General features: G+C 69.5%; 37 protein-coding genes, 2 tRNA genes and 1 pseudogene (1 of these 40 only partly in view). 22 read left to right on the top strand and 18 right to left on the bottom strand.

Going from position 1 to position 53,083, the window contains the following annotated elements; genetic code table 11:
• Positions 1-84: 84 nt before the first annotated feature.
• Together SK571_RS34560 and SK571_RS34555 are read left to right on the top strand one after the other, a co-directional pair.
• Positions 85-768 (top strand): response regulator transcription factor, encoded by a 684-nt coding sequence (locus tag SK571_RS34560; protein ID WP_319988308.1) that lies wholly within the window; start codon positions 85-87, stop codon positions 766-768.
• Positions 765-1,979 carry a sensor histidine kinase gene (locus SK571_RS34555; protein WP_319988307.1) on the top strand — a complete coding sequence of 405 codons (1,215 nt, stop codon included), beginning with the start codon at positions 765-767 and terminating at the stop codon, positions 1,977-1,979. Before SK571_RS34560 ends, SK571_RS34555 begins: the two co-directional genes overlap by 4 nt.
• Positions 1,980-1,988: 9 nt before the next feature.
• On the opposite strand, the gene SK571_RS34550 is transcribed toward SK571_RS34555, so the two are convergent.
• Complete coding sequence (locus SK571_RS34550) at positions 1,989-2,285, bottom strand: YiaA/YiaB family inner membrane protein (protein WP_030477227.1); 297 nt, start codon at positions 2,283-2,285, stop codon at positions 1,989-1,991.
• 58 nt (positions 2,286-2,343) lie between these two features.
• Positions 2,344-3,990: pseudogene (locus SK571_RS34545) on the bottom strand (glycoside hydrolase family 15 protein); the annotation flags it as partial.
• A 255-nt stretch (positions 3,991-4,245) separates the two neighbouring features.
• On the opposite strand from SK571_RS34545, the gene SK571_RS34540 reads away from it, so the two are divergent.
• Together SK571_RS34540 and SK571_RS34535 are read left to right on the top strand one after the other, a co-directional pair.
• The gene (locus SK571_RS34540; RefSeq protein ID WP_319988306.1) at positions 4,246-5,685 is read left to right on the top strand and encodes a sigma-70 family RNA polymerase sigma factor; all 1,440 of its coding nucleotides are present in this window, start codon (positions 4,246-4,248) and stop codon (positions 5,683-5,685) included.
• Between the two features lie 47 nt (positions 5,686-5,732).
• Positions 5,733-6,206 (top strand): hypothetical protein, encoded by a 474-nt coding sequence (locus SK571_RS34535; RefSeq protein WP_319988305.1) that lies wholly within the window; start codon positions 5,733-5,735, stop codon positions 6,204-6,206.
• Here the strand turns inward: SK571_RS34535 and SK571_RS34530 are convergent.
• Positions 6,192-9,035, bottom strand: coding sequence for an AfsR/SARP family transcriptional regulator (locus tag SK571_RS34530; protein WP_319988304.1), 2,844 nt, complete (start codon positions 9,033-9,035; stop codon positions 6,192-6,194). The two genes, SK571_RS34535 and SK571_RS34530, sit on opposite strands and share 15 nt — an antisense overlap.
• Before the next feature lie 29 nt (positions 9,036-9,064).
• On the opposite strand from SK571_RS34530, the gene SK571_RS34525 reads away from it, so the two are divergent.
• Together SK571_RS34525 and SK571_RS34520 are read left to right on the top strand one after the other, a co-directional pair.
• Positions 9,065-10,081 (top strand): LacI family DNA-binding transcriptional regulator, encoded by a 1,017-nt coding sequence (locus SK571_RS34525; RefSeq protein WP_319988303.1) that lies wholly within the window; start codon positions 9,065-9,067, stop codon positions 10,079-10,081.
• 161 nt (positions 10,082-10,242) lie between these two features.
• On the top strand, positions 10,243-11,118 hold the full coding sequence (locus SK571_RS34520; protein ID WP_319988302.1) for a hypothetical protein: 876 nt from the start codon (positions 10,243-10,245) through the stop codon (positions 11,116-11,118).
• Between the two features lie 3 nt (positions 11,119-11,121).
• Here the strand turns inward: SK571_RS34520 and SK571_RS34515 are convergent, their stop codons facing one another.
• On the bottom strand, positions 11,122-11,466 hold the full coding sequence (locus SK571_RS34515) for a peptidase inhibitor family I36 protein (RefSeq protein WP_319988301.1): 345 nt from the start codon (positions 11,464-11,466) through the stop codon (positions 11,122-11,124).
• 119 nt (positions 11,467-11,585) lie between these two features.
• On the opposite strand from SK571_RS34515, the gene SK571_RS34510 reads away from it, so the two are divergent.
• A complete protein-coding gene (locus SK571_RS34510) occupies positions 11,586-12,284 on the top strand; it encodes an aminoglycoside 3'-phosphotransferase (protein WP_319988300.1) in 699 nt (232 codons plus the stop codon).
• A 112-nt stretch (positions 12,285-12,396) separates the two neighbouring features.
• Here SK571_RS34510 and SK571_RS34505 read toward each other — a convergent pair whose 3' ends face one another.
• On the bottom strand, positions 12,397-13,137 hold the full coding sequence (locus SK571_RS34505; RefSeq protein ID WP_319988299.1) for a DUF1684 domain-containing protein: 741 nt from the start codon (positions 13,135-13,137) through the stop codon (positions 12,397-12,399).
• Complete coding sequence (locus tag SK571_RS34500) at positions 13,134-14,108, bottom strand: ArsR/SmtB family transcription factor (protein ID WP_319988298.1); 975 nt, start codon at positions 14,106-14,108, stop codon at positions 13,134-13,136. The genes SK571_RS34505 and SK571_RS34500 overlap by 4 nt, the downstream gene beginning before the upstream one ends.
• A 57-nt stretch (positions 14,109-14,165) precedes the next feature.
• Here SK571_RS34500 and SK571_RS46480 point away from each other — a divergent pair, with 57 nt between their 5' ends.
• Positions 14,166-14,906, top strand: a complete 741-nt coding sequence (locus SK571_RS46480) for an inositol monophosphatase family protein (protein ID WP_406602076.1) — start codon at positions 14,166-14,168, stop codon at positions 14,904-14,906.
• Here the strand turns inward: SK571_RS46480 and SK571_RS34490 are convergent.
• A tRNA-Ile gene (locus SK571_RS34490) sits at positions 14,863-14,934 on the bottom strand. The genes SK571_RS46480 and SK571_RS34490 overlap by 44 nt on opposite strands.
• Positions 14,935-15,014: 80 nt before the next feature.
• Positions 15,015-15,087 (bottom strand) — tRNA-Gln (locus SK571_RS34485).
• 300 nt (positions 15,088-15,387) lie between these two features.
• Between SK571_RS34485 and SK571_RS34480 the strand changes: the two genes are divergently transcribed.
• The 8 genes from SK571_RS34480 to SK571_RS34445 all read left to right on the top strand — a co-directional run bounded on the left by SK571_RS34480 (position 15,388) and on the right by SK571_RS34445 (position 33,991).
• Complete coding sequence (locus SK571_RS34480; protein WP_319988296.1) at positions 15,388-16,929, top strand: glycoside hydrolase family 13 protein; 1,542 nt, start codon at positions 15,388-15,390, stop codon at positions 16,927-16,929.
• A gap of 91 nt (positions 16,930-17,020) precedes the next feature.
• A complete protein-coding gene (locus SK571_RS34475) occupies positions 17,021-20,443 on the top strand; it encodes a DUF4132 domain-containing protein (RefSeq protein ID WP_319988295.1) in 3,423 nt (1,140 codons plus the stop codon).
• Between the two features lie 88 nt (positions 20,444-20,531).
• Complete coding sequence (locus tag SK571_RS34470) at positions 20,532-24,086, top strand: DUF4132 domain-containing protein (RefSeq protein WP_319988294.1); 3,555 nt, start codon at positions 20,532-20,534, stop codon at positions 24,084-24,086.
• A 114-nt stretch (positions 24,087-24,200) separates the two neighbouring features.
• On the top strand, positions 24,201-27,821 hold the full coding sequence (locus SK571_RS34465; RefSeq protein ID WP_319988293.1) for a DUF4132 domain-containing protein: 3,621 nt from the start codon (positions 24,201-24,203) through the stop codon (positions 27,819-27,821).
• Positions 27,818-28,888, top strand: a complete 1,071-nt coding sequence (locus tag SK571_RS34460) for an ATP-binding protein (protein WP_319988292.1) — start codon at positions 27,818-27,820, stop codon at positions 28,886-28,888. Before SK571_RS34465 ends, SK571_RS34460 begins: the two co-directional genes overlap by 4 nt.
• Positions 28,846-31,089, top strand: a complete 2,244-nt coding sequence (locus tag SK571_RS34455; RefSeq protein ID WP_319988291.1) for a DUF5682 family protein — start codon at positions 28,846-28,848, stop codon at positions 31,087-31,089. The genes SK571_RS34460 and SK571_RS34455 overlap by 43 nt, the downstream gene beginning before the upstream one ends.
• Positions 31,086-32,189 carry a VWA domain-containing protein gene (locus tag SK571_RS34450; protein WP_319988290.1) on the top strand — a complete coding sequence of 368 codons (1,104 nt, stop codon included), beginning with the start codon at positions 31,086-31,088 and terminating at the stop codon, positions 32,187-32,189. The genes SK571_RS34455 and SK571_RS34450 overlap by 4 nt, the downstream gene beginning before the upstream one ends.
• Positions 32,186-33,991, top strand: coding sequence for a hypothetical protein (locus SK571_RS34445; RefSeq protein ID WP_319988289.1), 1,806 nt, complete (start codon positions 32,186-32,188; stop codon positions 33,989-33,991). The genes SK571_RS34450 and SK571_RS34445 overlap by 4 nt, the downstream gene beginning before the upstream one ends.
• A gap of 140 nt (positions 33,992-34,131) precedes the next feature.
• Here the strand turns inward: SK571_RS34445 and SK571_RS34440 are convergent, their stop codons facing one another.
• The 3 genes from SK571_RS34440 to SK571_RS34430 all read right to left on the bottom strand — a co-directional run bounded on the left by SK571_RS34440 (position 34,132) and on the right by SK571_RS34430 (position 36,985).
• Positions 34,132-35,367 carry a tetratricopeptide repeat protein gene (locus SK571_RS34440; protein ID WP_319988288.1) on the bottom strand — a complete coding sequence of 412 codons (1,236 nt, stop codon included), beginning with the start codon at positions 35,365-35,367 and terminating at the stop codon, positions 34,132-34,134.
• 47 nt (positions 35,368-35,414) lie between these two features.
• Positions 35,415-36,293: an ArsR/SmtB family transcription factor gene (locus SK571_RS34435; RefSeq protein ID WP_319988287.1), complete on the bottom strand. Its 879-nt coding sequence runs from the start codon at positions 36,291-36,293 to the stop codon at positions 35,415-35,417.
• A gap of 137 nt (positions 36,294-36,430) precedes the next feature.
• On the bottom strand, positions 36,431-36,985 hold the full coding sequence (locus SK571_RS34430) for a TetR/AcrR family transcriptional regulator (protein ID WP_319988286.1): 555 nt from the start codon (positions 36,983-36,985) through the stop codon (positions 36,431-36,433).
• 29 nt (positions 36,986-37,014) lie between these two features.
• On the opposite strand from SK571_RS34430, the gene SK571_RS46475 reads away from it, so the two are divergent.
• The gene (locus SK571_RS46475; RefSeq protein ID WP_406602075.1) at positions 37,015-37,449 is read left to right on the top strand and encodes a hypothetical protein; all 435 of its coding nucleotides are present in this window, start codon (positions 37,015-37,017) and stop codon (positions 37,447-37,449) included.
• Here the strand turns inward: SK571_RS46475 and SK571_RS34425 are convergent.
• Positions 37,365-38,030 (bottom strand): pentapeptide repeat-containing protein, encoded by a 666-nt coding sequence (locus SK571_RS34425; RefSeq protein ID WP_319988285.1) that lies wholly within the window; start codon positions 38,028-38,030, stop codon positions 37,365-37,367. The two genes, SK571_RS46475 and SK571_RS34425, sit on opposite strands and share 85 nt — an antisense overlap.
• A gap of 44 nt (positions 38,031-38,074) precedes the next feature.
• On the bottom strand, positions 38,075-41,203 hold the full coding sequence (locus tag SK571_RS34420) for a golvesin C-terminal-like domain-containing protein (RefSeq protein ID WP_319988284.1): 3,129 nt from the start codon (positions 41,201-41,203) through the stop codon (positions 38,075-38,077).
• 47 nt (positions 41,204-41,250) lie between these two features.
• On the opposite strand from SK571_RS34420, the gene SK571_RS34415 reads away from it, so the two are divergent.
• Positions 41,251-41,736 (top strand): hypothetical protein, encoded by a 486-nt coding sequence (locus SK571_RS34415; RefSeq protein ID WP_319988283.1) that lies wholly within the window; start codon positions 41,251-41,253, stop codon positions 41,734-41,736.
• Positions 41,737-42,181: 445 nt separating this feature from the next.
• Here SK571_RS34415 and SK571_RS34410 read toward each other — a convergent pair whose 3' ends face one another.
• From SK571_RS34410 to SK571_RS34400, 3 genes are all read right to left on the bottom strand, one after another.
• On the bottom strand, positions 42,182-42,781 hold the full coding sequence (locus tag SK571_RS34410; RefSeq protein WP_319988282.1) for a hypothetical protein: 600 nt from the start codon (positions 42,779-42,781) through the stop codon (positions 42,182-42,184).
• Between the two features lie 98 nt (positions 42,782-42,879).
• Complete coding sequence (locus SK571_RS34405) at positions 42,880-43,071, bottom strand: response regulator transcription factor (protein ID WP_319988281.1); 192 nt, start codon at positions 43,069-43,071, stop codon at positions 42,880-42,882.
• Positions 43,072-43,147: 76 nt separating this feature from the next.
• Positions 43,148-43,801: a DUF998 domain-containing protein gene (locus tag SK571_RS34400; RefSeq protein ID WP_319988280.1), complete on the bottom strand. Its 654-nt coding sequence runs from the start codon at positions 43,799-43,801 to the stop codon at positions 43,148-43,150.
• A gap of 201 nt (positions 43,802-44,002) precedes the next feature.
• Between SK571_RS34400 and SK571_RS34395 the strand changes: the two genes are divergently transcribed.
• The 4 genes from SK571_RS34395 (at position 44,003) to SK571_RS34380 (ending at position 49,264) form a co-directional block, all read left to right on the top strand.
• On the top strand, positions 44,003-45,700 hold the full coding sequence (locus SK571_RS34395; protein ID WP_319988279.1) for a S8 family peptidase: 1,698 nt from the start codon (positions 44,003-44,005) through the stop codon (positions 45,698-45,700).
• An 83-nt stretch (positions 45,701-45,783) separates the two neighbouring features.
• A complete protein-coding gene (locus SK571_RS34390; RefSeq protein ID WP_319988278.1) occupies positions 45,784-46,323 on the top strand; it encodes an RNA polymerase sigma factor in 540 nt (179 codons plus the stop codon).
• The gene (locus tag SK571_RS34385; RefSeq protein ID WP_319988277.1) at positions 46,320-46,790 is read left to right on the top strand and encodes a hypothetical protein; all 471 of its coding nucleotides are present in this window, start codon (positions 46,320-46,322) and stop codon (positions 46,788-46,790) included. The genes SK571_RS34390 and SK571_RS34385 overlap by 4 nt, the downstream gene beginning before the upstream one ends.
• A complete protein-coding gene (locus SK571_RS34380) occupies positions 46,790-49,264 on the top strand; it encodes a CHAT domain-containing protein (RefSeq protein ID WP_319988276.1) in 2,475 nt (824 codons plus the stop codon). The genes SK571_RS34385 and SK571_RS34380 overlap by 1 nt, the downstream gene beginning before the upstream one ends.
• Before the next feature lie 149 nt (positions 49,265-49,413).
• Here the strand turns inward: SK571_RS34380 and SK571_RS34375 are convergent, their stop codons facing one another.
• Both SK571_RS34375 and lanKC read right to left on the bottom strand, forming a co-directional pair.
• The gene (locus SK571_RS34375; RefSeq protein WP_319988275.1) at positions 49,414-50,664 is read right to left on the bottom strand and encodes an MFS transporter; all 1,251 of its coding nucleotides are present in this window, start codon (positions 50,662-50,664) and stop codon (positions 49,414-49,416) included.
• Between the two features lie 184 nt (positions 50,665-50,848).
• Positions 50,849-53,083: the 3' portion of a class III lanthionine synthetase LanKC gene (gene lanKC, locus SK571_RS34370; protein WP_319988274.1), read on the bottom strand. It continues 324 nt past the right edge of the window; 2,235 of the gene's 2,559 nt are visible here — the last part of the coding sequence; its start codon lies off the right edge, out of view — the gene reads right to left on this strand; it ends in the stop codon at positions 50,849-50,851.

Below are 53,083 nucleotides of genomic sequence, written 5' to 3'. Positions count from 1 at the left end.
AAGGGAGATTTAAGGACGAAACACGATCTCGATAAGCTCGTGACACCCCTCCCCATCGGCGGGTTCGCTCCTTACGCTGCGTGTATGTCGAAGGTGCTGGTGGTCGAGGACGACCCGGTGGTCCAGGCGGCGCTCGTGCACGCGCTGACCGACCTCGGGCACGTCGTGCAGGCTGTCGGCACCGCCGTGGCCGCACTGCGCGAGGCGGGGACCTCCGAGCTGGACCTGGTGATACTCGACCTCGGACTGCCGGACCTGGACGGCGTCGCAGCGCTGCGGATGCTGCGCGGGGTGAGCAACGTGCCGGTCATCGTGGCGACCGCGCGGGGTGCCGAGGCCTCGGTCGTGAGCACGTTGAACGCGGGTGCGGACGACTACATCGTGAAGCCGTTCTCGGCCGAGCACCTGGCCGCGCGGATCAACGCGTTGCTGCGTCGCACGGGTGGTTCCTCGGCGCCGTCCGAGGTCGTGGAACTCGGTGGGTTGCGCATCGACCTCGCCCAGCGGGCGGCGACGCTCGGTGACTCCGCTCTCGCGCTGAGCAGGCGGGAGTTCGACATGCTGGCTTATCTGGCGCAACGGCCGGGCCGGGTGATCTCACGGCGAGAGCTCATCCAGGCCGTGTGGGGCAATCCGTACGTGGGCGACGACAAGACGATCGACGTCCACGCGTCCTGGTTGCGGCGCAAGCTCGGCGAGACCGCGGCGCATCCCCGTTACCTGCACACGGTCCGGGGTGTCGGCTTCAAGCTGGCGGCGCCCGAATGAGGGCTGTCATCACCCGCGCCCTGCTGCTCGCCGCCGGTCTGGTCGCCCTGGTTTTCGTGGCCACGGCTGGGTTTCTGATCTACTCGCACGCCGCGGCCGCCGCGACCGAGGCCGATCGGCGGGACGCGGCTGTCGTCGCCGGGGTGCTGGCGGTGTCCGCGGATCCCGATGCCGTGCGGGGAACGATCGCGCGCACCACCGCCGGCGCCGAAGGGCGGTTGTCCGTGGTGCTGAAGGACGGCACGCGGCTCGGGGCCGGCGGTGGCACGCCGGTCGCTTCCGTTGACGGGGCGGTGGTTTCGGTGGTGCCCGCCGCCGTGCCGTTCCCGTTCTTGCCGGTGTCCCTGGTCATCGGGGTCGCGCTGGTGACCTTGGGCGCGGCGGTGTGGTTGGGGCACAGGCCTTTCACGCCCGTGCTGGCGGCATTGCGGCAGCTGACCACGTCGGTCGGGCGGCGAGTGCGGCTGCGCGGGCCGCGCGAACTGGAGGCGCTGGCGGCGTCGATCGACGAGGCCTCGTCCCGGACGTCCCAGCTGCTCGCGAAGGAGCGCGAGATGATCGCGGACGTGTCGCACCGGCTGCGGACCCCGCTGGCGGCCCTGCGGCTGGACGCCGACGCGGTGGGGTCCGGGCCCGTCGCCGACCGGATCCGCAGCGCCGTCAGCACGCTGGGGCACGACGTCGACCGGATCATCCAGTCCCTCCAGCCCACCGAAGGTGAGCAGGCGGGCACGTGCGACGTGGCGTCGGTCGTGCGGACGCGGATGGTGTTCTGGTCCGCGCACGCCGCCGATCAGGGCCGGATGTGCGAGATCGACGTGGGCGAGCCGTGCTGGGTGCCGCTGGCGCCCGACGCGCTGGGCGCCGTGGTGGACACGTTGCTGGAGAACGTCTTCCGGCACACGCCTCCCGCCGCTCCGGTCGGGGTGTCGGTGGTGCGGCACGGCGGGTGGGTGACGCTGGTGGTCGAGGACGGCGGCACCGGCCTGGCCGATCCCTCCTCGGCTTTGCACCGGGGCAGCAGCGGCGGCGGGTCGACCGGGCTGGGCCTGGACATCGCCCGTGCCGCCGCGGAGGCGACCGGAGGGACCATCCACCTGGAGCGCGGACGGCTGGGCGGTGCTCGCGTGCGCCTGCGGTTCGGGGAGGCCGACAGCCACCACGAGCCGGCGAGCCCTCGCGCGTGGCGGCTGTGGCAGGGCCACCCCTGACCCCCTCGGTCAGGGAACGTCGATCTTGAACGGGTCGTGGTCGGTGAGCAGCTTGTCCAGCCGGGCTCTGTCCACCCGGCTGGTGATGTAGGTGTCCTCCTGGCGGTCCCTGAGCACCTTCGCCAGCGTGAACGCCGAGGTGACGGTGTAGAGCATCGCGATGCCCAGGAACGCGCGCACCCATCCGTCGACGGGCAGGAACACGACTCCGATGCCGACGGCGGTCAGCGAGAGCCCGAACGAGAGGACCGCCTGCACGTAGAAGGCAGCGGTCGTCGGTGTGTGCGAGGGCGTGGCAGAGGTCATGATCCGAGAGTCCTGGGTCACACCCGGGCTGTCATGAGTACGGCTACTCAAGTCCAGGTCATGTTCCGTCCAGCAGCAGGACGCAGCGGATCAGCCCCAGGTGCGAGTAGGCCTGCGGGTGGTTGCCCAGCGCCTGCTCGGCGATCGGGTCGTACTCCTCCGACAGCAACCCGGTCGGGCCCACGAGCTTCACGAAGCTCTCGAACAGCTCCTCGGCGTCCGCGCGCCTCCCCGCCGCCAGGTAGGCCTCGATCAGCCACGTCGTGCACAGGTGGAACCCGCCCTCGCCGCCCGGCAGGCCGTCGTCGCGCAGGTAGCGGTAGACCGTCGGCCCGCTGCGCAGCACCTCCTCGACCGCGACGACCGTCAGCTGGAACCGTTCGTCCGCCGGATCGAGCAACCCCGACAGGCCCACGTGCAGAGAGGCCGCGTCCAGGTCCGTGCCGTCGTAGGCGGTGGTGAACGCGCGCACGCCGGGATTCCAGCCGTGCGTGAGCACGTCGGCGGCGATCTCGGCACGAAGCGATGGCCAGGCGGGGTCGACGGGACGGCCGAAGCGTTCGGCGAGGGTGATGGCGCGGTCAACGGTCTGCCAGCACATGACTCGCGAGTAAACGCGGTGGCGCGGGACGTGCCGTTCCTCCCAGATGCCGTGGTCGGGTTCGTGCCAGCGGCGGGTCACGGCGCGGACCATGGCCGTGACGACCTCCCAGTCCCGGTCGGCGAGGGTGCCGCGGGCCAGGGCGAGCGCGAGGACGAGATCGGCGATCGGGCCGAAGACGTCGAGCTGCACCTGCTGGTCGGCGAGGTTGCCGACGCGGACGGGTCCCGAACCCGCGTAGCCGGGGAGGTCGACGACGACCTCCGGACCGAGCGCGGTGCCGTGCACGGTGTAGAGCGGGTTCAGCTCCTCCGGGCCGCGGGCGGTGGCGAGAACCCGGTGCAGCCACTCCAGGAAAGCGCCTGCCTCGTCGGTCGATCCGAGCGAAACGAGTGCCTGCGCGGTGAGGGCGGCGTCGCGCAGCCAGCAGTAGCGGTAGTCCCAGTTGCGGACGCCGCCGATCTGTTCGGGCAACGAGGTCGTGGCGGCGGCGAGGACGGCACCGGTGTCCCGGTGGCACAGGGCGCGCAGCGTGAGGGCGGATCGTCGCACCAGTTCGCGGTGATCGGCGGGAAGGTGCAGGCCGGAGGACCAGTCCTGCCAGTCCTCTGTGGACTCCGGGGCTCCCCAGCGCAGTTCGAGGACGGCCGGCGGGGTGATCACCGCGGTGGCCGTGCCGCCGGAGATCCGCCAGTCCACGCCGGGCGAGTGCAGTTCGATCGGCGTGCCCGCCAGGCGCAGGCCGTCGGGGACGGGTTCCAACTGGACAACTTCCCGGCCGAAATCTGGACGCGGCGCGAACTCCACCACCGCGGGCACCCGCCCTTCGACCGAACGCACCAATCCACCGGCCAAGCTGTCGGTAACCTGAAGACCCGTCCAGCGGGTTCGGACGGACATCGCGCCGGACGCGTACCGTTGGCCCAGAGGAAGTTGGTTCCTTTGGGGCCGCACCGAAAAATGCCCGTCACCACCGATTAGTTTTGCGAACAAAGCGGGTGAGTCCGGTGCCGGCTGGCACAGCCAGGTCACGTCCGCGTCCGGCGTGACCAGGGCGAAGGCGCGGCGGTCGGAGAGCAGGCTGTGCCGTTCGATCGGCACGGCCGCGCGCACCGGAACCAGCTGGGTCAGGAAGTCCACGCAGGGAAGGTAAGTAGGCGCTAGGGCCATCAGTCCTGTGTTGGACAAGACTTACGCGAGTCCTAAACCTCTTTTATTACATCGGGTTCGGATGCGTGGATTGTTCGTGTTGAGTCATGTCGATAGGGTCCGCGTATCACCACAGGGCATCACGTTAAGAGGCTTTCTTTGATCGGGCAGCGTGGACGACCGTCGTCGGATGCCGACCTGATCGATGCCGTGAGAGACGGCAAGGTCGAGGAGTACGGCAAGCTCTACGAACGGCACGTGCGCTCGGCGACCATCCTGGCGATGCAGCTGTCCACGTCGTCCTCGGACGCCGACGACCTGGTGGCGGAGGCGTTCGCCAAGGTCCTCGCCGCGTTGCGCGGCGGTGGCGGTCCCGGAACCGCTTTCCGGCCGTACCTGCTGACGGCGGTGCGGCACGCGGCGTACGACCGCACCCGCAAGGAAAAGCGGCTCGAGCTCGCGGGTGACATCGAGGAGGTTCCCGGCGCCACCAAGGCGACCAGCGTGCCGTTCCGCGACAAGGCGGTCGAGGACCTCGACCAGGCGCTGGCCGCGACGGCGTTCGCGACGCTGCCCGAACGGTGGCAGACGGTCCTGTGGCACACCGCGATCGAGGGCCAGTCGCCCGGCGAGATCGCGCCGCTCCTCGGCCTGACCGCGAACGGCGTCTCCGCGATGGCGTTCCGCGCGCGGGAAGGCCTGCGCAAGGCGTTCCTGCAGGCGCACATCAACCAGGAGCCGACGGAGAAGTGCCGCGCCACGGTGACGAAGCTCGGCGCTTGGACCCGCGGCGGGCTCAAGGGCCGTGACGCCGTCCAACTGGACGCGCACATGGACGACTGCGCCGAATGCCGCAAGCTCGCCAGCGAACTGTCCGACGTCAACGGCGCGCTGCGCGGGCTCGTCGCCCCCATCGTGCTCGGCACGGGCACCGCCGGCTACCTCGCCGCCGCCGCGGCCGCGTCCAAGGGCGCCGCGGTGACCGTCAGCCTGACCTCGTGGCTGGGTGTCGCCGCCTCCGCCGCGGCCGTCGTGGTCGTCGCCGCCTCCGGAGTCGTCAGCTCGGACGGCGGGCCGTCCTCGACGATCCCCGGCGCCGCCCCGGCGACCGGCACGAGCAGCTCGCAGGGCGTGTCGCAGACCGGCCAGCCGGGTCAGCCCGGCTCGAAGCAGAACTCGGGCAGCGCGCCGGCGGGCACCTCCGCCGGTTCGGCTGCACCGGGCGTGGGGACGAGCGGCGCCGCCGGGCCAGCGACCACGACGAACAACACGATCGCTCCCGCGGCGGCCAACCTGTCCGGGTCGGCGCCCGCTGGTGTCGCCATGACCACCGACGGACCGCCCAACGAGATGAACATCAGCATCACCAACAACGGTACGGCGCCGACCACGGTGCCAACGTTGACGCTGACCATGCCCGACAAGATCAAGACGGTGGGAGCGGGCAAGACCTCGGCGGGCATCATCGGGTGCCCGGCCGCCAAGGGCACCGTGACGTGCGAGGGCGGCCAGACGCTGGCGCCCGGTGAGACGATCACGTTCCGGGCCCGGCTGCAGGCGGGTCCCAAGGCCGGGGACGGGGTCATCACCGGGGTGGCGGGACCGGTGCAGGTGAGCATCCCGATCACGATCGCCCAGGCGCAGGCCTGAGTCCACTTCGGACAGCGAGATCGGCCCGGGCACCGCACCATGGGCGGGTGGAGGAGCTCACGGCGGCGTTGACGGAGCTGGAGGCACCGTTCCGCACGCTCGTCGACGACTCGGAGTGGGCGCACGCGAGCGTGGAGGGCCTGGTGCTCGACCTGGGCACGTGGTGGTCCGCCGACCCTCTGACGAGGCTGCAGCCGCAGGTGACGTTCAGCGACGCCTTCAGCGAGGCGAGCCGCCACAACGGCGGGACGTACGTCGAGGGGTACGTCTGGGCGGACGGGCTGGCCGTCGCGGCCGCGTGGTGCGGGCTCGGCGGCGCGGTCGTCTACGGACCCCGTGCCGACGCTTACCTCGGGGTGGCGTTGTCCCCGCACTTCTGCCGCCGGATCCAGCAGCGCAACGGCACAGCCGCGGTGCTCATGAGCAAGCACCCCAGACTGTTGCCGTTGCTGCGGGACGGACTGCCGCGTGGCGCGGTGCTGCCCGGCGGGAGGCCGGGCCCCCGCTCACTCGACGCCTAGCGCCGCGAACCTCTCGTCCGCCTCTTTCCGGTGCCGGGCGGCCTCCGCAGCATCCGCGACGGCACGGGCGAGGTGCTTGTGCGCGTTCGCGGCCTCACGCCGGTCGTCGATGCGTTCGGCCAGTTCCAACGCCTCGTGCAACCGCGTGACGGCCTCAGCGGGACGTCCGGCCGCCGTCAACACCTCACCGAGGTAGTTGAGCACCACGGTTTCCGTCGTGACGTCACCGATCGCGCGCACGGCGGCCAACGCTGATTCCAGCGCCTCCAACGCTTCGGGGTGCCGACCCATGGCGTGCAGGATCATGCCCAGCGCGCTCTGGGTGTCCGCCTCGTCGCGACGGCTGCCCATCTCGCGCATCAACGCGAGCGCCGACGTGCAGGCCTGCAGCGCCTCGTCGTAACGGCCGAGCGCGCTGTAGATGTTGCTGACGTTGCTCATCGCCTGCGACTCGAGGTGCCGGTCGCCGAGCTGACGGGCCACGGTGATGGCCTGTTCGAGCAGCTCAGCGGCCTCGGCGTGCCGTCCGAGGGTCCGGTAGACCAGTGAGAGGTTGTTCAGCGTGCCGGCCACGCCCTGCAGGTCGCCGAGCTCCCGGAGCATCTCGATCGCGCGCTCGTTGTAGTGGATGGCCTTCGGGTACTGCGCGGTCTGCCAGAACACCATCGCGTAGTTCTTCGTGGTGATCGCGAGCGCGACCGGCTCGTCCTTCGCGGCCTCCAGGGCCAGTTCGTTGATCGTCGCCCAGTCACGCGTGTGGCCGCGCACCATGCAGAAGAACGTCAACGCGCGTGCGAGCTGCCACGTGTGTGTGCGCCAGTCGCCGTCGAGCGACAGGGCCACGGCGGCCACGAGCGTCTGGCGTTCGGTCTCCAGCCACTCGACCGCGTGGTCGTAGTCGCGCAGCACCAGCCTCGACTCCGGCCGGTAGGTGATGTCGACCTCGTACCTGCGCGCGGCGGGCGACATCAGCCGCGTCGCCTGGTTCGCCGTGTCCAGGAAGTGGTCGAGCAGCCTGGTCAGCGGCGCGCGGGTGCTGTCCACCTGGGACTGCGCGTACTGCCGGAGCAGGTCGTGCATCCGGTACCGGCCGAGCGTCGTCGACTCCAGCAGGTGCACGTCGACGAGGTCTTCGAGCATCCCGTCGGTCTCCAGCAGGTCGAGCTCGGCCAGCGCCGCGGCCTGGTGGACGTCGAAGTCGGTGCCGTGGTGCAGGCCCAGCAGGCCGAAGAGCCGCTGGTGAGCGGCGGGGAGCTGGCTGAACGACAACGCGAAGACCGCGTCCAGTTCGGATAATCGTCCCTCGCGCAGCCGCGTCGCGAGGTGGGCGGTGGTCCACGTGGGACGGCTGCGGAGCCGTCCGGCGGCCAGGCGCACGGCCAGCGGCAGCCGTCCGCACAGCTCCACGACCTCACGAGCGGCGGCGTCGTTGCCGCGCTCGTCGCCGACGATCGTGGCGAACAGCTGCAACGCCTCCGACTCGGACAGCACGTCCAGCGTGAGCGTCGAGGTGCCTTCCAGCTCGACCAGCCGGGCGCGGGACGTGACCAGCACCAGCGAGCCCGGCACGCCCGGCAGCAGCGGACGGACCTGGTCGGCGCTCACCGCGTTGTCGAGCACGACCAGCAACCGGCGCCGGGACAGCTCGGCCCGCCACATGGCGGCCCGTTCGTCCAGGCTGACTGGGATCTCCTCCAGGCCGAGCGCGCGCAACAGCACGTCGAGCGCGTCAGTCGGTTCCACGGGCGCACGGCCAGCGGTGTGCGCGTGCAGGTCGATGAACAGCTGACCGTCCGGATACTCCAGGCGGTGCGCCAGGTGCACGGCGAGCGTCGTCTTGCCCACGCCCGGCATGCCGTCGATCGCCGAGATCACGACGGCTGCCTTGCCGGTGACCGCCCTGGTCAGCCGGTCCATCTCGGCGATGCGGCCGGTGAAGTCCGCGACGTCGCGGGGCAGCGTGTTCAGGGCCGGCCGCGGCTGGTCGCCGCGCAACAGCCGTGCGTGCAGTTCACGCAGTTCGCCGCCCGGATCGGTACCGAGTTCGTCGGCGAGCAGCACCCGCACGTCGTCGAAGACCTGCAGCGCCTCGGCCGGCCGGTTGGCCCGTTGCAACGCGTGCATGAGCTGCAGCCACAGCTGTTCCCGCAACGGGAACTGCTTGGTCAGCCGCCGCAGCTCGGGGATCAGCCGCTCGCCCTGACCGAGCTCGATCGACAGCCGCGCGTGCTGCTCGGCGACGGTGAGCCGCCGTTCCTGCAGCAGCGTGAGCTCGGCTTCGAGCCGCGGCCCCACGGTGAGGCCGTCCAGCGCCGGGCCACGCCACAACGCCAGCGCTTCCTCGTACTTCGCGACCGCCGCCCGGTGGTCGCCCCGCTTCAGCGCCTCGTCGCCGCCCGCGCACAGCTCTTCGAAGACGCCGACGTCGACCTCTCCGTCCGGCACCTTGAGCCGGTAGCCACCCGGAACGGTGACGAGGTCGTCCAGCACGAGCTTGCGCAAGGCGGCGACATAGGTTCGTATGTTCGATTCAGGAGCCGCGGGTGGAGATTCCCACACCGCCTCGCTCAGATGTTCAAAACTGACCGTCTCGTTGGCATGCAGCGCCAACGCCGCGAGCAGTGCCCTTTGCCGGGGCCCGCCCAGCCGCAGTTCCACGCCCCCACGCCAAATCTGCAGCGGCCCAAGAAGCCGATACCGCACTAGCCCTCCTCGGGGGGCATGGTGCCAGAACTCGGGGGTGCTGTGCGGAATTTGTGCGGACGATCTTGGAAACTTGACGCACGCCGCCGTGAAGAGGGGGAACGAAGATGGACCTGAACAGATCATGGTCCGGCCAGGCAGCCTAGGATGGCCGCATGACCGAGACGGCGAAGCGACGTCCCGGCCCCCGGATCGAAGAGGTCGCGCGGGTCGCCGGAGTGTCCAAGTCGACCGTCTCGCGCGTGATCAACGACGAGCAGTACGTCAGCGCCAAGGCCCGTGAGGCCGTCCACGCCGCCATCGCGCAGCTGGGCTACTCCCCCAACCAGGCCGCGCGCTCCCTCGCCGGCAACCGGGCCAACGCCATCGCCCTGGTCGTCTCGGAACCGACCGGCCGCGTGCTGTCCGACCCGTTCTTCGCCGGTGTGCTGCGGGGCATCCACTCCGAGCTCGCCGGCCGCCACATGCAGCTGCTGCTGATGATGAGCCAGCCGTCGGACACCGGTGACCTCGTCACCTACCTGAGCAGCGGCCACGTCGACGGCGCGTTGCTGGTCAGCCTGCACGGCGACGACCCGCTGGTGCCGATGCTCGCCGAGATCGGCCTGCCCGTGGTGTCCGGCGGACGGCCGCTGGGCATCACCGTCCCGTTCGTGGACGCCGACAACTTCACCGGCGCCCTGGAGGCCGCACGGCACCTGGCGTCGCTGGGCCGCAAGCGCATCGCCACCGTCGCCGGCCCGAAGGACATGGCCGTCGGCGCCGATCGCCTGAGCGGGTTCAAGCGCGGCCTGAGCGAGGCCAGGCTCTCCGCGGACCTGGTGGCGCACGGCGACTTCACGCCGGAGAGCGGCGCACGGGCCATGGAACTGTTGCTGCGCAAGGCTCCCGACCTCGACGCGGTGTTCGTGGCCGCGGACATCATGGCGCTGGGCGCGTTGCAGGTGCTGCACGCCCAGGGCAAGCGCGTGCCCGAGGACGTCGCCGTGGTCGGGTTCGACGACTCGGTGTTCGCCGCGACCGCCACACCGCCGCTGACGACGATCCGGCAGGACGTCGAGGAGCTCGGGCGCACGATGACGTGGCGGCTGCTCGCGGAGCTGGCGGGCGAGCACGGGCTGCCCCCGTCGCTGCTCCTGCCCACGTCGCTGGTGCTGCGCTCCAGCGCCTGATCGGGTCGTTCGGAAGGACTTACATCGGCGATCGTCGACCGTCCGTGACGAATCGGCCCGATTTTCACCCGTTCGGCACAACTCCGGGGCACTGTCGGTAACACCGGCAGTGAGTTCTCGATGGTGAGGCGTACAAGCCCATCCTCGAGGGAGTCGCGACAGTGATCGAGAACTCGGCCGCCGGTCTGGTGATGGTTCCCGGCGAGGTGACGGTGATCGTCACCGGCGAGCAGCACCACCAGGACGTGCTGTCGCGGTACGCGGTTCCGGACGGCGTGACGCGGCACGTCGCCGTGAACCTGACGTGGTGCGTGATCGCCGCCGGCAAGCACCGCGGTCAGCGCGGGATCGAGGTGCGGCTCGACGGCTACCGCGTGGGCGAGCTGACTTTCCTGATGTCGCAACGGTATGCGCCCGTGCTGATGCACGTGGAGTCCGGCGGCGGGTCGACCGGCTGCGCCGCGTTCGTGCAGCGCGGCGGCAACGGGCTGTTGCAGATCTCGCTGCGGATGCCGCGGGAGATCCCCCGTGGCGCGGTCGTGCCGGTCACGACGGCGCGCAAGTCGTGGGTGGCGCCGGTGGCCATCGGCGCGGCCGGCCTGCTCGCGCTCTTCTTCGTGATCGGCATCATCGGGGCCGCCGTCGGTGGTGCGCCGGACAAGGGCAGTGCGGCCGGTCCGACCACGACGGCCTCGCCCACCACGACCACGACGACTGTGGCGCCGACCAGCACCACGACGTCGACCACCACAACGACCACGACCACTACTACGACGACCACCACCGCTCCTGCGGCGGTCGCTCAGCCGAAGCCGCAACCCCAGCCGCAACCCCAGCCTCAGCCTCAGCCCGTTCCGCAGCCGGCGCCGAAGCCCTCGTGCGACCCGAACTACAGCGGTTGCGTGCCGGTCGCGTCCGATGTGGACTGTGCCGGCGGCACCGGGAACGGGCCCGCCTACGTGGCAGGCCCGATCCGCGTCATCGGTACCGACATCTACGGGCTGGACAACGACAAGGACGGCACCGCCTGCGAGTGAGCGTCAGCGCTGGACGAAGACGCTGCCCGCCTGGAACCTGATGTCGGGCTGGCCGGTCCTGCCGTCGATCGGGTAGGGCCGGCCGGTGCAGTCGTCGCTCGCGAACAGCGACGCGGTCTTGGTGCTGTTGTTGCAGGCGGAGCGAATCCTGTTGTCCCAGCCGTGTTCGACCAGATCGACGCACGCCGAGGAGCCGATCGGCGAGACGGTGAACCTGGCGCCCTCGTAGTTGGTCTGGTCGCAGGCGCAGAACGCGTCGGTGAACGTGCAGTCGGGTTCGGCGGCGTGGGCCGCGGGCGTGACCGCGAGACCCGCCAACGCGCACAGCACAACAGCGATCTTCTTCATGGAATCCTCCCCAGTTCTCCCTTGGCCCCGGCCTCTCCGCTCTTCCTGTTGCCACGTCGAGGATTTTCGGTACCGGAACTCAATTGGTCGGACAGCACCCGCGTGGAGAGGATGATCAGGTGAACATCCCCGACGAGGTCCTGCGTGCGGCCGGTCCGGCCGCCGCGTGGTCCGACGACCACGAAGGCCTGTCCGGCGACGTGTGGCGAGCCGGGTCCAGCTACGTGAAGCGCTCGGGCGCGGAGGAACGCGACCGGTTGCTGTGGCTGGGCAAGCACTTCGAGGTGCCGGAGATCCAGGCGTTCGCCGAGGACTGGCTCGTGCTGGCCGATGTCGGCGCACCTTCGCTGGTGTCCGCCGACCCGGTGGTCGCGGCGACCGTAATGGGCACCGTGCTGCGGTCGTTGCACTCGTTGCCGGTGGCCTCGTGTCCCTACGACGCGACGATTCCCGTTGTGCTGGAAAGGGCTCGCCACAACGTCGAGGCGGGTCTGGTGGACCAAGGCGACTTCGACGACGACAACCTCGGTGTCACACCTGAGGAGTTGCTGGAACGGCTGGTCGCCACCGCCCCTGCCACCGAGGACCTCGTGGTGGCACATGGGGACTTCTGTCCGGCGAACGTGTTGCTGCACCCGGACGGCTCGACCGTGCTGATCGACGTGGCGCGGCTGGGCGTGTCCGACCGGCACCGCGACATCGCGCTGGCGCACCGGGAACTGGGCGAAGAGGCCGCAGCCGCGTTCGACCGCGCCTACGGCCTCACCCCCCGCCCGGAGATGCTCGCCTGGTACCGGTTGCTCGACGAGTTCTTCTAGTGGCGTGACCCAGAACGTCGGCTGGGTAATTCACGCTCAGCAGGACACCTCGCGGCGCCGCGATGCGCGCGCCTGACCGCGAATTCGCCTGGCAACGTTCTGGGCCACGCCACTAATGGCGCTCGTACGGCGTCTTCTCCCCCGCCTCGACGCCGAACGACAGGTGGTTGCCCGCGGGCGGCAGCGGGCAGGTGGCGAAGTCGGTGAACGCGCACGGCAGGTTCGTCGCGCGGTTGAAGTCGAGCACGACCTTGCCGTCGTGCGGGGTGGCGGCGAGCTGCCGGTTGGCAGCGTAGGTGGTGACGCCGCTGGTCTCGTCGGTGAACAGGATGCTCAGCCCGCCGTTGCGGCCGTTGAACGCCGTTAGCGTGTGTTCGGTGCCGTTGTAGGTGAACCGCACACGGCCCGGTGCCTCGTACACGTGGCTAAGGCCCTCCACCACCGCACCGACGGTCGTGGGTACGGGCGCGTCGAACGGCTCGTACTCACCTTCCAGCACCCACTTCTCCTGCGGGTCGTACGACGGCACGCCCTTGAAGTCCTGCAGCACCGGCGCTTTCGGGTCGTGCACGCGGATCAGGTATCCGCCGCGCCGGGCGATCTCGATCTCGACGTCACCTGCGGCGACCCGTGTACCGGCGCCGCTCTGGACGAGTTCGAACCGCTGCGTCTCTCCCTCGTTGCGCCAGTACGCCGCGTCGTCGTCTTGCCACCACTCGCCCGGTAGGCCGTCATAGGTGCGTGGGCTCGTCTCCAGCCAGTCGAGCGAAACCAGCGCCAGCCACCCGTACGGGTCCGCCAGCGTGGTCTCCCGCTCCGTCTTCCAGGTCTGCCAGTCCTCCGCGAAGCTCATGTCCTTGCGAACGACGGAGTCGCGGCGTCGCTTCCCCGTTCCACGGAGTGGGACACGAGGGCGTCGCCGAGTTCGGTGCGGGCGTAGACGACGCTGCGGCCGTGCCGTTGCGAGGCCAGCAGCCCGGCGTCGCGCAACGCCCGCAGGTGCTGGTTCACCGCCGAGGTCGTGACGCCCGTGAGACGCGCGATGTCCGTGGACGAGCGCGGCTGCTCCAGTTCGGCCAGCAGATCCGCCCGCACCTGGCCGAGGACACCGGCGAGCGCTGCGGGCCCACGGCCGCGGCCCCTCTCCCACACCGTGCCGGCGCCGCGGGCCGCGTAGATCAGCAACGGCGGTGCGCCGGGGTCGACGGGCACGGCCGTGCGCCGCGCGAACACGCTGGGAACCAGCGTCAGCCCCTGTCCCGCCGCCTCCACCCGCCGGGGCCGCGCGCCCGCGATCCGCACCTGGACCACCGGAGCGGAGAAGGTGATCCGATCGGAGATCCCCGAGAACATCGCCGCCAGTCCGTGCTGGGCCATGTCGCGTCCCCGGTGAGCGATGTCGGCTTCGAGCACCGCGCGCATCCGGTCCCACCGGGGCGCCAGCGCCGCGTGCCAGTAGTGCTCCAGCGCGTCGAGCACCCGTCCGCGATCGCGCAACACCGGCGGGACGTCCCCGAACAGTGCGCGATAGTGACGCCGCAGCGTGCGGACGGGGATCTCGTGCAGCGCCGCGAACTCGTCCTCGATCCGCGTGAACGGCGTCAGCGAGCGGGGACTCAGGAAGTCCGGCGTCCAGCCTCTGGGCGTGGACAACGCCAGGAGGACCTCGGCGTCGACGTCACGGATGCCGCGTACCCAGGGCAGGTGCAGCGGGTACTTCGCCGGGTCCTTCAGCACCCGCAGGCTGAGCGTCAGTTCGTTGAGCGGTGAGACGGCGAACCGCACGTCCACCAGGTCGGACTCGCCGAGAACGAACTCGATCATGTAGCAGAACGCTACATCTGTTACACCCGTCCGGCAGCCGCGCCAGGCTTCGCGACCATGTGGACCGACATGCGGCTGGCGTTGCGGATCGTCTGCCGGGCAGCGCAGGTGGCGGAACGCGCGTTCCGGGCGGGCGAGCACGACGTGCGGCTCAAGGAGGACGGCAGCGAGGTCACCCCGACCGATCTCCAGGTCGAGGACGTGGTGCGCCGGCTGCTCGCCGAAGCAGTGCCCGAGGACGGCGTCGTGGGCGAGGAACGTCCCGAGCGCGTGGGAACCTCCGGCCGGCGGTGGCTGGTCGACCCGATCAGCGGCACCGCCGGCTTCGTGGCCGGACGGCCGACCTACTCGGTGGACCTGGCGCTGGAGAACGCGCTGGCCGTGTCCGCGATGCCGTCGCTGGGCATCACGATGGCGGCCGGACGGGGTATCGGCTGCCGGATCTTCCGCGGCGAGCAGGAAGAAGTCGCCCGCGTGTCCTCACAGGACACCGTCGCAGGCGCGCGGGTGTGCCTGCACGGCGCGAGAAAGCCGTCGCTGCAGCAGTGCGTCGTCGTGGACGGCTCCGCGTCGGTGCTGGACCTGATCACGGGCCGGGTGGACGCGGTGATCGCGGCGGGTGCGGGCCTGGACCAGTTCGACCTGGCGTGCCTGCCGGTGCTCGTGGAGGAGGCGGGAGGGCGCGTGACGGTGGTCGAGGAGGACGTCGTGCTGGCCACCAACGGTGTCCTGCACGACGCCTTCCTCGCTCTCCTGGTCGCGCGTCCTGGTGTCGAACCAGGCACCCCAGGCTTATGAGGCCTGGGTGATCGCCGGATCCCGCGCGCTGGAGTGACCGACCGGACTCGCACCGGCTTCGACCAGGACCACAACCTGGTGCCTCGACTGCTTCGGCTTCGGTCACGGCTGCCCGTCGAGGACTCGAACCTCGATCTCCGCGTTCAGAGCGCGGTGTCCGTGCCAATTGGACCAACGGGCATCAAAAAAGCCGCCTCGTCGCTGAGTGCGACGGGACGGCTCCCCGGAGACATGAGTCAGTTCATGCCGGGGAGCACCAGATCTGCTGATGGCGCATGTGTTGCATCACGGCTGGCTCCCTTCCTCCGGTTCGTCGAGATCCACTCTGACGGATGGCGTGGCGCGCTTGCAACGCATTATTCGGGATTGCAAAAGTTTGCAGAAATGGAGTCTCTTCTCCAGTAATCCTCAAGCCGACTTGCGGAAAACTTTTGCAACGTCTTTCCTGGATCGCTGACACACCCCATCGGAAGGCAGGGACATGTCCCACGACTGGTGGCGCCACGCCGTCATCTACCAGGTCTACGTGCGCAGCTTCGCCGACTCGGACGGCGACGGTGTCGGCGACCTGCCCGGAATCCGCTCGCGCCTGCCCTACCTGCGCGACCTCGGTGTCGACGCGGTCTGGATCACGCCGTTCTACTCGTCGCCGATGGCGGACGGCGGCTACGACGTCGCGGACTACCGCGCGGTCGACCCTCAGTTCGGCGGACTCGACGACGTGCGCGCGTTGGTGGACGACGCACACACGCTCGGTATCCGGGTGATCGTCGACATCGTGCCGAACCACACCTCCGACCAGCACGCGTGGTTCCAGGAGGCGCTGGCCGGACGCAACCGTGAGCGGTACATCTTCCGCGAGGGCGTCGGGGACCAGCCGCCCAACGACTGGGAGTCCGTCTTCGGTGGCCCGGCGTGGACGCGGGTGGCCGACGGGTCCTGGTACCTGCACCTGTTCGCGCCCGAGCAGCCGGACCTGAACTGGGAGCTGCCCGAGGTGCGCGCGGAGTTCCGCGACGTGCTGCGGTTCTGGCTCGACCTGGGCGTCGACGGGTTCCGGGTGGACGTGGCGCACGGGATGATCAAGGCGCCGGGGCTGCCCGACATCGGCCACGCCGACCAGCTCAAGCTGCTGGGCACGGAGCCGTTGCCGTTCTTCGACCAGGACGGTGTGCACGAGATCCACCGCGAGTGGCGTGCGGTCGTGGACTCGTACCCCGGCGAGCGGGTGCTCGTCGCGGAGGCGTGGACGCCTTCGGCCGAGCGGACGGCCATGTACCTGCGTCCCGACGAGATGCACCAGGCGTTCAACTTCCACTACCTCTCCGCCGAGTGGACCTTCGAGGCGGTGCGGTCGGTCATCGACTCGTCGCTGGCGGCCGTCGAACCCGTTGGGGCGCCCACCACTTGGGTGCTGTCGAACCACGACGTGCAACGGCACGTGACGCGGTACGGCGGCGGTGAGGCCGGTTTGCGCCGTGCGCGCGCCGCGCTGGCGTTGATGCTGGCGTTGCCGGGATCGGTGTACCTGTACCAGGGCGAGGAACTCGGGCTGCCCGAGGTGCTGGACCTGCCGGACGAGGTGCTGCAGGACCCGATGTGGGAGCGGTCGGGTCACACCGAACGCGGTCGTGACGGGTGCCGCGTCCCGTTGCCGTGGGCGGCTTCCGGGCCGTCGCTCGGGTTCGGCACCGGCGGGGCGTGGCTGCCGCAGCCCGCGGACTGGGCGAAGCTCAGCGTGGAGGCCCAGACGGGCGACCAGGACTCGATGCTGTCCTTCTACCGCAACGCTTTGCGCGTGCGCCGCGAGAACCCGGCGCTGGGTGCCGGTCTCACCTGGATCGACGGCCCGGCCGGCGTGCTGTGGTTCGAACGGGACGGGGTCGCGTGCGCGGTGAACCTGTCCGGTGCCGTCGTGGAGCTGCCGGATCCGGGTTCGGTCCTGCTGGCTTCGTCGTACTACGGGGTGCGTGACGGGCTGCTGCTCCTCCCGCCGGACACCGCGCTGTGGTGGAAGCTCTGACCAGCTATTTCACCTGATCGACAAAAACTGTCAGACCCCCTGGGTACGGTCCGTGGACATCAGCTCCAGGTCGAATTCAGGGGGTCTTGCGGTGGGCAGGTGGGAGCTCGTCTCCGGTGGCTCGGCGAAGTTCTGGGAGGTCGCCCAGGCCGGTGCCGTGGTGACCGTCCGGTTCGGACGGCTGGGCGCGGCCGGGCAGACCCAGACCAAGGAGCTCGCCTCCGAGGCCGCCGCGGCCGCACACGTCGCGAAGCTGGTGGCGGAGAAGGAGAAGAAGGGCTACCAGCGCACTGCCGAGCCCGCCTCCTCCGCTGTCCCCGCCGTTCCCGCCGAGGCTCCTGCCCGGGATGAGGACGCCTGGGTGATGCCGCCGGAGTGGCAGCGGAAGGCGATGTGCCGCAGGGATGTCGCACCGGTGCGGGAGTTCGTGGTCGACGCCGCGCAGGCGCAGCGGTTCCGCGAGCGGGTCGCCGAGCGTGCCGAGAGGATCGAGCAGTGCCTGTCCCACCCGGCGTCGGAGCCGGACCTGGTGCGGGCGTTGCGGGATCAGCTCGATGGCCGGCCGGATCCGCTGGGCGCGGCGGTGCTGGCCGGTGTCGCCGATTCTCCCGTGTCGCCGGTGCACTGGTGGATCGAGGAGTTCGGCCTCCCGTTCGCCGCGCTCGCGGCGGTGCACCAGCCGTCGCTGAGCACGAGCGCCGGTCAGCTGAGGGTGTACCGGCCGCAGCACCTCCACGAGCACAGCGGTCAGGCTCGGGCGCTGATCGAGGTCCGCACCGCGCTGGCGGCGGCGGACGACGCCACCTACGACGCGGCGCTGGCAGGGCTGGAGAAGGCCGGTGGCACGCCGTTCAGCCAGGTGGCCCGTGCCTTCCTCGCTCCGACCCGTCAGGACTGGTTCGAGGAAGCGAACGCGACCGCGATCGCGTACTGGCTGGTGCATTCCGCGGCGAGCACCGTGCAGCAGCTGCGCGACCTGCGGCAGGGTGGCCTGATCTGGTCGACGATCGGCATGTACTCCGCACTGCGCGTCGTGGGCCCGGCGGTCGCACCGGTCATCGACGCGGAGCTCCGCGCGAAGGTGGAGTGGGGCAGCGAGAACCGCAAGCTGGGGCTCGAGGTGCTGGCGGCGCTGCCGACCGACGAGGCGTTCCTGATGTTGCTGGGCCGCCTGCGGGAGAGGTACGTGCGGCCCGCGCTGGTGTCCGCGATGGCGGCGTTCCCGGTGCGGGCGGCGCGGCTCATGGCTGCCAGGGCGGCCACCGACGCGGACGTCCGCGACCTGCTGCGCGCCCACGTGCGCCGGCATCCCGGCCTCGAACTGACGGCTGAGGTCGCCGCGCTGATCGAGCCGGTGCCCGACGCGCCGGCCGGCGCGCTGCCGCCGGTGCTGGCCTCGCCGCCGTGGACGCATCGCCGCCCGCAGCCGAAGCCCGTGGTGCTGCGCGATCTTCCGGTGCCCGCGGCCCACCTCGCGTGGCTGCCGGGCGAGCACGAGGAGTGGTCGGAGACCGGTGGCTGGTGGACGGGTCACGGTCAGAACTGGGTGTCGCTGGCCGAGGCGGTCCGCACCGGCGAAGGCAACCGCCACGGCAGCCACAACCTGTTCGCGATCGGCCCGGAGGAGCTGGCCCGGCCACTGCTCGCCGACTGGACGCCGGCCGACACGTGGAGCAGCGAGTTCTGGGGCAGGCGCATCGCGGCCCGGTTCGGCATGGACGCGCTGCCCGCCCTGCTGCGCCTGGCCGCGAGCAACCCGCACGTGTCCGGCGTCGTGCTGCTGCCGTACGCCACCACCGAGGTCGCGGGGCTGATGGCGGACTGGTTCGTCCGCCTCAAGACCGCTCGCGCGTTCGCCGTCTCGTGGCTGTCCCGTCACCGCGAGGCCGCTGGCCGTCTGCTGCTGCCGGCCGCTCTCGGCGCGGCGGGCCCCGCACGCCGCAACGCCGAGTTCGCCCTGCGTCACCTCCACCTGGAGCTGGGCGTCGACGTCATCGCCCTCGCCACCGCGCACGGCGCCGAGGCGGCCGAGGCGATCCGCACGCTGATCGACATCGACCCGCTGGACGTCCTCCCCGCGAAGCTGCCGGCGATCGGCGCCTGGGCCGATCTCGCCCTGCTGCCCCAGGTGCTGCTGGCCGACGGCTCCGGCGCGTTGTCCGCCGAGGCCGCGCGCAACCTCCTGATGACGGCGGCACTGTCCAAACAGGACGCCGTCTACCCCGGCCTGCCGCTCGCCGTCGAGGTGTGTGATCGCGCGTCGCTGGCGGAGTTCGCCTGGGCGGCCTTCGGCCGCTGGCAGGACGTGGGCGCGCCGGCCAAGGACGGCTGGGTCCTCACCGCACTCGGCTGGTTCGGCGACGACGAGACGGTGCGCCGCCTGGCGCCGCTGATCCGCGCCTGGCCGGGCGAGAGCCAGCACGCCCGCGCCGTGGCGGGCCTCGACGTGCTCGCCCAGATCGGCAGCGAGGTCGCGCTGATGAACCTGAACAGCATCGCGGAGAGGGTGAAGTTCAAGGGCCTCAAGGCGAAGGCGCAGGAGAAGGTGTCCGACATCGCCGCCGCGCTGGGCCTGAGCCGCGACCAGCTGTCCGACCGCCTCGTGCCGCGCCTGGGCCTGGACGACGAGGCGACACTGGCGATCGACTACGGCCCGCGCCGGTTCACCGTCGGCTTCGACGAGCACCTCAAGCCCTACGTCCTGGACGAGGAGGGCAAGCGCCGCAAGGACCTTCCCAAGCCGGGAGCGCGTGACGACCAGGAGCTGGCGCCGTCGGAGCACAAGCGTTTCGGGCAGCTGAAGAAGGACGTGCGTTCCGTCGCGTCCGACCAGATCCACCGCCTCGAACGCGCGATGGTCGACCAGCGCACCTGGACCGCCGAGGAGCTCCACACGGTCCTCGCCGCCCATCCCCTGCTCTGGCACCTGGTCCGCCGCCTGGTGTGGATCACCGACAGCGGCCTGACCTTCCGCCTCGCGGAAGACCGCACCCTGGCGAACGCCTCCGACGACGAGGTCACCCTCCCGGCAGAGGCCACCGTCCGAGTGGCCCACCCGGTCGACCTGGCCGAGTCTCTGGAGTCCTGGGGCGAGGTCTTCGCCGACTACGAGATCCTGCAGCCGTTCCCGCAGCTGGGCCGCCCCACCTACGCCTTCACCCCGGGCGACACCATCCCGCAGCTCCACAAGTACCTCGACCGGGACATCCCGGTCGGCAAGCTCCTCGGCCTCACCAAGCGAGGTTGGGCGCGCTGCCAGCCGCAGGACAACGGCTGCGAGCCGTGGATGACGCGCCCGCTCCCGTCCGGCGGCGCCCTGGTCGCCGCGCTGGACCCCGGCATCACCGTGGGCATGGTGGACCTGGACCCCGAGATGAAGGTGACCGAACTCTGGTTCGACCCCACCGGGCAAGGTGCCTGGGGCGCCCCTCGAGGTGGTGGCCCCGCCACCTTCGACGTGGACCCGGTCACCGCCTCCGAGCTCCTCTCGGAACTGGAATCACTGCACGCGTGATCGCGGGAACGGTTGATCGACCTCCAACGTCAGACCGGCTCGGCACGATCGGCGCCGGACACCTCGGTTCGAAAGCAGGGAGCAGTCAGTGCGCAGGTGGGAGCTCGTCTCGGGCAGCGCGGCGAAGTTCTGGGAGATCGGGCAGGACGGTGCCGTGGTCACCGTCCGGTTCGGACGCCTCGACACGCACGGCCAGACCCAGACCAAGGAGCTGGCGTCCACCGAGGCAGCGAAGGCACACGTCGCGAAGCTGGTGGCGGAGAAGGAGAAGAAGGGCTACCGCGCCGTCGTATCGGCCGCTGCCACCACGACCGATACGGCAGCCGCCGAGTCGGTCGCAGCACCCGTCGCCCAGCCCACCGCGGCTCTCCCCACCCAGTCCGCCGGCACTCCCGTGTCCTCCCAGCCCGTCGCCGCCTCTGTTCCCGCCCCACCCACCGCCGTCGACGAAGACACCTGGGTCATGCCGAAGGCGTGGCTGCGCGACGTGGTGCGCCAGCGCGGCTTCCACCCCGCCCCGGAGTTCGCTGTAGACACCGCACTGGCCGAGGAGGCCAGGCAGCGGATCGTCGAGCAGCGGGACACCACGATCGAGCGGATCCTCTCCGAGCCCACCTCCGACCCCGATCTAGTCCAGGCCGCGCGCGAGCACCTCGCCGGCCGGTCGAATCCCACCGGCGCGGCGGCGATCGCGGCCGTCCTCGCCAGCGGTGAGCAGTCCGTGCACGCCTGGATAGCCGATCACGGCCTGGTGTTCGCGACGGAGGCCACCACCGAGTTCATGCGGCTGCTCTGCGGCCGGGAGTGGCAGCAGAACGCCTACGGCAACGAACGCCTGGCGTCGCGCGGCGGGTCCGTCCACATCACCATCGGCAGCGTCGAGTGCAAGATGCTCACGGCGGTCCGGTACGCGCTCGCGATCGCCGAGGACGCCGAGCACAGCGCCGCGGAAGCCGTGCTCGACAGGCTGGGCGAGATCGACGAGCCCGGCACGACGCTGGTCCGGGCGTTCCTGATGCCGGGCAGGCCCGACTGGTTCCAGGAGGCGTGCCAGGCACCGAACACGGGCGCCCGCTGGTGGGTCCTCCACTGCAGCGCCAGCACCTATGCGGAGTTCGAGACCGCACCGCATTCCGTGTCCAACCACTCGATCGTCCTGCACACGGCGCTGTACGTGCTGGGTCCGGCGATCGCGCCGTTGCTCGCGAACGCGCTCGACCACCAGTACCAGCGTGCGGACACCCGCAAGCAGGTGCTGAAGACCCTCTCCGTGCTGCCCACCGACGAGGCGTTCGCCCTGCTGCTCGACCGGATCGACACCAAGTACGTGCGCCCGGTGGTGCTGTCCATGATGGCGGCGTTCCCGGCGCGGGCTGCCCGGCTGCTCGGAGAACGCTCCGCCCGCAACGACGAGTTCCACCAGCTGCTCAGCGTGCACCTGAAGACGTACCCACACCTGGAAACACCCGCGGGCTTCGTCGAGATCGAAACGACGACGGTGCCGGAAGCGCCCGCGGAGGCGTTGCCGCCCGTCCTGGCTTCGCCGCCGTGGCTGAACCGCAAGCCTCCGGTGAAGCCGGTGGTGGTACCGGACCTGCCTGTGCCGAGTCCGTCGATCACGTGGCAGCCGGGTGAGCGGGAGGAGTGGCTGAGGGACGGCCACTGGGACACCCACCGCTACAAGACCTGGGAGCACTGGCTGTCGGAGTACGAGGCGGGCCGGATCGGGTACCGCATGGCCGACCTGCTCATCGGGGCGCCCGAGGAGAAGGTGCGGCACCTCCTCGCGGACTGGCAGCCGAACCTGGGCTGGAGCGCGGAGTCGGCCGGCAAGCGGCTGGCCGCGAAGTTCGGCTTCGACGCGTTGCCCCCGCTGCTGCGCATCGCGGAGAGGAACTCGGGGTCGGCGGTCATCCTGCTGCCGTTCGCGGCGCCCGAGGTGGCCGCGCTGATGGCGGACTGGCTGGTGCGGCTCAAGCAGGTCCGCAAGACGGCGCTGAGCTGGCTCGCCCGGCACCGGGAGCAGGCCGCGCGCCTCCTCGTTCCCGCTGCCCTGGGCAAGCCCGGTGCCGAGCGGCGCAACGCCGAGACCGCGATCCGCCACCTGCACGGACTCGGCGTGGACGTGGTGGCGCTCGCACCGAGCCCGGCCGCGGCGGCCGCCCTGGAGTCCTTCCTGGCCGTCGACCCGGTCGACGTGCTCCCCGCCAAGCTGCCCGTGATCGGCGAGTGGGCGGACACCCGCCTGCTGCCCCAGGTCCTGCTGCGCGACCGCAGGCAGGCCCTGTCCGCCGAAGCCGCGCGCCATCTGCTGATGACGGCCGCGCTGTCCAAGCCGGGCGACATCTACGCCGGGCTGCCGATCGCCCGCGAGGCGCTCGACGAGGACTCGCTGGCGGAGTTCGCGTGGGCGGTCTTCCAGCGCTGGCAGGAGGTCGGCGCGCCGTCGAAGGAGGGCTGGGCGCTGACCGCGCTCGGCTGGTTCGGCAACGACTCGACGGTGCGAGCGCTGTCGCCGTTGATCCGGGTCTGGCCGGGCGAGAGCCAGCACACCAGGGCGGTGACGGGTCTCGACGTGCTCTCCGACATCGGCACCGAGGTCGCCCTGTCCCACCTCAACAGCATCGCCGAGAAGGTGAAGTTCAAGGGCCTCAAGACCAAGGCCCAGGAGAAGGTCTCCCAGATCGCCGACGAACTGGGCCTGTCCCGCGACCAGCTGGCAGATCGTCTCGTGCCGCGCCTGGGTCTCGACGACGCGGCGAGCCTGGTGATCGACTACGGCCCGCGCCGGTTCACCGTGGGCTTCGACGAACAGCTCAAGCCCTACGTCCTCGACCCGGACGGCAAGCGCCGCAAGGACCTCCCGAAGCCCGGTGCGAAGGACGACCAGGACCAGGCCCCGCTGGAGCACAAGCGGTTCGCGGCCCTGAAGAAGGACGTCCGCGCCGTCGCGTCCGACCAGATCCACCGCCTCGAACGCGCGATGGTCGACCAGCGCACCTGGACCGCCGAGGAGTTCCACACGGTCCTGGCCGGCCACCCGCTGCTGTGGCACATCGTCCGCCGCCTGGTGTGGATCACGGCCGACGGCCGGTCCTTCCGCCTGGCCGAAGACCGCACGCTCGCCGACTCCGGCGACGACGAGTTCACGCTCCCCGAAGGCGCCACCGTCCGGGTTGCCCACCCGGTCGACCTCCAGGCGGAACTGGAGGCGTGGGGCGAGGTCTTCGCCGACTACGAGATCCTCCAGCCGTTCCCGCAGCTGGGCCGCCCGCTGCACCTGGTGCCCGAGGGCGAGGATCTCCTTCCCCACCTGAAGAAGTTCTGCGACGTGGACCTCCCGGTCGGCAAGATCCTCAGCCTCACCAAGAAGGGCTGGATCCGCGGCGAACCCCAGGACGGCGGCGTGGAGTGCTGGATCACCCGCCCGCTGCCGTCCGGTGGCGCGCTGGTCGCGTCGCTGGACCCCGGCATCGCGGTGGGCGCGATCGACGTCTTCCCCGAGCTCAAGTTCACCGAGCTGTGGTTCTCCGCCGACGGACAGGGCTACTGGTCCTCTCAGCGCAACGCGGCGAGCACCTTCACCGCCGACGCCATCTCGGCCTCGGAAGTGCTGTCCGAACTGGAGTCTCTGCGGTCGTAGCTCCCGAACCAGGGGGTCTGATCAGCTCTTCGAGCCGGCGCAGAAGAATTGTCAGACCCCCTGAGTAACGTCCGGTGCACATCAACTCCCTTGTGGGGCCCAGGAGGTAACGCAGTGCGCAGGTGGGAACTCGTCGCGGACGGCTCCGCGAAGTTCTGGGAGATCGAGCAGGACGGCGCGACGGTGACCGTCCGGTTCGGACGGCTGGGCACCACGGGCCAGACGCAGACCAAGGAGCTGGCCTCCGCCGAGGCAGCCAGTGCGCACGTCGCGAAACTGGTGGCCGAGAAGGAGAAGAAGGGCTACAGACCGGAAGGTGCCGCCGAGGCGCAGCAGCCCGCCGCCACCTCAGCCGCTGGCACCGCAGCCGCCGCGACCTCAGCCGCCTCCGGTGCACCTGCCGCGGCCGAGCAGTCCGGTTCCGCGCAGCCCGCAGCTGGTGCACCTGTCTCCGCCGAGAAGCCCGCCATCGGCGCACCCGGCACCGCCGAACCCGCGACCCCTGTCGACGAGAACACCTGGGTGATCCCCAAGGCGTGGCTGCGCGACGCGGTGCGGCAGCGCGGGTTCGCCCCGGAGCCGGAGTTCGCGGTCGACCCGGCGAAGGCCGAGCAGGCACGGCAGCTGATCACCGAGCGGGCGGAGACGATCGAGGACGCCCTCTCCCGCAAGGGTTCGAAGGCCGAGCTGGTCAGCGCGGCTCGCGAATACCTGGCCGGGCAGCCGAACCCCGTGGGAGCGGCGGCGATCGCGGCCATCACGAAGCCGGGCGGGCCCGCCGGGCCCGCCGTGCACGCCTGGATCGCCGACCACGGCCTTGCCTTCGCCACCGCCGCGGTCGTCGAGCTCACGAGGGTCGTGTTCACCGATCAGTACGACCAGAAGCGCGGCAGGTGGACCGGGATCTGCCTGCAGAACGCGACCGGCAACTTCCACACGTCGATCGGCGAACCGGAAGGCCTGATGCTCACCGCCGTCCGGTACGCGATCGCCGCCGCGAGCCCCGAGGAGCGCGCGGCGGCCGAGAGCGTGCTGGAGAAGCTGGGCGGGTCGAAGACCGGGAAGGAACTCCGGTGCTACCTGATGCCCGAGCGGGCGGAATGGTTCACCGAGGTCCGCAAGCTGCAGTACACGCCGAGCCGGTGGTGGATGCTGCCGAGCAGCGCCCGCAGCCTCGAAGACTTCAGGAAGTCCAAAGAGTCGGTCACAGCGTCGGCGTTCCTGCTCTACACGGCCGTGTACGTGCTGGGTCCGGCCGTCGCGCCGTTGCTCGCGGAAGAGCTCGACTCCGACAGCTACTACCAGCGGACGGGAGGCCGGAAGCAGGCGTTGAACGTGCTCGCGGCGTTGCCGACCGACGAGGCGTTCACGATCCTGCTCGACCGGCTGGACGGGAAGTACGTGTGGCCCGCCGTGGTGTCCGCGATGAGGGCGTTCCCCGTGAGGGCGGCGCGGCTGCTGGCCGAGCGCGCGTCGTCGAGTGACGCCGTGCGCCGGCTGCTGAACGTCCACCTGCGGAGCAACCCGCATCTGACCGTGCCGGAGGAGGTCGCGGCGCTGCTCGCCGAGTCCACCGAGGCGATCGTGCCGGAGGCGAGCGCGGATCAGCTGCCGCCGTTGCTGGCCTCGCCACCGTGGCTGCACCGCCGCAAGCCGGTGAAGCCCGTGGTGCTGGCGGATCTCCCCGTGCCGGAACCGACGGTGAGCTGGCTGCCCGGCGAGCACGCCGAGTGGCTGGCATCCGGCGCGGCGTGGCGGCAGGACCGCCACGACTGGCGCAAGCTCCTCAAGGAGTACCTGGCCGGCGTGGTCGGCTACTACGACAACGACCTGTTCCTCCTCGCGCCCGACGACGAGGTGCGGCACCTGCTCGCGGACTGGAAGCCGACCTACTGCTACGGCGTCGAGGAGTGGGGCAAGAACCTGGCCGCCCGGTTCGGCGTCGACGCGGCGCCGGCGCTGATCCGGCACGTCCAGTCCGCCCCCGCGGGCACCGGGATGGTGCTGGTGCCGTTCGCGACGGTCGAGGTGGCCACGCAGATGGCCGACTGGTTCGCCCGCACCAAGACTGCCCGGCGCTGGGGACTCGAGTGGCTGGCCCGGCACCGTGAGCAGGCCGCCCGTCTGCTCATTCCCGCGGCGGCCGGGAAGGCCGGCGTCCCCCGCCGCAACGCCGAGGCCGCGCTGCGCCACCTGAACAACGCCGTCGGTGTCGACGTGGCGGCCGTCGCGAAGGAGTGCGGCGCCGAGGCGGCGATCGACGTCGTGCTGTCGGTCGACCCGATCGACGTGCTGCCCGCGAAGCTCCCGGCGATCGGTGAGTGGGCGGACCCGCGCCTGCTGCCGCAGGTGCTGCTGGCGGACCGCAAGCACGCCCTGCCCGCGGAGGCCGCCGGTCATCTGCTGATGACGGCCGCGCTGTCCAAGCCCGGCGAGCTCTACGCGGGGCTGCCGATCGTCCGCGAGGCACTCGACAAGGATTCGCTGGCGGCGTTCGCATGGGCCGCGTTCCGGGCGTGGGAACAGGCCGGCGCGCCGTCGAAGGAGGGCTGGGCGCTGACCGCGCTCGGCTGGTTCGGCGACGACTCGACGGTCCGCTCGCTGTCACCGCTGATCCGCAACTGGCCGGGCGAGAGCCAGCACGCCAGGGCCGTCACCGGGCTCGACGTGCTCGCCGACATCGGCACCGAGGTCGCGCTGTCCCACCTGAACAGCATCGCCGAGAAGGTGTCGTTCAAGGGTCTCAAGACCAAGGCCCAGGAGAAGGTCGCCCAGATCGCGGCCGAGCTCGGCCTGTCCCGCGACCAGCTGTCGGACCGGCTGGTCCCGCGCCTGGGCCTCGACGACGCCGCGACCCTGGTGGTCGACTACGGCCAGCGGCAGTTCACGGTGGGCTTCGACGAGCAGCTCAAGCCGTTCGTGCTGGACTCGGACGGCAAGCGCCGCAAGGACCTCCCGAAGCCCGGCGCGAAGGACGACCAGGACCGGGCGCCGCTGGAGCACAAGCGGTTCATGGCGTTGAAGAAGGACGTCCGCACGATCGCGTCCGATCAGATCCAGCGGCTCGAACGGGCCATGGTCGACCAGCGCACGTGGTCCGCGGAGGAGTTCCTGACGGTCCTCGCCGCTCATCCGCTGCTGTGGCACCTGGTCCGCCGCCTGGTGTGGATCACCGACGAGGGCACCTCCTTCCGCCTCGCCGAGGACCGCTCGCTGGCCGACGCCAACGACGACGAGTTCACGCTGCCCGAGGACGCAGTCGTGCGCGTGGCGCACGCGGTCGACCTGCGGGACGCGGCCGCGGCGTGGGGCGAGGTCTTCGCCGACTACGAGATCCTCCAGCCGTTCCCGCAGCTGGGCCGCCCGGTCCACCTGGTGGCGTCCGCCGAGGACCTCCTGCCGCGGCTGAAGAAGTTCTGCGACACCCCGTACCCGATCGGCAAGATCCTCGGCCTCACCAAGAAGGGCTGGGTGCGCGGCACGCCTCAGGACGCGGGCGTCGAGTGCTGGATCACCCGGCCGTTCCCGGACGGCGGCGCGCTCGTCGCCTCGCTGGAGCCCGGCATCGCGGTGGGCGCCATGGACGTCTTCCCCGAGGTCGGTTTCAGCGACATGTGGTTCTCCCCCCACGGCCACGGCACCTGGTCCGCTCCCTCGAACGCGCCCGCCACCTACGCCATCGACCCGATCACCCTCTCCGAGCTCCTCTCCGAACTGGAGTCCCTGCAGTCATGACCAGCACCCAGACGATGCAGCGTCCTCCCGCCGAGGTCCGCTACGCCGACGAGCTCGCGCGCCTGCGGGACGCCGACACCGCGCCCAGGCCGCCGGGCTGGGCGCTGAGCCTCGACGCCGCGCGCAAGTTCGTGGTGGGCGACGAGAACCGGGGCATCGTCAAGAAGTTCGTGGGCGATCCGTCCCTCGTGGACCGGGCGTTGGTCACGCTCGCGACGAGCCGCGGCCTGATGCTCGTCGGTGAGCCGGGCACGGCGAAGTCGTTGCTGTCCGAGCTGATCGCGGCGGCGGTGTGCGGCGAGTCGACGCTCACGATCCAGGGCGGCGCGGCCACGACCGAGGACCAGATCAAGTACTCGTGGAACTACGCGCTGCTGGTCTCGGAGGGGCCGTCGCCGCGGTCGCTCGTGCCGGCGCCGATGCTGCGGGGCATGGCCGAGGGCAAGATCGTCCGGTTCGAGGAGATCACCCGCTGCCCGCTCGAGGTCCAGGACTGCATGCTGTCGATGCTGTCCGACCGCGTGATGGCGATCGGTGAGCTGAGCGGCCCGGACGGCATGGTGTTCGCGCAGGACGGGTTCAACGTGATCGCCACGGCGAACACGCGGGACAGGGGCGTCAACGAGATGAGCGCCGCGCTCAAGCGGCGGTTCAACTTCGAGACGGTGTTCCCGATCGCGGACTTCGACACCGAGCTCGCGCTGGTCGAGCAGGAGGCCGCGAAGCTGCTCGAACGCTCCGGTGTGGAGCTCGCGCCGAGGCGCGACGTGCTGGAGGTCCTGGTCCGCACGTTCCGCGATCTGCGCGAGGGCGGCGACAGGCTGACGACCGTGATGAGCACGGCCGAGGCGGTCTCGGTGGCGCACGCGGTGGGACTGCGGGGCTGGTTCCTGCGCGGTGAGGTCGGTTCGGCCGCGGACGTCGTGGAGTGCCTGGCGGGCACGGCGGCGAAGGACAACGCGGAGGACCTGGCGCGGCTGCGGCGGTACCTGGAGCAGCACGCGTCGCGGCGCAAGGGGAAACAGTGGCAGGAGCTGCACCGCGCCCGGCACCTGCTGCCCGGCTGATGGGGGCCGTGTTCGTCGGCGTCCGGCACCACAGTCCCGCCTGTGCCCGGATCGTCGCCGCCACCATCTCCGAACAGCAGCCCGCGTACGTGCTCATCGAGGGTCCCGCCGACTTCAACGAGCGCATCGACGAGCTGCTGCTCGGGCACGAGCTGCCCGTCGCGTTGTTCAGCTACTCCGACCAGCACGCGTCGTGGTCACCGTTCTGCGACTATTCGCCGGAGTGGGTGGCGATCACCGAGGCACGCCGGTGCGGCGCCGAGGTCAGGTTCATCGACCTGCCCGCGTGGCACGAGGCGCTCCGCGACGTCAGCAACAGGTACGCGGACGCGGAGCTGCGCTACACCGAGGTCGTCGAGCGGTTGTGCCGGGAGTTCTCGGTCGACAACGTCGACGTGCTGTGGGATCACCTCTTCGAGTGCGAGACCGAGCCGAAGGGCATGGCCGAGTACTTCGACCTGTTGCGCGGCACGGCGACGGCGGACGAGGGCGATTCGGCGCGCGAGGAGTACATGGCGCGCTGGGTGCGGGCGGCGGTGCACGACGCGGGCGAGCGGCCCGTCGTCGTGATCACCGGTGGCTTCCACACGGCCGCTCTCAAGGCGCAGCTCGACGGCGGCACCGAGTGGCCTGAGGTGCCCGAACGCGAGCGGGGCGCGAGCTATCTCGTGCCGTACTCGCACGCGCGGCTGGACGCGTTCACCGGCTACCAGTCGGGCATGCCGTCGCCCGGCTACTACCAGCAGGTCTGGGAGACCGGGTCGCAGCGCGCAGCGGACTGGCTGGTCGAGTCGGTGGCGACGAGGTTGCGCCGCAGGCAGCAGCCCGTGTCGACGGCCGACCTCATCGCGGCCCGCACCCAGGCCGGCGCGCTCGCGCGGTTGCGGGGGCACGAGAACCTGGCGCGCACGGACGTGCTCGATGGGCTGACCAGCGCGTTGATCTCCGAAGACCTGACGCAGCCGCCTCCGTGGACGCGGCGCGGCACGCTGCAGCCCGGCGCGCACCCGGCGTTGATCGAGATGATCGGGGCGTTGCAGGGAGGCAAGGTCGGCCGGTTGCACCCGAGCACGCCCGCGCCGCCGCTGGTCAACGCCGTGCAGGAGTTGCTGCGCACGCACGGGCTCGACCAGGAGGGCAAGGTCGCGCTCGACCTCACGGACCCGGAAGCGTTGGAGCGCAGCAGGATCCTGCACCGCCTGCGGGTGCTGCGGATTCCCGGCTTCGAGCGCACGAGCGGACCGTCCGGGGGCGCACAGCCCCAGCTGGAGGAGCAGTGGACGCTGCGGCCCGTCGAGGAACGGCTGGCCGCGTTGATCGAGGCCGCCGAGAACGGTGCCACGCTGGAGGAAGCGGCCGGGGTGGCGCTGGAACGCCGTTCCCGGAACGCGCAGCTCGAGGAACTGGCCGCGATCCTGTTCGACGCGGTGCTGTGCGGGATCTCGGCGTTGTCCGGCAGGGTCAAGCAGACGCTCAACGAGGGCGTCCGGGAGACGGGTGATCTGGCAGCACTGGGCAGCGTGCTGAGCGGTGTGCTCGGGCTGTGGCGGCACGACAGGTTGTTCGGCACGAGGAAGGACCCGTTGCTGGGCTCGGTGATCGACGTCGGCACCGCGCGGGTGCTGTGGCTGATCGAGGGCCTGCACGGCGGACCGGCTCCGGCCGATCCGCACCGCCTCAAGGCGATGGCGGCGACCAGGGACGCGGTGCTGCACGCCAGGTCCGCGCTGTCGCTGGACGTCGTGGACGTCACGGGCGTCGCGACCAGGGTGAGCAACGACGTGCAGGCGCCGCCGGACCTGCGCGGTGCGGCACTCGGGCTCGCCTGGACGCTGGGCTCCCAGCCGGACGTGAGCAAGGTCAGGAGCATCCGAGCGCTCGGTGACTGGCTCACCGGGCTGTTCGCGGTGGCGCGCGAGGAGGTGCTGGCGAGCCCGGACCTGGTCGGGGTGCTCGACGAACTGGTCAGCGCCATGGACGAGGAGGAGTTCCTGGTGGCGTTGCCCGCGTTGCGGCTCGCCTTCAGCTACTTCCCGCCCAGGGAAAGGGAAACGATCGCGGCCACCGTCCTCTCCCATCGCGGCGTCGAGGGCAGCGCGAAGGGCGTCACCCGCCTCACGGTCGATCCGATCACCGTGGCAGAAGCGATGGCGATCGAGAAGCGCGTGGACGCGTTGCTGGTGAAGGGCGGGCTGGCATGACGGACCTGGAACGCTGGCGGCTGATCCTGGGCGAACCCGCGTCACGCTGCACCGGGGGTCTGCAGGGCGACGCGGCCCGCCGCGACACGGCACTGGAGTGGCTCTACGGGCGTGATCCCGAGCTGGCCGAACGCGGTGTGCGCAAGGGCGGCAGCGAGGACTCGGTGCTGCAGACCGTCGACTGGCTGGACGAGGTGCACACCCTGTTCCCGAGGGAGACGATCGAACGGCTGGAGCGCGACGCGGTCGAGCGCTACGAGATCACCGATGTCGTCACGGATCCCGAAGTGCTGCAACGGATCGAGCCGAACCCGGCGTTGCTGCGCGCGGTGCTGCGGACCAAGCACCTGATGAACCCGGCCGTGCTCGCGATGGCCCGCAAGATCGTCGAGGCGGTCGTGAAGCAGCTGATGGAGAAGCTGAAGACGGAGGTGCGCACGGCGTTCAGCGGCACGAAGTCGCGCAGGCCGAGCATCCACAAGAACTCGCGCAACTTCGACTTCCGCTCGACGATCCGGGCGAACCTCCAGCGCTACCAGCCCGACGAGCGCAAGCTCGCGATCGAGCACGCGAAGTTCGTCTCGCGCACCAAACGGCACCTGGAGCAGTGGCAGGTGATCCTGCTGGTGGACCAGTCGGGGTCGATGACCAGCTCGGTGATCCACTCGGCCGTCACGGCGGCGTGCCTGTGGGGGCTGCCGGGGCTCAGGACGCACCTGGTCGCCTTCGACACCAACGTGGTCGACCTGACCTCGGACGTCACGGACCCGGTGGAGCTGCTGATGAAGGTGCAGCTCGGCGGCGGCACGGACATCGCCAAGGCCGTCGTGTACGGGGCCGAGCTCGTGGACAGCCCGCGCCGGTCGATCGTCGCGATCATCAGCGACTTCTACGAGGGCGGCAGCGAGGAGCGCCTGGTGCGCACGGTCAAGGGCCTGTGCGAGCAGGGCACGCACGTGCTGTGCCTGGCCGCGCTGGACGAGGAGGCGAACCCGGACTACGACAGGGCACTGGGCCAGCGCCTCGCGAACGTCGGTGCCCACGTCGGCGCGATGACCCCTGGCCAGCTCGCGGAATTCGTTGCGGAGAAACTGAAGTGACCAGACCCGACCTGCTGGCACTGACCCCGGACGCGCTCGCGGCGCTGGCCAACCGCGGTCTGGTGAAACGTGCCGTCAAGGAACTCGACGCGGGCGTCGTCCCGGTGCTCGACACCGATCCCGCCGGTGCCGTCCAGGGCAAGTTCCCGGACGGCACCACGACCACGCTGCCGCCCGGCGTCGCGCTGGACGCGGCCGGGTGCAGCTGCGGAGCCGCGGGGGTCTGCCGGCACCGCATCGCCGTCGTCCTCGCCTATCAGCGGACCCGGGAGGCGAGCGTCCCTGCCGAGCTGTGGTCGCCGGGCTCGGTGCCGGACGCCGATCTGGTGGCGTTGATGGGCGAACGCACACTGCGCCGCGCCCGCAGGGCGCACCAGGCCGGTTACCGCGCGAAGCTCCGCCGCCCGACCGCGCAGGACCAGACGGCGCAGGCGGAACTCCCCACCTGTACGGTCACGTTCCTCGTGCCCGGCGACCTGTCCTACGTCCACACGGACGCGGTCAACAAGGACGAGGCGACGGCGCTCGCGGTGTGGGCGTTCCGGGAGGCGGACGAGCAGGGCACCGACACGGTCGACGTGGGCGGATCTCCCACCACGGCAACGGATCTGACCGCCGTCACCGACCTGCTCGACCAGTTGCTGCTCGACGGCGCCACGAACGCGAGCGAGGTGCTCGACGTCGCGTGGCAGCGCCTGCACCGCGACCTGACCGCACAACGCCTGCACTGGCCCGCCGCCGTGATCACCGACCTGCTCGCGCAACTGGCCGCGTACCGCGGGCGCAGCGCCGACTACGAGGCAGAGCGGTTCGCCGCCCTGCTGACGGAACTGCACGCGCGCACGACCGCCACCGGGCACCGGGCCGAGATCCTCGGCCCGGACGAGCCCGCAGAAACCCCGCTCAAGCGAGTCCGGCTGACCGCGCTCGGTGCCCGCCTGCGCGCGGAGAACGCGGCCGACGTCTACTTCGCGTCCGGCGACGTCGTGCTGGTGCAGCGCGACACTCCCCTGCGCACCGGTCAGCGCCTGGCGGCGTCGAACGTGGTGTCCGAGTCGGCAACGCGCAGCGCGAGCCGAGCGGTGACGCTCAAGACCAGCCGAGTGGCCAAGACCTCGCTGACGCCGGTCGGCACGGCCTGGGACCACCTCCCGCAGGCCCTGGTGATCGACGACTACGAAGCGGCCGCCGCACACCTCGCCGAGTTACCGCCCCGCCAGGTCCGCGCGAGGGTAGAGGCGGAACTGGTCCGCGCGATCCGGGTGGCCGAGGTGTCCGACCTCGCCTACGACCCGGCCGCGCAACGCCTGACCGCAACCCTCCACGGCCCCACCGGCACGACGTGCCTGCTGGAGGCGAACCACCGCGCGGTGGCACCGCAAGCCCTGGACGCACTGACAACGGCACTGCGAGCAGGTCCGACAACGATCACCGGCACGGTCCGCAGGCATCGCGGCACGCTGGTGGTCGACCCACTGGCCGTCCTCACCCCCACGGGAGTGACCGTCCTCGACCTGGCCACGGACACGACACCGCAACCCCTGTCACCGGGCACCACGGCCTCCGACCCGCTGAGCGCAACGGTCGACAGCGCCCTGACGGTGCTGGCCGAGGCAGCCCACCGAGGCCTGGACCACCTGACGGACAGCCTGCTCACACGTGTGCGAGAGATAAGCGCTCACCTGCACAAGGCAGGCCTGCGCACAGCGGCAGCCCACGTCACGGCGTTCGCCGACGCTCCGGCCGCAACCACCTGGCTCACGGCACATCTGCGATTACTCGTGACGGCCGACGCCCGCTGACACGCCCCGAGTCACAGGCGGCCGCTTTCGTCAACGAGGCCTGTGGACAACTACGAAGCCTGTGGACAGAGCGGGAACCAAATCCGGGGTTCGCGCGTTGCGTCAGGAGGAATCGCGCGGGAGGAGCGGTGGGCACCGCGTCAGCCCACTGCATACTCAGCGCCAGGCACGGGCCGCACGACCTGCCCCGCCACCACCGACGAGGTCGGATCGATCCGCTGGGACAGCACGTAGTCCTCGGCCGCCTCGGCAACCCGCCCGAGCCGTTCCAACACGAAGGCCCGGAGATGGGCAGCACGCGCCGCGCCCCAACCGCCGAGCGCGATCCCCCGGCTGTAGGCGTCGAGGGCAGCCTCCAGCTGACCACACGCGGCCAGGGCGTCGCCCTGCGCGGCCCACGTCCGGTCGTCGCCCGGGCTGAGCTCGACCAGTTCGGCGGCGTAGCCGGCGGCACGCTGGCTCAAGCCCACGGTGAGGTGGGTCCGCACGAGGAACGAGTGCAGGGCGTAGGCCTCGTCCGCCCAGGCCAGGCGGTCCATCTCGGTGGCCGGGGTGATCGACGTCAGCGATTCCAGTGCCCGGCCCAGGAGCCGGTGCGTCTCGACGATGTCGCGGCGCACGAACGGGACCGCGGCGATCGCGCGGTGCAGGCGTGCCCGCTGCAGCCGGCCGGAGAAGCCCTGCTGGGGCAGTTCGGACGAGGCCTTGGTCGCCAGTGCCGCGGCGGCGCGCATCGAGGTGGAGTCGGCGCCGCGGGCGGCGTTGCGGAACACCACGAACAGGGCCAGGTCGCGCCTCGTCTCGGGCGGGAGGCCGGATCTCGCTCCGTGCAACGCCATCGCCTCCACGGCGGAGGCCGGGAGGTGGCAGCGCAGGACGGCGAGCTGTTCGAGGGCCAGGTCGGGTGAGAGGACCTGTTTGCGCGGGTCGATGACGCTCAGGCCGATCACCGTGGCTGCGTGTTGCGGATATCCCAGGCGCAGCAGCAGGTCGCCGGCGACGCGGCGTTCGGCCGGGCGCAGCGAGCCGACTGCGCGTTCGTGCACGCGCCACCACAGTTCGGAGGCCAGGTCGACCGGGAACGTCGTCATGTCCGGGCCTGCGCCGTCGAGGCGGCCCCAGCTGGCGGCGGTCAGCAGGCGCAGCTGGGCGGAGGGTGGCGGTTCGAAGCGGGGCACGCTCGCCGACGCACCGGTCACGAACGCCGAGGCCACGGCGTGGGTGATGCGCGCGTGCAACGCGGAAGCGCGCACCGGGGCGGAAAGTCCGGCGTAGACGCGGCAGGCGACGGGGACGCGTGCGGTGCAGAGCGCGCGCAGCCGGGTCGCCAGCGCGCGAGGACTCGGGTCGGTGCGGTACCGCGGCATCGCGGTCATGCTGGCCTCCCTGGTGTCAGTTCAGCAGTTCCCAGCCGCGCCGGGTGTCAGTTCAGCAGTTCCCAGCCGCGCCGGGTCAGCCGGTGGCGGACCGACCGGCCGTTGCGGTGGGTGGACACGAAACCCGCGGTGCGCAGGGCCGTCGCGTGCTGCGAGGCCGTGGGCAGGCTGATGCCCACGTGCTTGGCGAGTTCGGTGGTGGTGCGTTCGGAGGTGAGCGCCCGCAGCACGAGCGTGCGGGTGCGTCCCAGTGCCAGTTCGAGGCTGGCGCCGCTCGGCTGGGGTGCGGTGACCGGGTAGAAGAGCAGCGGCTGCGGTTCGGCGAACATCGCCACCGCCGGGCGGGTCAGTCCGTTGAGCACCGGCACGATCAGCATTCCTGTGCCGCGCAACGAGATCTCGGTGTCCCAGCCCAGTTCGACGTGCAGGGCCGGTGAGGTCCACGAGATCGACGGGTGCAGGTGGCCGAGCAGGTCTCCCAGCCCGCGCGTCACCGCCTGCGACGACCGCAGCCGCACCTCGGCCTCGAACGTCTGGCGCGTCTGTGACCAGTTCGGCCCGAGCAGGTCGCGGAAGCCCGACCGGAACGCCGATCTCAGGTCCTGGCGCGCGGCCGGGGTGCCGGCCGCGAACGACCGCAGCCACGGTGACGTGGTGCCCAGCATGCTCGCGATCTGGTCGCGCACCCGCGTGGAGGGCACCTCCAGCACCTGGCACACGGCCTCGTCGAAGTCGGGCTTGGCCGAGTTGAAGAAGTCCGGGATGAACCGGCCGGGCCTGACCAGTTCGGCCAGCGGGCGGATCTGCGGCAGCAGCAGGCGGTCCCAGTCACCGCTGTGCACCGTGAACACCAGCTCGTACATCGGCAGCGGAGCCGAGGCGAACCGCGTGCGCGCGAGATCTTCCAGTTCGAAGAGAATGGTCAATCCGCGCCCCTTGGGCACGGATTCGGACATGACGATCGGCATGTGCTTCCCCCCGGAGTGCAACCACTTCCGAAGGTACGCAGACTTCGTTGTCCGGTGTCAGCGTCGTTCCACTTGACAACGTTCGGTGGACAACCTCAAACAAGCGGCCCGGACTGCTCGGTGAGCTTCAGCAGCAGGTCACGGGTGCGCTCGCGCTCTTCGGCCGACTCCTGGCCGCGCCACAGCAGGTCGGCCAGCGTCACTCCGTCGAGTGCACGGGAAATGAGGTCCGCGCGTTGCGGGTGCAGGCCGTCGGAATCGGTTTGCTGCCTCCACCGGGTCGCGGCGACGTCCAGGCGCTGCTGCAGTTCCGGAACGCCGAGCAGCGCCGTTACGACAGACGGGTGAGACCACAGGTCGTCCGGCACGAAGGTCGCCCTGATGTGCGCGCGCGTCCAGCGGCCGGGTGTGTCCTCCGGTTCGAGCAGGCTCTCGACGGTCGCGTCGTAGTGGTCGAACCACTCCTCGATCAGCCCGACGATCAACGCCTGCTTGCTGCGGAAGTGGTGCAGGAGGCCGCCCTTCGAGACGCCTGCCTCCTTGGCCACGGCGTCGAGGCTGACGTTCGGACCTTGCTCGATCAACGCGCGCGCGGCGGCTGCGAGCACCTCACGGCGGGTGCGGGGCGCGTTGCGCTGCTCTCCGGGCATGGTGATCAACCTATCGTTCGTTCAGAAGGATCGGTGACCGGACCGGACGCAAGAAACTGCTGCTCACGGGCGCGTTCGGGTTCGGGCTCGCCTCGTTGCTGGCCGCGTTCGCCCCGTCCGCGGGCTGGCTGATCGTGGGCCGCGCCCTCGTCGCGGCCTTTATCGGACAAGCAGCTTCGTCATCTTCTCGATCCCGCCGACGCGAACCCGGTGGGCGCCCCGAGAACACCCACCGGTCCGTCGGATCGGCGGCGGCGCCGAGACCACACCACCGGGCACCCGTCCGTCACCTCCGGCATCGCTTGCCACCGCAGTCAAAACCCGCGCGCAACCGACTGGCTTCGAACCCGCAATCAGCAGTCGAAGTCAGATTCGCCGTTCACCCACCCAGCAAAGGCACGAGCCGCGACACGGTTTCCGGCAAGCGCCCCAGGAACCGCTTCTCGACGAAGATGTCCTTCTGACCGCTGTTGCAATCGCTCTCCAAGACGCTCAGTGGAGGATTCGCGTCCATCTTCAGCTCGTCCTCCGGCCAGGACGCGATTGCAGCGCGCGCCCTTTCCAGCACCTGGGCGGCGTCGCGCACCAGCAGGTACTCGTCGCCGGCGGGAAGGCGCTGCAGATCGAGATCTATGCCCCCGCGGAACGAAACACCCTCCAGCCGGGCTCCGGTGAGGTCGTTGCCCCTGTACTCGTTTCGCGTCCGCCCGAGACGCTCGTTGTCCCATGGTCTCGCGCTGAACGTGACGTCGCGGAGAAGGCCGGAGAACACGCAGTCCACGAACTCGGCCTCGTGACACATCATCTTCTCGATCTTGACGTTGCGGAAGGAACAGTTCACGAACGACGCACGGCCAGGAACCAGCCGTTTCAGGTGAGCGCCGTCGAAGACGCAGTCGATGTAGAAACTCGGCTCGAAGCCGCCACCCAAACCTCCGCCCTGCACCTTTGCTTTGCGGAAGTCACAGCGCACAAGCTTGCTTCCGTTGGCGACGGACATGTCGTCGAGACGGCGACCGGAAAAGTCGGCGTCCTCCAGTGTCACGCCGTGCAGGAGAAGCCTTTCGTCCGGTCGCCCCGATCGAGCACTCATCCGCCTCCGATCCCCTTGCCGTACGTGTTGCCGCGTCCGCTGGTGCTCGGCAACCTGCCAGGTCCAGTGCAGAGGACGTACATCGAGCTTCTGCAGGCTCCTTGCTTTCGCCAGTGCGACGAGAAACCTTTTCTCGTGGCGAGTTCGACAGTGACGCCGTTGTAGTTGTCTTTGCAGTCAGGACCGCGGCTGGCACTGTAGCTGAAGCGCCCGGGATGATTCTTCTGCAAATCGGCATCGACGGCGTTGTGCAGGGCTGTTCCGATCTCCTTGCGAGAGTTCACGAAGTCGCCCTTGTCGATCAAACTCTGATAGTTGGCCCGCTGACCGGCGTCGAGGTGGTTGTCGATCAGGGCTTGCCACCCGCGTGACAGCTGCCGGTCAACCGCGGCCTTCACGAGATTTCTCGACTCCGCGCGACTCGGATATCCGGGGCGGTCTTGTGCGTTGGCGGCGACGGCGACGATTGCGGCGACGTCCAGAGCCTGCTTGCTCATCATCGCCGTCCGGCACTCACTGCCGACCCGCTCGCAGAACCTCAGGTCGACTTCCGCCTGAGCCAGAGCGTAGTGAAAGTCGTTCGTGTTGAGGTCATCCAGTGCTTCTCGTGTACCTGGATTCTTCTTGTCCACGTCGACGATCGCGAGCTCGTATTCCGTCTGCCACGCCTCTTGCTGTTGTTGCTCGGCTGATGGGCGCTCAGCGCTCATCAGCTCGCTGAGGGCGTAGGCCTCTTTGCTCGAGCATTCGGCGGAGCAGACGTATTGGCAGCCGGTGTCGGCGCACAAACCGTGGCCATCGGCTTCAACACCCGTGATCGGGTTACCGCCTGCGAACGCGTACCGGTTTCCGGTGAACGTGTCGCTGCCGAGGTTCATGTCGGCGAGGGCACCGTTGTACGTGTCGCGCGTCGTGAAGCGGTTGAGGCCCGGGTTGTAGTCGCGGAAGCCCATGTCGTACGACCCGGACGAAGGACCGAACCGCTTGCCGTTGTAACGGTAGAAGTTGAACGGTTCCTTGCCCGGCTGTTGCACGTCCGGCTTGTCGATGCCTGTGAACGCCTCCTTGTCGTCCTTGCCGTAGGCCGTGTAGCCGTAGGTGGCGCGGGTGTCACCGTTGGCCTTGGTCAGGGTTTCGACGTCGGTGTGCGGGTTGTAGCCGTAGTAGGAGTCTTCTGCGACTTCCGGGCCCGTGCCGTCGGTGTCCTTCTTGATCTGCGCCAGCCGCTGGCCGAACGAGTCGTACTGGTAGGTCCGCTGCAGCTGGCCCGCGATCGTCTCGGAGACGACCTTGTCGGTCAGGCCGAGGTAGGCGAAGTCGGTCGTCTTGCCGTCCTCGGTCTTCGCCGTGGTGCGATCGAGCGGGTCGTAGGCGTAGGCGGTCGTCTTCATGCCGCCGCCGTCGGCCTGCTTGCGGTGCTCGACCGTCCGGTCGAACCCGTCGTACTTGAACGACTCCACGATCTGGCCGGCCGCGGTGACGGAGTCGAGACGGCCGAACGGGTCGTAGTTGTACGACGACGTGACGCCGGAGCTCGTCGAGGACAGCAGCCGGTTGCGGTCGTAGTTGAAGGTCGTCGCCGTGCTGTCGACGCTCTGCGACACCACGTTGCTGTTGGCGTCGTGGACGTAGTCCTCGGTCTCCAGCACCGCGCCCGCTGCCGACTTCTTGGTGACCTTGCGGACGCGGTCGAGCGGGTCGTAGTCGTACTCGTGGACCTCGTCGAGGTACGCGGACGCGTTGTCCGCGTTCTGGATCTTCGCGGCGTCCCTGGAGCGGTGGCCGTTGACGCTGTAGTCGATGAGGTGCTGGGCGACGAGTGTGCCGTCGGCCTTGGACTCGACCTGCGACGCGAGCCCGCCGTCGAGGTGGTAGCCGTAGACCACCTTGTTGCCGTTGGGCTTCGTTTCCTGCTTCACCTGACCGCGGTCGGTGTAGGTGTAGGAGGTGACCTTGGGCGACCCGCCGGTCTCGGTGTTCTGCACGCGCTCGATCAGGTCCAGCACGTTGTACGAGAACTCCGACGACTGCTTGTCGTGGCCGCGGGTCAGCGGGGAGCCGTTCTCGTCGTAGGAGAACGTGGTCGTCGCCTGCACGACCGAGGCCAGCTTCTCCTCGATCTTGGTCAGCTGGTTCAACCCGTTGTAGGTCAACGCGTACGAGTCGGTCTTCGCACCGGGTGACGAGTCGGAGAGCGATGTCAGGTTGCCGTTGGCGTCGTAGACCTGGCTGAACGTCTTCGACTCGTTGTCCGGGTCGGAGCCGCTGTCGCGCACGAGCTTCACCGCGTCGGCCAGCACCGTGCCGTCGGCGTTGTCCGACACCGTGACCTTGGCGGCGTTGTCCGACACCGTGACCTTGGCGGCGTTGCCCGCGGTGAAGGTGAAGCTGCCGAGGCTCACCCACTCACCGCCGTGCTGCGTCTGGTTCACCGCGACCGTGGACGTGGCGGTGCCGGTTTCGACCTTGTGCGGCGCGTTCGTCGCCGTGCCCGCCACTCCGGCCGGATACTTGACGAACACCTCGTAGGAACCGTCCTGCGGGATCACCGGCTTCCAGGTGAAGGTCGTGCCGCCGGAGCCGCGGGCGGTGCTCCGGTAGTCGTAGCCCTGGAAACCCTGACCGGCCGTCGCGGTGGACCAGTTGCCGGCCAGCTCGACGAAGCCGGTGTCGGAGTTGTCCGTCAGTGCGACGTGCAGACCGACGGGGACACCACTGTCCGAACGCGACTTCGGCTTGCCGTCGGGGTAGTAGTCCCAGGTCATCGTCCGGCTCGACGACCCGCCGGCTGAGGTCTGCGTCCGTGACGCCTGCTGACCCAGCGGTGTGTAGTCGTACGAGGTGACGATCTCCCACGGATCGGTCGCGCTGCGGACCCAGCCGTTGTCGAAGTAGGAGTACTGGGTGATGTTGCGGACGGTTTGCCCCTGCGACGGCGGGGAGCTCATCTCCTTGATCCGGCCTGCCGGGTCATAGGTGTAGATCGTCTTGTCAGCGACCTTGTGCTGAACGTCGTCCTTGTCGAACGGTGCCAGCTTCTCGATCGGCCGGTTCAGCTTGTCGTAGACGGTCTGGGCCGTGAAGTCGTCCGCGTCGTCGGTCGTCTCCACGCCGCGCGGGCTCACGACACGGGTCTGGTTGCCGGCCTCGTCGTACTCGTACTTCGACGAGCATGACCGTGGAGGAGGTGTTGTGGCCCGGCTTGTGGTTCGGTGACCTGCTGTTCAGCCGCGCCGGTGTGCGGGTGCGGGCGCCGCAGCACCTCATCGACGCCACGGTGGCCACGACCTCGACGCTGTATTTCACCTTCCGTCGCCAGTCGCGCCCGACTGATGACTTGTCGCACGGCTGGGGTTCGAACTCACAGTGGCGAACATGCTTCAGCCGGTTCTACTCGGATGAGGAAGGGCTGCATCTCAACTGGGACGGCGAGGTGGACATCGCCGTCGATCCGCCGGCGCCCCGAGCCGGTTGGTCCGAACACGAGATGGAACCGTTGCACCAGCGCCAAGAACTGCTGCTGCATCGTTGTTTCGTCCACGATCCGCTGCCGGCTGACGAGAACGACCGGTACCCCTATGGCGATCGACTCAGCCTCACCTCCGCAGAGTGGCCGTTCCGTCCGGAGTCACTCGTGCACGTGTCGAGTGCCAAGTAAGGCGACCACGCTCGGGCAGGCATGCAACGACCGCTCAACCGTCCGCTCGTCGCCATGAGCGCGCCTCTGCTGGCACACTACCCGCGGCAAAGCGCGCATTGATGAGCCAAGGTGGGTGGCTCTGGTCCTGCGGGCGCAAACACGGCCCGACGAGTGTGGCCTGCGCATCGGACTGCAGGTTCCTACCCCGATAGAAACTCGGCAAGAGCGAGGCGAGCCTTCTCTCCACACCTCGGGCGATCCTCCTCATCGGCACAACGCCGCGGTTGCGTCCGCACGCCACTGGTAGACCTTTTGCCTGCAGCTGACCTTGTCGAGAAGACGTTGACCGCGGTGGCTGACGCCGGCAGCGCAGCCACCGCGGAGTACGCCTGTCGGTGGAGTTGGCCAAGTGGAAGGGGTCAGTGCGGCAGCCCTCTCCACCTCGTGCCAGACGCTTGCCTACCTACGGGATGGGCTCGAATCCACCGGGGTACGGCGAGCCGTCCGGGCTGACGGCCTTCGCGTTCTCACTGTTGTTCGTCACGAAGTCCTTGGTCACTCCGGCGATCTGGGTGCGGATCGCCTCGAAGGTGACGAAGACGGAGGTGATGCCGAAGTCGTTGCCGGTGAGCCTGAACTTCAGGTCGATGTCGACATTGCCGACCACGCTGTCGTTGATGGCTTCCCTCAGCTCTGATCGACTGCTGTCGTGGCTGTAGTTGAAGAGCCAGACCTGGATCCGGTCGCTCGCCGGAAGGCCGTAGACGTCGTACAGCGTTCGGTGGCTGTGGAACCTTCCGCGCACCTTGATGCGGCCCTCAGCCGACGCGCCCGAGCCCTCTACCTCGACGCCGTATCTCGAGACGGCTCTTTTCCCGCTGAACACCTGGAGCTTCTGCTGTTCCTGGGCAGCGGCGGCCGGCGAGAGGTCCCCCGACTGGACGGCGTCGAGGCTGACGGTCGTGATCGCGGCTTCCTCCGTGGGAACCGCCACCGGCACGACGAGCGAGTACCGCTCGACGTACATCACCGATCCAGCTACTTCTTTGACCTGTGCTGTCATTTCGGCTTCTCCTCAGAGACGAGCGGGCGATTGCTCAACCCTGATGCCTGCCAGGGCATCGGGACAATGAGGAGAAGTACGTAGTCCTTTGTGGATGTTCAGATCATGCCGAGTTGCCGGGCGAGGAGCACCGCCGTGACCCGGTTCGTGGCTCCGAGTTTGCGGTAGGCGTTCTCGAGGTGCTTGGTGACTGTGCGAGCCGAGATGCCCATCTCCCTTCCGATGTGGTCCGCTGTGCGGCCGCGCATGACGTGGCTCAGCACCTCCTGCTCACGTGGTGTCAGCCTCATGGTTGGACAGAGGCGGCGACGAGAGCGTGCAGTACCCCGACCACAACAGATCTGCGAATTCGGCACGCGCCAGCCTTCACCGGGAGAGCGTCCTGACCGCTTCCGGGATCAGCGGACGGCCGGTCATGAACCAGGACACGCCGAATGCGAGGATTCCGGCGGTTTCGAGCAGGAACACCCAGATCGATTCGGTCTCCACATCCTTGCCGGTGCTCAGGATCACGGCACCGGAGATGATCAGTGACGCCATGATGACGCCCGCGCAGGTCTTGTGCGCGCGCCGGTGCCGCGGCGACGGGTTGTAGCCGTCCCGGGGCACCGCAAACAGATACGACAAGACCGCGAGCAGTGCGAAGAAGGTTGCTGCGCAGACGAGGTGCAATGTCGCGGTGAGCGGACGCGCACCGGCAGCGGTGTCGTCGGAGGCGGTGGGGAACAAGCTGACGAGGATGGCCAGCACCCCGGCGACGGTCGCCAGCGCGTTGTCCAGCCTGCCGAGCCGGTACGCCATCAGGAAAACCCCGAATGCCCACATGCTGCCGACGAACCAGTCGCGCAAGTCGGTGTGGTAGTACGAACTGATCGACGGACCGATCGGCTTCTTCAGCAACCAGAAGCTGCCGAACACGAGCACGACGGGCAAAGCCATCCCTATGATCCCCACGAGCCGGCGCAGCGTGTTGTAGGAAATGACGGTCCCTCTGTAGGGCTTGAACCAGTAGTCATCCACGGTGAACCCCCTGACACAACAGCGTTGTGCTCCGGTATCGCCCGCCAAGAGCCGATGGTTAGCCCAGCGTCGCGTGGCATACGGGTGACACCGCCACGACCACCGGAGTGATGCGTAAGCGTCCGATCGCGGAACGCATCGTGTCCGATTCGTGACTGCCGACAAGGTACTTCGATCGCCGATGGCGGTCACTGGACCTGCATGGCGAACTCAGAGAACCATTCGATCAAGTACTTGAAACCGGACGAGGCAGAGCGACTGAGCTCAGCTTGGACCTCGGACAGCTCGTACGGGTTCACGTCGTTGCCAACGCCGGTGCTGGCTCGGCACGGCGCCAAGATGCTGGACCCCTCGAGCGCGTATCAGGTGGACGGTTTTCTGGCCACCGGGCCGACCGTGTACCGGACGAACGAGTTGCTGATCCCCCACGGCAGTCTGGGCAAGCAGGCGGACATGGTGGAGGTGCTGAGGAATGATCTCGGGCTGGTCATGGACGAGGCGCCCGCGGACTGCCGGGACGCGCCTCTGGTCTTCCGCGGCGTGCTGAGACCGGACCCGCATCCCACGGCGGATCGGCCCACGACTGTGGTGACCGACGCGTGGCGCGCGCTTCAGAAGTTGCGGGCTACGGCCAAGGACCCCGCCAACCTCACGCTGTCACTGGCCGACGTCCGGCCGATGGGATTGAACCACGTGCTGGTCGGAGCCGCCATGGGCGGGATCGGCGGCGGGTCGGAGGTCCTGCGTGGTGTTCCCGGTGCGATCGGCGGTAATCCCAACCCCGGCGCGGAGGCGGACGAGGTCGGCTACTGGCGCAGGCCGGTGGCGATCCGGATGGCGAGGCCCTTGCGGACCGCACCCACGACGGGACGACGTCCGGTCATCGCGATTCTGGACACCGGTCTCGGAGAGAACGGATGGCTGTCCGTGGCCAAGGAGGCGAACGGGATGTTCGCCGCCCCGTCCGAGGACTGCACGTTCGTCAGGGTCGACGGTCCGCTTCAGGATGGCATCTGCACACCGGCTTCACCCGCATCCATTCCGTTGTACTGGGAAGGTTCGTACACGATCGAGCCGCTCACCGGATATCTGAGCAGCCACACGGGCCACGCCACGTTCGTCATCGGGGTCGTCCACCAGACCGAGCCCAACGCCGATGTCCTGTCGATCCGGGTCATGTACAACGACGGAGTCGTCTACGCCCACGTTCTGGTGCAGGCGCTGAAGAAGCTGCTCGAGCGGGTCGTGGAGGCGCAGGAGAACAACAGGCCCGACCTGATGGTCGACGTGGTGTCGTTGTCACTGGGCGGCTACCGCGAAGCCGGAGAGCGCGGCGCCGAGTACGACCAGCTGACCCTGGCCATCGACGACCTCCGGGCTCGTGGTGTGGTCATCGTTGCCGCTGCCGGGAACTACGCCAGCAGCAGACCGTTCTACCCGGCCGCGCTGGCGGACCGAGATGACGACGGGTTGCCTCCCGTGATCAGTGTTGGAGCTTGCAATCCCAACGGCACCAAGGCGTTCTTCAGCAACGACGGACGGTGGGTGCGGTGCTGGGCCGCCGGCGCGGCGCTGATCAGCAGCTTCCCCGAGACGATCAACGGCAGTATCAGGCCGCGATACCAGGTGACCACGAATGGTGGTAACGAGCCGCTCGCCATCCGGGAGTCGTTGGAGTCCGACGACTACAGCTACGGGTATGCCGAGTGGAGCGGAACATCCTTCGCGACCCCGATGGTGGCGGCCAGAATCGCCACGCTGCTGATGAAAGCGGACGAGGCGACGGTCAAGCAGGAGGAAGGTCTCGGAGTCGTCCTCGAGCGCGAAGATCTCGTCCGAAGGCTCTTGCGCAAAGGGGCTACGCTGAATCGGGCAAATGCGGCGGTGCAACGACTCTGATCAGCGACCGCAGAGGCAGGTGTGCCATGCAGGACAGCGAAGCACCCAGAACGAGAGCCATCCTTCGCGAGCGCAGGGAAAGGGTGGCCGAGCTGTTCATCGCGGTACGTGAGGGCAGGTACGAATGTCTTGACGATCTGGTGGCCGAGCTGAGCCCGATGCTGTGGCAGGTCGCCCGCGCCCAGGGCCTCGATCGTCAGAGCAGCCAGGACGTCGTGCAGTCCACCTGGCTGAACTTCATGAAGGAGATCGAGAAGATCCGCGAACCCGTCGCTGTCGTGGGGTGGCTCGTCACCACCACCAAACGCGAGGCGTGGCGGGTCCGGCGTTCCGAACGAGCCCACGAGCCACTCGACGGTCATGACGTGCCGGACCAGGCGGTCCTGCCGGAGGACAGGGTGGTGCTGTCCGAGCGCCAGCGCCGGCTGTGGGCTGCCGTGGCGCTGTTGCCCGAACGGTGCCAGGCGCTGCTGAGGGTGGTCGCGTTCGTGCCGAAGCCCGATTACCGGGCGATCGCGGCGACGCTGGGCATGGCCCGCGGCGGGGTGGGGCCGACCCGCGGGCGTTGCCTGGCACGGCTGCGGGCGCTACTGGACGCTGATACCGACGGGAGCTGGCGATGAACACCAATGGCGCGGCGGGGCCGTTGGACGACAGGGACTTCCTGATCCTCGATGGTGTTCGCGACGTGTACTCCGCGATCGACCCGATGCCGGAGGACATGCTGGACAACATTCGATTCGCACTCGCCGTGGAGCATCTGGAGACCGAGGTCGCACGCGCGGCCTCGGACCTGGTGGCCGTCGTGACCCGCGGCGAGAACGAGCAGCGGCTCGTCTCGTTCGAGAGTCCCAGCATGACGATCACCCTCGGAATCCGGGCCAACGACGACGGCACCATGCGCCTGGACGGGTGGCTCACCCCACCGGGCACGCACCACGTCGAACTGCGGACGCCGGCAGGCACGGTCACCGCCGAGTCCGACGAGCGAGGCAGGTTCGCGATGGACGGCGTGCCACGTACATCCGCTTACCTCACTGTGCGGCCCGCGCGGATGCGGGCCATCACCACGCCGACGATCGCCTTGTGATGGACCAGGCGACCATCGATCGCGTCCTGCGGATGCGCGAGATCGGCTCCGGCTTCACCAACACCGGACGTCCAGCAGCCGGAGCGCGGAAGTTGCGTGCGGCGTTGAAGATCCTGGGTTGGCCGGGAGACGGGCAGCCGAGGTGGCTGACCGGGCGCGTACTGCTCAGCCTCGGGTTCGCCGAGGCTGAGCAGGGTGACACCGAGGCAGGGCTGCGGCTGCTGAACGAGGCCGAGAACATGGTTGCGCCCGAACACCGCGGCATCCTCCTGCAGAACCGGGCGACAGTCCTGCAACGGGCAGGTCGCCTGGACGAGGCGTTGCCGTTGTTCGACGCGGCGATTCCGCTGCTGGCCGGAACGCACGACGACTTCACCCTCGCGACCGCGTTGCTGAACCGGGCGACTTTGCGGCTCGGCATCGGACAGGTGCGACTCGCACGGGAGGATCTGCGGCGGTGCAGAGATATCTCCGATGCCAACCAGTATCACCTGCTCATCGCCAAGGTCGACCACGACCTCGGTTACTGCCACCTGCTGTCCGGTGACATTCCGCTGGCGCTGCGCACGCTCGATGCAGCAGCCCGGCGCTATCGCGTCCACGGCCCCGACTACCTCCCCGTCGTCCTGATGGACAAGGCGAGGACGCTGCTCGCGGCAGGTCTCGCCGGGGAGGCAGATCGGGAACTGGACATCGTCTTCCAGCTGTTCCACCGAGACCGGTTCAGCGTCGATTACGCGTGGGCAGAACTGACGAGGGCGCAGGCGGCACTCGCCGTCGGCAACCATCACGACGCTCGGATCTGGTCGCACCGCGCGGCACGGCGGTTCCGCCGGCACGGCGACGCCGCGTGGGCGGCGCTCGCCGAACTCACGACCGTGCGCGCCGAACTGATGAACTCGAAGCGGCCTGCCGCGCTCGCTCCGAGAGCGAGCCGGCTGGCAGGGCGTTTGCACAGCTTGGGTTTGCGCTATGACGGGGACACCGCCGAGCTGCTGTCGGTGCGCGCGTTGCTCGCCGCGAAACAGGCCGGCGCCGCTGTGACCGCCGCGGCACGGATCGCGCGCCCCAGCGCCGAAGCGCCACTGGAGACCAGGCTGTTGCGCCAGCTCGTCCAAGCCGAACTGCACCGGGCGCAGGGCAGGCGAGACACCGCGTTCACCCATCTGCGTCACGGACTCAAGACGCTCGACCTGCACCGTCGCCGGTTCGGCAGCGTCGAACTCAGGGCAGGTGTGTCGCTGCTGGGAGCTGAGCTCGCCTGCACCGGGCTCGATCTGGCGTTGCACAAGGGATCCCCACGGCTGGTGTTCGACTGGTCCGAGCGGTGCCGCGCCCAGGCGTTCCGCGCACGACCGGTGCAGCCGCCCGCCGACCAGGTGACACGGGAGATCGTCGCCGAACTGCGGCAGCTCAGCCGGGTCAACCAGCGCGCCCGTGTCGCGCAGCTCGAGCGGCTGCTGCGGGAACACAGCTGGCAGCAGGACGGACATGCGGAGAGCACTGGGGATCCTGCGTCGTTGCGGTTGGTTCACGACGAGCTGTCCGGCACCATGGTGAGCTTCATCAACCGCGGCAACCGGCTGTTCGCCTTGGTGCTGCGCAACGGCGACACCAGGCTGACCGAACTCGGCGATGTCCGCGACGTGACGGAGACCGTGCTGCGTCTCATCAGCGACCTCGACGCCCTGTCGGGATGGCATCTGCCCACGGACGTCAAAGCCGTCCTCAGGGCGTCCGCGGACTGGCATCTCACGCAGCTGCAACGAATACTCCTCACCCCGCTCCGGGAGCTGCCCGGCGACCGCCTCGTGATAATCCCCAGCACCGGACTGTCCGCGATCCCGTGGGGGCTGCTGCCAGAACTTCGTGGCCGTGCCGTGTCGGTAGCGCCGTCCGCGTCGGTGTGGGCGGCCGCCCGGCACACGAGAAGGACCGGCTGCAACGCAGGAGAGCTGCTCGTCGCGGGTCCATCCCTGTTCCACGCCGAAGCCGAGGTGACGGAGCTGGCGCGGATCTACCCGCGCAGCACTCGGCTGACGGGCTCGGAGGCGACGGTGGAGGCGACACTGCGGGAGTTGGAGGGTGTCGGCATCGCGCATCTCGCGGCGCACGGTCACCACGAGCCGGACAACGTGCTGTTCTCCCGACTCGACCTGGTGGACGGCCCGCTGCTCGCCTACGACCTCCAGGGACTGGCCAACGCACCAAAGCACGTCGTGCTGTCCGCATGCGACGTCGGCCGGGTTCAGGTGCGCGCCGGCGACGAGATTCTGGGCCTCACCGCGGCCATGCTGTACATCGGATCGTCCACTGTGGTCTCCAGCGTCGCACGTATCGCGGACGACGTCATGGTGACTGTGATGAAGGAGTACCACAACGCGATCGTCGCCGGCACCGAACCCGCACAGGCGCTCGCGCTCGCGTCGGAACGGGAACCGCTGGTGCCGCTGGTGTGTTTTGGTGCGGGCTAGTCTCAGACAGCACGATCACCCCTCGACACGTCCGCCTCACGCTGGACGACGGTGTGCGCCGCTGCTTGACGCCGCTGCTGCCATTCGACTGACTGATGTAACGCTACGCAGCAGTTCGCAGGTCACCAGCGGCTGATCCGATCACGAGATCACCCAGGTGCAGGACCGTCGTGCCCTGCACCACTTCGATGGCGAACGTGGTGTTCGTTCCGCCGCAACGACGTTGTGAGGGCCACGGCACCGATCACGATCACGCCGCCGAACACCAGGAACGCGGCCTCGTGGCCGAACCGGTCGGCCAGCAGGCCACCGGCCAGCGGACCGATCGGCTGCGACACCATGGAGATCAGGTTCGCGGCCGAGTTCACCCTGCCGGTCATCTCGTCAGGGGTGAGCTGGAGCAACTCGGTGCTGAAGGCGACGTTCCCGACCGCCGTGACGCACAGGACCAGGGCGAGCATCACGCCGAGCAGCACCGGCTCGGTGACCGTCGCGAGCGCTGGCACGATGACGGCAGCCGTCCAGCAGCAGAGCATCACGGAGGTCCGCGGCCGTTCGGGTGCGCGGAGCCGGGGCGCGAGCAGGGCTCCTGCCAGCGAGCCAACGGCGGACAGCGCCACGATCACACCGCTGGACCGCCCACTGGGGTCCACCTCGGCGCCTGTAGTGATCGCCACGAGCATGACCCCGCCGAACGCCGCGTTGAGCCCAGCGCCGAACACGATCAGAACTGTGCGCACATAGCGCTGGCGCCACACGAACCGCAGTCCGGACACCATGTTCCGCGGCGCGAGAGGACGTCCTTCTGGCGCCGGTGCCGAGCGTGAACGGACAGCCAGCAGACACGCGAACGAGACGAGCAGCCCGCCCGCCATGGCGACGAAGGGAAGTACGGGTCGCAGTCCGAAGAGGACTCCCCCGAGCAGCGGACCGGCGATCGCGGTTCCAGCGCCCCGTGCCTGCAATCGCGACAGGGCCAGGCCGAGCTGGTCGGCGGGCACGGCAGCGCGCAGGAGGGCGTTGGTCGCCGGCATGTAGGCGAGGCTCTGTGCCGACACGACTGCGACAGCGAGCAGAACGAGCCACAGCGACGGGTTGCCGAGCAGCACCGACATGGCGAGCACGGCCGCGACCACCACTCCGGTGAGCTCGCAGCCGAGCATCAGCCGGCGCCGCTCGACGGCGTCCGCGACCGCACCTGCCGGGATGACCGCGACGAGCAGGGTGGCTCCGGCGACCGAACCGATCAGCCCGGCCTTGGCCGGTGATCCGGTCTGCTGGAGCACGAGCAGCGGCAGGGCCAGCGTCGCCATCCGCGACCCCAGGCTCGCCGACAGGCCCCCGAACCACAGCAGGTGGAAGTCGCGGTTCTTGCGCAACGGGGTCAGCGTGTCGTCCATGGCTCCTCGGCTCATTCACCAGGTGCCGACGCGGTCCGCCACGCCCGGATGGCAGTGACGAACCGCGTCGTTTCACTCAGAACTGGAAGTTGCTCTTGCTGGGCGACTGGAAGCTGAAGCAACACATCTCGCCGGCCAGGTCCACTGCGGACAGGCCCTGCAGGTTCAGAATGGACGCCATGATTCACCTCCTACCTGGGTTGGTCGTGCCTGCTGGCGACCGCAGGCCGAGGTGTGGCAGCAGTGCCGTGGTCCCCTCGTACGCCGCGTGCAGGGCGAGCAGGACGCCCGCCGAGCCCATCGCCAGGTCCATGGAGAGGCGCTGCAGCTGCTCGCCGGGAAACACCAGGTTCCCGTCGCGGTACAGCGCCTGCCAGCCGAGTCTGCGCACGTGCTCGCGCAGCGCGGCTCCGTCGTCGTCGGCGCCGAGCTGCGCCATGAGTGCGATGACGCCCGCCCTGCCGCTGAACAGCCCCGGCTGGTAGACGAACGGCACCGAGAAGCCTCGGCGGATGCCGGCGAGGATCCGTTCCAGCTCCGGATCTTCGCGGTACCACAGGTATTCCTGCACGGCGAGCCCCACGCCCGCGCTGCCGCCGTCGAGGTAGAACAGGTACCGGTTGCCGTCGCGGAGCTGGAAGGTGCCGTCCGGCAGCATTTCGCCCCGGTCGAGGTCGGCTCGCAGCGCCAGGCGCGCGAGATCCAGGTAGCGCGCCGCGCCGGTTTCCTCGTGCAGCCGCAGGAACAGCACGGCCGCTCCGGCAGGCCCCCGCAGCAGTCCACGGCCACTGGCCCAGTCCGTGCTCGCCGTCAGCGCAGCGGCCACCTCGTCGGCGACGCGGAACGCTGCTTCGCGCAGGTCGTCGTCGCCGATGGCGTGTGCGAAGTGCAGCAGGTTCAACGCACGGCCGGTGGCCCCGGCGAAGAGGCTGCCCGACGATCGCTGGTGCTCGCACCGTCGCGCCAGCTCGAAGATCGCACGGGCCTCGTCGTGTCGGCCGATCATGTCGAGCACGGCCGCGATGCCGTGGGCGCCGGTGTAGAGCCCTTGCGAAGGACGGCCGGGCGTTCGCAGGGCAGCGTCGACCAGCCAGTCGGCGTAGTCCTCCGGTATCGCGGCGCCGACCTGGTGGAGCGCGAACAGCACTCCCGCAGCGCCGTGCGCGACGCCGGTGCCGCCGAGGTGGAACTGGGCGGGGCCGCAGGGAAAGAGCCGATCCTGGCGGTCCGGTGTGGCGCTCGCGTGGATGCCTGCCACGAGCGAGTCACGGATCTTCTGCCAGGGAGGGGTTTCCGTCATGAACAGCTCTGCGGCTTCGTCGCGCCTCAGTTCGGCACCCGCGGGGTTCAGCGTCCGGATGAGCTCGGGTGCGAAGCCGGCGGGCATTCCCTCGGTCTCGACGGCCTGTGTGACGAGTGTGGTGATCTTGCTCCGGTCCAGGTCGACCAGCTGGTTCGACATCGTGAAGAGGTAGAGCCGGAGGCAGGCCAACGAGTAGTGGTCCACCGCGGCGCCGGTCACGGATGGCGGTGGGGTGAAGCCGGGCACCGCCACGTCCTGTGGTGCCTCGACGGACAGCGCGATCGCGAACTCGAAGTCGATGAACGCGATCCGGCCGTCCGGGCGGATCAGCACGTTGCGCGGGTGGAGGTCGCCGAACCTGACTCCGCGGGCGTGCACGGCCGCGAGCGCCTGCTCGACCTGGTCGAGCACGTCCACCGCCCACGCCCGATAGAGGGCGATCTGCCGGGCCGTCGGTGAGGGGCGCACCATCGGGCTGCGGTCCTGGATGGCCTCCAGCAACGTCACGCCCTCGACGTACTCCTCCACGACGAAGTGGTGGCCGTGCACGACGAGGTAGTCGAGCATCCGGGGCACGCAGTCGAGCCCGGCCAGCCTGAGCAGCGCCGTGCGCGCCATCCCCAACCGGGTCACCGCGTCGCGTTCCTGGCCGTCGAGACCGGCGTGCGGACGCGCCTCCCGGAGCACCACCCGCCTACCCGACCGGTCACGGGCGAGGTAGATGCCTCCAGCATTGGAGAAGTGCAGCGCCTTTTCCACCTCGCATGGCAGATCTCCATCACCTGACTGCATGGCGTCCAGATGGGGCTGCAGGACGGCCGGCATCTCCATCCACTTCGGAATCGTGAAAACCGGCATGCGACGATCAGGGACAAGATTTCCGTGCGGGTCCATGATGGCCGAGCGCGGAATGTCGTCGTCGCCTTGACACCACATCTCCACAAATGCGCCATAACGCACGTACAGCGGACCGTCGCCGATGCGCAGGTCACCCAGCACGTACGGCCCGTTCAGGCCCGCGAGCAGCGCGCCCAGTTCGGTGAGCACCTGAGCCAGTTCGGCCTCGTCGGAGGGGTACAGGGTGACGAGCTTGCCGCTGCTACCGCGCACCGCGTA

The organism is Lentzea kristufekii, from assembly GCF_033949925.1.
Lineage (GTDB): Bacteria > Actinomycetota > Actinomycetes > Mycobacteriales > Pseudonocardiaceae > Lentzea > Lentzea kristufekii.
Note: the sequence above shows the minus strand (reverse complement) of the source record. Positions and strands in the feature narration are given on the sequence as shown.

Bases quoted from the DNA above. Each gene is read 5' to 3' on its own strand.
- SK571_RS34410 (WP_319988282.1), bottom strand. From the start codon at position 42,781: ATGACAGCACAGGTCAAAGAAGTAGCTGGATCGGTGATGTACGTCGAG.
- SK571_RS34430 (WP_319988286.1), bottom strand. From the start codon at position 36,985: ATGCCCGGAGAGCAGCGCAACGCGCCCCGCACCCGCCGTGAGGTGCTC.
- SK571_RS46480 (WP_406602076.1), top strand. From the start codon at position 14,166: ATGTGGACCGACATGCGGCTGGCGTTGCGGATCGTCTGCCGGGCAGCG.
- SK571_RS34395 (WP_319988279.1), top strand. From the start codon at position 44,003: ATGGCGAACTCAGAGAACCATTCGATCAAGTACTTGAAACCGGACGAG.
- SK571_RS34385 (WP_319988277.1), top strand. From the start codon at position 46,320: ATGAACACCAATGGCGCGGCGGGGCCGTTGGACGACAGGGACTTCCTG.
- SK571_RS34550 (WP_030477227.1), bottom strand. From the start codon at position 2,285: ATGACCTCTGCCACGCCCTCGCACACACCGACGACCGCTGCCTTCTAC.
- SK571_RS34460 (WP_319988292.1), top strand. From the start codon at position 27,818: ATGACCAGCACCCAGACGATGCAGCGTCCTCCCGCCGAGGTCCGCTAC.
- SK571_RS34405 (WP_319988281.1), bottom strand. From the start codon at position 43,071: ATGAGGCTGACACCACGTGAGCAGGAGGTGCTGAGCCACGTCATGCGC.
- SK571_RS34525 (WP_319988303.1), top strand. From the start codon at position 9,065: ATGACCGAGACGGCGAAGCGACGTCCCGGCCCCCGGATCGAAGAGGTC.
- SK571_RS34530 (WP_319988304.1), bottom strand. From the start codon at position 9,035: ATGATCTGTTCAGGTCCATCTTCGTTCCCCCTCTTCACGGCGGCGTGC.
- SK571_RS34375 (WP_319988275.1), bottom strand. From the start codon at position 50,664: ATGGACGACACGCTGACCCCGTTGCGCAAGAACCGCGACTTCCACCTG.
- SK571_RS34380 (WP_319988276.1), top strand. From the start codon at position 46,790: ATGGACCAGGCGACCATCGATCGCGTCCTGCGGATGCGCGAGATCGGC.
- SK571_RS34555 (WP_319988307.1), top strand. From the start codon at position 765: ATGAGGGCTGTCATCACCCGCGCCCTGCTGCTCGCCGCCGGTCTGGTC.
- SK571_RS34480 (WP_319988296.1), top strand. From the start codon at position 15,388: ATGTCCCACGACTGGTGGCGCCACGCCGTCATCTACCAGGTCTACGTG.
- SK571_RS34515 (WP_319988301.1), bottom strand. From the start codon at position 11,466: ATGAAGAAGATCGCTGTTGTGCTGTGCGCGTTGGCGGGTCTCGCGGTC.
- SK571_RS34415 (WP_319988283.1), top strand. From the start codon at position 41,251: ATGACCGTGGAGGAGGTGTTGTGGCCCGGCTTGTGGTTCGGTGACCTG.
- SK571_RS34440 (WP_319988288.1), bottom strand. From the start codon at position 35,367: ATGACCGCGATGCCGCGGTACCGCACCGACCCGAGTCCTCGCGCGCTG.
- SK571_RS34560 (WP_319988308.1), top strand. From the start codon at position 85: ATGTCGAAGGTGCTGGTGGTCGAGGACGACCCGGTGGTCCAGGCGGCG.
- SK571_RS34505 (WP_319988299.1), bottom strand. From the start codon at position 13,137: ATGAGCTTCGCGGAGGACTGGCAGACCTGGAAGACGGAGCGGGAGACC.
- SK571_RS34500 (WP_319988298.1), bottom strand. From the start codon at position 14,108: ATGATCGAGTTCGTTCTCGGCGAGTCCGACCTGGTGGACGTGCGGTTC.
- SK571_RS34450 (WP_319988290.1), top strand. From the start codon at position 31,086: ATGACGGACCTGGAACGCTGGCGGCTGATCCTGGGCGAACCCGCGTCA.